The 55,785-nt window shown below is 63.2% G+C and carries 54 protein-coding genes and 1 other RNA gene; 38 read left to right on the top strand and 17 right to left on the bottom strand.

What is annotated here, in order from left to right:
- The 4 genes from Q0025_RS07515 to Q0025_RS07500 all read left to right on the top strand — a co-directional run.
- The coding region (locus tag Q0025_RS07515; protein WP_297297586.1) for a DUF2076 family protein at positions 1–312 on the top strand (312 nt) is incomplete at its 5' end.
- 282 nt (positions 313–594) lie between these two features.
- Positions 595–1,395: a trehalose-phosphatase gene (otsB, locus tag Q0025_RS07510; protein WP_297297584.1), complete on the top strand. Its 801-nt coding sequence runs from the start codon at positions 595–597 to the stop codon at positions 1,393–1,395.
- A 12-nt stretch (positions 1,396–1,407) separates the two neighbouring features.
- Positions 1,408–3,198, top strand: coding sequence for a glycoside hydrolase family 15 protein (locus tag Q0025_RS07505; RefSeq protein ID WP_297297582.1), 1,791 nt, complete (start codon positions 1,408–1,410; stop codon positions 3,196–3,198).
- The gene (locus Q0025_RS07500) at positions 3,183–4,574 is read left to right on the top strand and encodes a trehalose-6-phosphate synthase (protein ID WP_297297581.1); all 1,392 of its coding nucleotides are present in this window, start codon (positions 3,183–3,185) and stop codon (positions 4,572–4,574) included. Before Q0025_RS07505 ends, Q0025_RS07500 begins: the two co-directional genes overlap by 16 nt.
- Here Q0025_RS07500 and Q0025_RS07495 read toward each other — a convergent pair.
- Positions 4,561–5,247, bottom strand: coding sequence for a L,D-transpeptidase (locus tag Q0025_RS07495; protein ID WP_297297579.1), 687 nt, complete (start codon positions 5,245–5,247; stop codon positions 4,561–4,563). The genes Q0025_RS07500 and Q0025_RS07495 overlap by 14 nt on opposite strands.
- A 210-nt stretch (positions 5,248–5,457) precedes the next feature.
- On the opposite strand from Q0025_RS07495, the gene Q0025_RS07490 reads away from it, so the two are divergent.
- The gene (locus Q0025_RS07490; protein ID WP_297297577.1) at positions 5,458–5,877 is read left to right on the top strand and encodes a hypothetical protein; all 420 of its coding nucleotides are present in this window, start codon (positions 5,458–5,460) and stop codon (positions 5,875–5,877) included.
- Here the strand turns inward: Q0025_RS07490 and Q0025_RS07485 are convergent.
- A complete protein-coding gene (locus Q0025_RS07485) occupies positions 5,862–7,250 on the bottom strand; it encodes a mannose-1-phosphate guanylyltransferase/mannose-6-phosphate isomerase (RefSeq protein WP_297297592.1) in 1,389 nt (462 codons plus the stop codon). The two genes, Q0025_RS07490 and Q0025_RS07485, sit on opposite strands and share 16 nt — an antisense overlap.
- 94 nt (positions 7,251–7,344) lie before the next feature.
- Positions 7,345–8,916, bottom strand: a complete 1,572-nt coding sequence (locus Q0025_RS07480) for a CHAD domain-containing protein (RefSeq protein ID WP_297297575.1) — start codon at positions 8,914–8,916, stop codon at positions 7,345–7,347.
- Between the two features lie 112 nt (positions 8,917–9,028).
- Here Q0025_RS07480 and Q0025_RS07475 point away from each other — a divergent pair, with 112 nt between their 5' ends.
- Positions 9,029–9,778 carry an MgtC/SapB family protein gene (locus Q0025_RS07475; protein WP_297297573.1) on the top strand — a complete coding sequence of 250 codons (750 nt, stop codon included), beginning with the start codon at positions 9,029–9,031 and terminating at the stop codon, positions 9,776–9,778.
- 8 nt (positions 9,779–9,786) lie between these two features.
- Here the strand turns inward: Q0025_RS07475 and Q0025_RS07470 are convergent, their stop codons facing one another.
- Complete coding sequence (locus Q0025_RS07470; protein WP_297297571.1) at positions 9,787–10,674, bottom strand: branched-chain amino acid aminotransferase; 888 nt, start codon at positions 10,672–10,674, stop codon at positions 9,787–9,789.
- A gap of 240 nt (positions 10,675–10,914) precedes the next feature.
- Here Q0025_RS07470 and Q0025_RS07465 point away from each other — a divergent pair, with 240 nt between their 5' ends.
- Genes Q0025_RS07465 through Q0025_RS07455 form a run of 3 tightly spaced genes read left to right on the top strand, consistent with a single transcriptional unit; the run spans position 10,915 to position 13,610 of the window.
- Positions 10,915–11,475, top strand: a complete 561-nt coding sequence (locus Q0025_RS07465) for a helix-turn-helix domain-containing protein (protein WP_297297569.1) — start codon at positions 10,915–10,917, stop codon at positions 11,473–11,475.
- Positions 11,472–12,227 (top strand): response regulator transcription factor, encoded by a 756-nt coding sequence (locus Q0025_RS07460; protein WP_297297568.1) that lies wholly within the window; start codon positions 11,472–11,474, stop codon positions 12,225–12,227. The genes Q0025_RS07465 and Q0025_RS07460 overlap by 4 nt, the downstream gene beginning before the upstream one ends.
- On the top strand, positions 12,228–13,610 hold the full coding sequence (locus tag Q0025_RS07455; protein ID WP_297297566.1) for an ATP-binding protein: 1,383 nt from the start codon (positions 12,228–12,230) through the stop codon (positions 13,608–13,610).
- Positions 13,611–13,719: 109 nt separating this feature from the next.
- Here Q0025_RS07455 and Q0025_RS07450 read toward each other — a convergent pair whose 3' ends face one another.
- From Q0025_RS07450 to cobU, 6 genes are all read right to left on the bottom strand, one after another.
- Positions 13,720–14,427 carry a TetR/AcrR family transcriptional regulator gene (locus tag Q0025_RS07450; protein ID WP_297297564.1) on the bottom strand — a complete coding sequence of 236 codons (708 nt, stop codon included), beginning with the start codon at positions 14,425–14,427 and terminating at the stop codon, positions 13,720–13,722.
- Between the two features lie 90 nt (positions 14,428–14,517).
- Positions 14,518–15,342, bottom strand: a complete 825-nt coding sequence (gene proC, locus Q0025_RS07445; RefSeq protein ID WP_297297562.1) for a pyrroline-5-carboxylate reductase — start codon at positions 15,340–15,342, stop codon at positions 14,518–14,520.
- A 1-nt stretch (position 15,343) separates the two neighbouring features.
- Positions 15,344–15,850: a YbjN domain-containing protein gene (locus Q0025_RS07440; RefSeq protein ID WP_297297590.1), complete on the bottom strand. Its 507-nt coding sequence runs from the start codon at positions 15,848–15,850 to the stop codon at positions 15,344–15,346.
- A 389-nt stretch (positions 15,851–16,239) separates the two neighbouring features.
- Positions 16,240–18,165 carry a sulfate adenylyltransferase subunit CysN gene (gene cysN / locus Q0025_RS07435; RefSeq protein WP_297297560.1) on the bottom strand — a complete coding sequence of 642 codons (1,926 nt, stop codon included), beginning with the start codon at positions 18,163–18,165 and terminating at the stop codon, positions 16,240–16,242.
- Positions 18,165–19,082 carry a sulfate adenylyltransferase subunit CysD gene (gene cysD / locus Q0025_RS07430; protein WP_297297558.1) on the bottom strand — a complete coding sequence of 306 codons (918 nt, stop codon included), beginning with the start codon at positions 19,080–19,082 and terminating at the stop codon, positions 18,165–18,167. The genes cysN and cysD overlap by 1 nt, the downstream gene beginning before the upstream one ends.
- Positions 19,083–19,168: 86 nt before the next feature.
- The gene (gene cobU, locus Q0025_RS07425) at positions 19,169–19,714 is read right to left on the bottom strand and encodes a bifunctional adenosylcobinamide kinase/adenosylcobinamide-phosphate guanylyltransferase (protein ID WP_297297556.1); all 546 of its coding nucleotides are present in this window, start codon (positions 19,712–19,714) and stop codon (positions 19,169–19,171) included.
- A gap of 55 nt (positions 19,715–19,769) precedes the next feature.
- Here cobU and Q0025_RS07420 point away from each other — a divergent pair, with 55 nt between their 5' ends.
- The 9 genes from Q0025_RS07420 to lpdA all read left to right on the top strand — a co-directional run bounded on the left by Q0025_RS07420 (position 19,770) and on the right by lpdA (position 31,908).
- The gene (locus tag Q0025_RS07420) at positions 19,770–20,876 is read left to right on the top strand and encodes an extracellular solute-binding protein (protein ID WP_297297554.1); all 1,107 of its coding nucleotides are present in this window, start codon (positions 19,770–19,772) and stop codon (positions 20,874–20,876) included.
- A 99-nt stretch (positions 20,877–20,975) separates the two neighbouring features.
- Entirely contained in the window at positions 20,976–22,142 is a 1,167-nt protein-coding gene (zapE, locus tag Q0025_RS07415) for a cell division protein ZapE (protein ID WP_297297552.1), read from the top strand.
- 22 nt (positions 22,143–22,164) lie between these two features.
- Positions 22,165–22,779: a TetR/AcrR family transcriptional regulator gene (locus tag Q0025_RS07410; RefSeq protein ID WP_297297550.1), complete on the top strand. Its 615-nt coding sequence runs from the start codon at positions 22,165–22,167 to the stop codon at positions 22,777–22,779.
- Positions 22,780–23,017: 238 nt separating this feature from the next.
- Complete coding sequence (gene mdh, locus Q0025_RS07405; RefSeq protein ID WP_297297548.1) at positions 23,018–23,983, top strand: malate dehydrogenase; 966 nt, start codon at positions 23,018–23,020, stop codon at positions 23,981–23,983.
- A gap of 41 nt (positions 23,984–24,024) precedes the next feature.
- Positions 24,025–25,221, top strand: a complete 1,197-nt coding sequence (gene sucC / locus Q0025_RS07400) for an ADP-forming succinate--CoA ligase subunit beta (RefSeq protein ID WP_297297546.1) — start codon at positions 24,025–24,027, stop codon at positions 25,219–25,221.
- Between the two features lie 4 nt (positions 25,222–25,225).
- Entirely contained in the window at positions 25,226–26,110 is an 885-nt protein-coding gene (gene sucD, locus Q0025_RS07395) for a succinate--CoA ligase subunit alpha (RefSeq protein WP_297297544.1), read from the top strand.
- Positions 26,111–26,157: 47 nt separating this feature from the next.
- Entirely contained in the window at positions 26,158–29,157 is a 3,000-nt protein-coding gene (locus Q0025_RS07390) for a 2-oxoglutarate dehydrogenase E1 component (RefSeq protein ID WP_297297542.1), read from the top strand.
- A gap of 10 nt (positions 29,158–29,167) precedes the next feature.
- Positions 29,168–30,373: a 2-oxoglutarate dehydrogenase complex dihydrolipoyllysine-residue succinyltransferase gene (gene odhB, locus Q0025_RS07385; protein ID WP_297297540.1), complete on the top strand. Its 1,206-nt coding sequence runs from the start codon at positions 29,168–29,170 to the stop codon at positions 30,371–30,373.
- Between the two features lie 137 nt (positions 30,374–30,510).
- Entirely contained in the window at positions 30,511–31,908 is a 1,398-nt protein-coding gene (gene lpdA, locus Q0025_RS07380) for a dihydrolipoyl dehydrogenase (protein ID WP_297297538.1), read from the top strand.
- A 24-nt stretch (positions 31,909–31,932) separates the two neighbouring features.
- Here the strand turns inward: lpdA and Q0025_RS07375 are convergent, their stop codons facing one another.
- Positions 31,933–33,378: a short-chain fatty acyl-CoA regulator family protein gene (locus Q0025_RS07375; protein ID WP_297297536.1), complete on the bottom strand. Its 1,446-nt coding sequence runs from the start codon at positions 33,376–33,378 to the stop codon at positions 31,933–31,935.
- A gap of 233 nt (positions 33,379–33,611) precedes the next feature.
- On the opposite strand from Q0025_RS07375, the gene aceA reads away from it, so the two are divergent.
- Both aceA and rpmE read left to right on the top strand, forming a co-directional pair.
- On the top strand, positions 33,612–34,922 hold the full coding sequence (aceA, locus tag Q0025_RS07370; RefSeq protein WP_297297534.1) for an isocitrate lyase: 1,311 nt from the start codon (positions 33,612–33,614) through the stop codon (positions 34,920–34,922).
- A gap of 113 nt (positions 34,923–35,035) precedes the next feature.
- Entirely contained in the window at positions 35,036–35,269 is a 234-nt protein-coding gene (gene rpmE / locus Q0025_RS07365; RefSeq protein ID WP_297297532.1) for a 50S ribosomal protein L31, read from the top strand.
- A 43-nt stretch (positions 35,270–35,312) separates the two neighbouring features.
- Here the strand turns inward: rpmE and Q0025_RS07360 are convergent, their stop codons facing one another.
- Positions 35,313–35,837: a DUF1465 family protein gene (locus tag Q0025_RS07360; protein WP_297297530.1), complete on the bottom strand. Its 525-nt coding sequence runs from the start codon at positions 35,835–35,837 to the stop codon at positions 35,313–35,315.
- A 308-nt stretch (positions 35,838–36,145) separates the two neighbouring features.
- Positions 36,146–36,352 carry a DUF1192 domain-containing protein gene (locus Q0025_RS07355; RefSeq protein ID WP_297297528.1) on the bottom strand — a complete coding sequence of 69 codons (207 nt, stop codon included), beginning with the start codon at positions 36,350–36,352 and terminating at the stop codon, positions 36,146–36,148.
- A gap of 274 nt (positions 36,353–36,626) precedes the next feature.
- Here Q0025_RS07355 and Q0025_RS07350 point away from each other — a divergent pair, with 274 nt between their 5' ends.
- The 3 genes from Q0025_RS07350 (at position 36,627) to Q0025_RS07340 (ending at position 39,254) form a co-directional block, all read left to right on the top strand.
- Positions 36,627–37,328 carry a cell cycle transcriptional regulator TrcR gene (locus Q0025_RS07350; protein ID WP_297297526.1) on the top strand — a complete coding sequence of 234 codons (702 nt, stop codon included), beginning with the start codon at positions 36,627–36,629 and terminating at the stop codon, positions 37,326–37,328.
- 167 nt (positions 37,329–37,495) lie between these two features.
- Positions 37,496–37,810 carry a hypothetical protein gene (locus Q0025_RS07345; RefSeq protein WP_297297524.1) on the top strand — a complete coding sequence of 105 codons (315 nt, stop codon included), beginning with the start codon at positions 37,496–37,498 and terminating at the stop codon, positions 37,808–37,810.
- 85 nt (positions 37,811–37,895) lie between these two features.
- On the top strand, positions 37,896–39,254 hold the full coding sequence (locus Q0025_RS07340; RefSeq protein ID WP_297297522.1) for a L,D-transpeptidase family protein: 1,359 nt from the start codon (positions 37,896–37,898) through the stop codon (positions 39,252–39,254).
- Here the strand turns inward: Q0025_RS07340 and queC are convergent, their stop codons facing one another.
- Complete coding sequence (gene queC / locus Q0025_RS07335) at positions 39,255–39,974, bottom strand: 7-cyano-7-deazaguanine synthase QueC (protein WP_297297520.1); 720 nt, start codon at positions 39,972–39,974, stop codon at positions 39,255–39,257.
- A 122-nt stretch (positions 39,975–40,096) separates the two neighbouring features.
- On the opposite strand from queC, the gene ffs reads away from it, so the two are divergent.
- The 12 genes from ffs (at position 40,097) to Q0025_RS07275 (ending at position 51,047) form a co-directional block, all read left to right on the top strand.
- An RNA gene (gene ffs / locus Q0025_RS07330) (signal recognition particle sRNA small type) lies at positions 40,097–40,193 on the top strand.
- Between the two features lie 93 nt (positions 40,194–40,286).
- A complete protein-coding gene (locus Q0025_RS07325; RefSeq protein ID WP_297297518.1) occupies positions 40,287–42,083 on the top strand; it encodes a DNA polymerase III subunit gamma/tau in 1,797 nt (598 codons plus the stop codon).
- A gap of 10 nt (positions 42,084–42,093) precedes the next feature.
- Positions 42,094–42,414, top strand: a complete 321-nt coding sequence (locus Q0025_RS07320; protein ID WP_297297515.1) for a YbaB/EbfC family nucleoid-associated protein — start codon at positions 42,094–42,096, stop codon at positions 42,412–42,414.
- Position 42,415: 1 nt separating this feature from the next.
- Positions 42,416–43,021 carry a recombination mediator RecR gene (gene recR / locus Q0025_RS07315; protein WP_297297513.1) on the top strand — a complete coding sequence of 202 codons (606 nt, stop codon included), beginning with the start codon at positions 42,416–42,418 and terminating at the stop codon, positions 43,019–43,021.
- A gap of 226 nt (positions 43,022–43,247) precedes the next feature.
- Positions 43,248–45,152: a methyl-accepting chemotaxis protein gene (locus Q0025_RS07310; protein ID WP_297297511.1), complete on the top strand. Its 1,905-nt coding sequence runs from the start codon at positions 43,248–43,250 to the stop codon at positions 45,150–45,152.
- Positions 45,153–45,207: 55 nt separating this feature from the next.
- Entirely contained in the window at positions 45,208–45,573 is a 366-nt protein-coding gene (locus Q0025_RS07305; RefSeq protein WP_297297509.1) for a response regulator, read from the top strand.
- 17 nt (positions 45,574–45,590) lie between these two features.
- Entirely contained in the window at positions 45,591–47,762 is a 2,172-nt protein-coding gene (locus tag Q0025_RS07300) for a chemotaxis protein CheA (protein ID WP_297297507.1), read from the top strand.
- Positions 47,759–48,661, top strand: a complete 903-nt coding sequence (locus Q0025_RS07295) for a protein-glutamate O-methyltransferase CheR (RefSeq protein WP_297297505.1) — start codon at positions 47,759–47,761, stop codon at positions 48,659–48,661. The genes Q0025_RS07300 and Q0025_RS07295 overlap by 4 nt, the downstream gene beginning before the upstream one ends.
- The gene (locus Q0025_RS07290; RefSeq protein WP_297297503.1) at positions 48,658–49,728 is read left to right on the top strand and encodes a chemotaxis response regulator protein-glutamate methylesterase; all 1,071 of its coding nucleotides are present in this window, start codon (positions 48,658–48,660) and stop codon (positions 49,726–49,728) included. The genes Q0025_RS07295 and Q0025_RS07290 overlap by 4 nt, the downstream gene beginning before the upstream one ends.
- On the top strand, positions 49,707–50,096 hold the full coding sequence (locus Q0025_RS07285) for a response regulator (protein ID WP_297297501.1): 390 nt from the start codon (positions 49,707–49,709) through the stop codon (positions 50,094–50,096). The genes Q0025_RS07290 and Q0025_RS07285 overlap by 22 nt, the downstream gene beginning before the upstream one ends.
- Entirely contained in the window at positions 50,093–50,653 is a 561-nt protein-coding gene (locus Q0025_RS07280; RefSeq protein ID WP_366939412.1) for a chemotaxis protein CheD, read from the top strand. The genes Q0025_RS07285 and Q0025_RS07280 overlap by 4 nt, the downstream gene beginning before the upstream one ends.
- Before the next feature lie 13 nt (positions 50,654–50,666).
- The gene (locus tag Q0025_RS07275) at positions 50,667–51,047 is read left to right on the top strand and encodes a hypothetical protein (protein WP_297297499.1); all 381 of its coding nucleotides are present in this window, start codon (positions 50,667–50,669) and stop codon (positions 51,045–51,047) included.
- Between the two features lie 28 nt (positions 51,048–51,075).
- On the opposite strand, the gene Q0025_RS07270 is transcribed toward Q0025_RS07275, so the two are convergent.
- From Q0025_RS07270 to Q0025_RS07260, 3 genes are all read right to left on the bottom strand, one after another.
- Positions 51,076–51,879, bottom strand: coding sequence for a quinoprotein dehydrogenase-associated SoxYZ-like carrier (locus tag Q0025_RS07270; protein WP_297297498.1), 804 nt, complete (start codon positions 51,877–51,879; stop codon positions 51,076–51,078).
- A 92-nt stretch (positions 51,880–51,971) separates the two neighbouring features.
- Positions 51,972–52,931, bottom strand: a complete 960-nt coding sequence (locus Q0025_RS07265; RefSeq protein ID WP_297297495.1) for a quinoprotein relay system zinc metallohydrolase 2 — start codon at positions 52,929–52,931, stop codon at positions 51,972–51,974.
- Positions 52,932–52,964: 33 nt separating this feature from the next.
- Positions 52,965–53,303, bottom strand: coding sequence for a carboxymuconolactone decarboxylase family protein (locus tag Q0025_RS07260; protein ID WP_297297588.1), 339 nt, complete (start codon positions 53,301–53,303; stop codon positions 52,965–52,967).
- A 122-nt stretch (positions 53,304–53,425) separates the two neighbouring features.
- Here Q0025_RS07260 and Q0025_RS07255 point away from each other — a divergent pair, with 122 nt between their 5' ends.
- The 3 genes from Q0025_RS07255 to Q0025_RS07245 all read left to right on the top strand — a co-directional run.
- Entirely contained in the window at positions 53,426–53,989 is a 564-nt protein-coding gene (locus Q0025_RS07255; RefSeq protein ID WP_297297493.1) for a TetR/AcrR family transcriptional regulator, read from the top strand.
- Between the two features lie 20 nt (positions 53,990–54,009).
- Positions 54,010–54,561 carry a PQQ-dependent catabolism-associated CXXCW motif protein gene (locus Q0025_RS07250; RefSeq protein ID WP_297297491.1) on the top strand — a complete coding sequence of 184 codons (552 nt, stop codon included), beginning with the start codon at positions 54,010–54,012 and terminating at the stop codon, positions 54,559–54,561.
- 85 nt (positions 54,562–54,646) lie between these two features.
- A partial coding sequence (locus tag Q0025_RS07245; protein WP_297297489.1) for a (5-formylfuran-3-yl)methyl phosphate synthase occupies positions 54,647–55,785 on the top strand: 1,139 nt, incomplete at its 3' end.

The following is a 55,785-nucleotide window of genomic DNA, read 5'->3' as shown; positions in this document are numbered from 1 at the left end:
GGCGGCCCGCCTCCGGGCGGCGGCGGCTTTCTGAGCGGTGCCTTGCAGAGCGCGGCCGGCGTCGCCGGCGGCGTCTTGCTGGCCGATTCGATCCGCAATCTCTTCGGCGGCCATGGCGGCGGCTGGGGCGGGCTTGGCATCGGCACGGGCATGACCGGCCTCGGCGGCGGCGAGACGATCGTCAATAATTATTATGACGACGACGGCAAATTCGGCGACGCTGGCAGTGGTACGGACACGACCGACATCTATGATACAGACAACAATTCGGATGATTTCAGCAGCAACGATGACGGATCCTTTGACGTGTAGTTGCGAGATCACGATGATTTCGGATCGGATCGACCCGAAATCATAAACGTGATCGATTCTAAAAGTTTAGAGCGGGATTATTTGCGAAAAACCGCTGACACTTTTTCGCATCCCGCTCTAGAGTTCACATCAACGCGAGCCTCGCCGCGTCAGCGGCGGGGCTTTTTATTTTTTACTGTCAAATTTCTGGCAGCTAGACCGGAACGATTTTAGCGTCCGCCCGTTATTACCGAGCGTGCATGGGATTGTCTGGCGCGCGGATCGCTCAAAATCGGGGAGCTTATGACGGTCAGCCGCACCCGGCCGCGCGCCGGCGAACAGGAGCGCCGGCCGGAGGCGTCGTTCATGGACAATCAGCCTTCGACCGCCAACGCCGCCTTAGCGCCGCCAAGGCCGGGCCGGAATTGGGCGCTCTTTCTCGATTTGGATGGAACTTTGCTCGACATCGCGGCAACGCCTGCTTCCGTCACTGTGCCGCCTGATCTCGTCAGCGACCTGCAAGGCGCTGCCCGCGCGCTGAACGGCGCCGTCGCCATCGTCAGCGGCCGGGCGCTCGCCGATATCGATCGGCTGCTGCAACCTTTGCGGCTCGCCGGCGGCAGCGAGCATGGGGCGGTCGTTCGCTTGCCTGACGGCACGCAAGAGCAGATCGGCACTCCCGTACCGCGAAACTGGGTCGAGGCCTTCATGGAATTGCAGGAGAGGCGCCCGGGCATTTTGACGGAGGTGAAGCCGCATAATGTCGTTGCGCATTTCCGTAACGCGCCGGATCAGGCGGCCGAAGTGATGCGGCTTGCCCGCCAGCTCGTCGCACGTGCGCCGCATGAATTCGAAGTGATGGAAGCCAAAATGGCATTGGAAATCCGTCCGCGCGCGGTAACCAAGGCGCGCCCGGTCCACCGCCTCATGGCGATGGCACCTTTCGCCGGCCGCCTCCCGGTTTTTGTCGGCGATGATGTCACCGACGAAGATGGTTTCGAGGCTGCGCTTGCGCATGGCGGGCTCGGCCTCAATGTCGCCGTGCGATTTAATGGCCGACCGCAGGACGTGCGCGATTGGCTGAAACGTGTCGCCGATCTCTGAGGCTTGGCGCTGATGCAGTCGCTTGATCTCGCCGCTATCGGCAATTGCGCCGTCGCAAGTCTTATCGACCGGAACGGCCGGCATGTTTGGTTTTGCTTTCCACGTATCGACGGCGACCCGGTCTTTTCGGCGCTCGTCAACGGCGACGAACCGCAACATGGCTTCATGGACGTGATGGTCTGCGACGCGGTCGAGACCAGCCAACGCTATCTGCGCAATACCGCCGTGCTGGAAACGACAATCACCGATCGCAACGGCGGCCAGGTGCGCGTCATCGATTTTGCCCCGCGCTTGCAGCGGTTCGGCCGCAGCTTCCGGCCGCCGATGCTGATCCGCCGCATCGAACCGCTGACCAAACGCGTGCGGCTCGCCGTGCGCATCCGCCCGCATTTCCATTATGGCGCGACCAAGCCCGCAATCAGCTTCGGCAGCAATCATGTCCGCTATTCGGGCGGCGAAATGGCGCTGCGCGTCACCGCCGATATGGCGGTCGCCTACATCCTGGAAGAATCCGAGTTCTCTCTCGACCGGCCGGTCAACCTGTTCATCGGCCCGGATGAATCGGTGCCGGAAGCGCCCGATTCCCTGGCCCAGAATTTTCTCGCCGCGACGATCGAGGACTGGCGCCTCTGGGTCCGCGGCCTTTCCATCCCCTTCGAATGGCAGAACGAAGTCATCCGCTCGGCGATCACGCTGAAGCTTTGCAGCTGCGAGGACACCGGCGCCATCGTCGCCGCGCTGACGACCTCGATCCCCGAGGCGCCATATACGGCGCGCAATTGGGACTATCGCTTCTGCTGGCTGCGCGACGCTTTCTTCACCGTCGGTGCGCTGAACCGGCTCGGCGCGACGCGGACGATGGAAAATTTCATCCGCTTCGTTATCGATGCCGTCCTGCGCTCGGACGATATTGCCATCGCCCCGCTCTATCCGATCTCGGCCGCGACGAGTTCCGAGGAACGGCTGGCGCCAGCCCTCGCCGGCTATCAAGGCATGGGGCCGGTGCGCATCGGCAATGCCGCGGTCTCGCAAATCCAGAACGATGTTTACGGCTCGATCGTCCTGACGGCGGCGCAGATGTTCTGGGATGCACGGCTGACCTACACCGGACTTTCGACGCTCTATCAACAATTGCGCGGCATGGGCCGCGTCGCCGCGCGTTGCGCGATGACGGTCGATGCCGGCCCGTGGGAATATCGCGAACGGACGAGCATTCACACGTATTCGGCTGCCATGTGCTGGGCGGCGTTGCATCGTCTCGCCTTGATCGCCGAGCGTGTCGGCGAGCACGCCGACGCCGCCGAATGGGAAGGCCTCGCGGCCAAATTGCGGGCGGAAATCCTGACACGGGCGACCATGCCGGAAGGCTGGATTTCCGGCGTGCTCGACGGGCCGGTCGCCGATGCGACCTGTCTGTTGCTGCCGGAGATCGGGCTTCTGCCGGCCAACGACCCGCGCGTCGGCCGGACGCTCGATATCATCGCCAAACGGCTTCTGCGCGATGGCTTCGTCATGCGCTATGACGAGGCCGACGATTTCGGCCGTCCTGAAACTGCGTTTCTCGTCTGCACCTTTTGGTATGTCGATGCGCTGGCTTTGGCCGGACGGCGCGACGAAGCGCGGGAGATTTTCAACAACGTTCTCGCGGTCCGCAACGCGGCAGGCCTATTGTCCGAGGACGTGCTCGCGGACACGCGCGTGCTGTGGGGCAATTTCCCGCAAGCCTATTCGCATGTCGGGCTCATTCATTCGGCGGCGCGGCTGTCGCGCGGTTGGGAGGAGGCGTTATGGCGCGCGTCGTGATCGTCTCGAACCGCGTGCCGCTGCCGTCGAAAGGCGCCAAGGCGGGCGGCCTGACCGTCGCTTTGAAGGACGTCTTCAAGCAGGGCGCTCTGTGGCTTGGCTGGAGCGGCGAGATCGCGGCGGAGACCGCGACCTCCGCCAAGCTGCACAATTCCGGCAAGCTCGATTTCGCAACCATCGACCTGTCCGAGGACGACTACCGGCGCTTCTACGTCGGCTTTGCCAATTCCGTCCTTTGGCCGTTGCTGCATTTCCAGCCGGGCCTGCTCGAATTCGATCGCGAGGATTTCGAGGGCTATCTCGCGGTCAACAGCACTTATGCCAAAGCACTGGCCGAACTGCTTCGCCCGGACGATCTCATCTGGGTCCACGATTATCATCTGATCCCGCTTGCCGATGCCTTGCGCGCGCTCGGCGTCAAGAACCGGATCGGCTTCTTCCTGCATGTGCCATTCGTGCCAGCGAGCGTCTTCGGCGTTTTACCGTCGGCGGAGAAGTTGCTGCGAATGATGCTGACCTATGATGTCGTCGGCTTCCAAGCGCGCCAGCACCTGCACGATTTTGAGGATTGCCTTTTGAGCTTCCTCAACATCGCCCGCCAATCGGGCGAACCGATCTCGTATGAGGGCCGCTCCGTCGTCGTCGATGCCATTCCGATCGGCATCGATTCGCGCGGCTTCGCACGCCAGGCGAAAAAGGCGGTTCAGAGCCGCGCTGCACACCGGCTGTTCGAAAGCATCGAGGGGCACGCCTTCATGATCGGCGTCGATCGGCTCGATTATTCCAAAGGTTTGCCCAACCGGTTCGAGGCTTTTGGCTATCTGCTCGATCGCTTCCCCGAACACCGGATGCACGTGACTTACCTGCAGATCGCTGCGCGCTCGCGTGAGGATGTGGCCGAATATCAGCGCTTGAAACGCGAACTCGATCGGCTCTCCGGCGACATCAACGGCCGCTATGCCGATTTCGATTGGCAGCCCTTGCGCTATATGACGCGCGCCGTCTCGCGCGCGAGCCTCGCCGGCTTTCACCGCCAGGCGCGGGTCGGCATCGTCACGCCGCTGCGCGATGGCATGAATCTCGTCGCTAAGGAATATATCGCCGCGCAGGACCCCGAGGACCCCGGCGTCTTGATCCTCTCGCGCTTTGCCGGCGCAGCCGAGGAATTGACCGAGGCGATCATCATCAATCCCTACGATCCCGAAGAGATCACCGAGGCGATGCACGAAGCGCTCGTCATGCCGCTCGACGAGCGCAAGGATCGGCAGGAAAAGCTGTTCGAAAAAATCTGCCAGACGACCGCGATCACCTATTGCCGCGACTTCATCAATGCGCTGACTGGCGGCACCAACGGCCACTCGCTTACATCACAATGACCTTGGTGCCGACGCCGACACGGCCATAGAGATCGATCACGTCCTGGTTCATCATCCGGATGCAGCCGGACGAAACACTGGTGCCGATCGTGTACGGCTCGTTGGTGCCGTGGATGCGGTAAAGCGACCCGCCGAGATAGAGCGCGCGGGCGCCAAGCGGATTGTCGGGGCCGCCCGCCATATGCGTCGGCAGATCGGGGCGCCGCTTCAACATTTCCACCGGCGGCGTCCAATCCGGCCATTCGGCCTTGCGGGAGATTTTCTCGACGCCCGTCCAGGCGAAGCCTTCGCGGCCGACGCCGACGCCATAGCGCAGCGCCTTGCCGTCTTTCTCGACGAGGAACAAAAATTTGCGTTGCGTATCGATGACGATCGTGCCGGGCCTCTCGTGGCCGGCATAATCGACTTCCTGGCGCAGGAAGACCGGATCGATTGCACGTTGCGGTTGGCCCGGCTGGGAGACGCCCGGATAGGCAGCGCCCGGTTCGTTATAGGCGGCGCGCTGCCCCCCCGTCAGCAGGAATTGCAGAAAGCCGCCGCCGTAATTGCCGGACGGCGCGGCGCTTGCGATCTGTTGACCTTGCGGATTGTTGTAACTTTGCGCGACGGCGGGCGCCGCGAACAAAGAAAGGCCAAGACAGCCCGAAGCAAGCCCAAGAAGCGCGCGCCGCATCGACGTTTCATCCCAAACCGCAGGTGACGATGCGCTTTTGTACCTGAGAATGAGGGATTACGGCTCAAATCCTAACTTCGTGGTTAGGGAATCGATAATGTTAATCCCCGGTCGGTCAGGGTAAAGGGCGGGTTAAATTGCTCACGACTTGTTTCAGTAAATTCGACGATCTTCGTTGGCCGTCCAGCGTGGCGGTGCTAAGACAAATGCGTGACGCGATTCTGGCGACTGTCCCCCTGGCTGGCGATTCTGATGATCGCCCTTCTCTCGCTGATGCCCGGCGGGTGGCGCCCCTATGCGGGTGAATCGATCTTAACCGAACGCTTCGTCGCGTACTTTCTGGCCGCCTTGATCCTGGCGATCCGTTTCCCGCGCCCGGCCGCCGGCATCGAGATTGCCGCCTGGCTCAGCATCTTTGCCGGCACGCTCGAAATCTTGCAGCTTTTGATCCCGGGGCGCAACGGCCGCTACGGCGATTTTGTCATGAGTTCGCTGGGCGCACTTTGCGGCGTGGCTTTCGGCCTGCTCGCAACCATCGTCTGGGAACACTGGCGCGGCAAGCCCGAAGCGCGCGAGCATTTCGAGACCACCGCTTCAGAGGACGTCGACGTCGCTCACACGCGATTGTAGACGTCTTCGAGCCGCACGATATCGTCTTCACCGAGATAAGAGCCGGTCTGCACCTCGATCAGTTCGAGATCGATCTTGCCGGGATTGGCGAGGCGATGGATCGCGCCGATCGGCAGATAGATCGATTCATTCTCATGCACCTGGACAATTTCCGTATTGCGGGTGACTTCCGCCGTGCCGCGCACGACCACCCAATGTTCGGCACGATGAAAATGTTTCTGCAACGAGAGTTGGGCACCGGGTTTCACGACGATGCGCTTGACCTGATAACGCGGCCCGTTGTCGATCGATTGATAATAGCCCCACGGCCGGTAGGAGCGCTTATGCTCCAGGGCCTCGCGCCGGTTTTCCGCCTTGAGCCGATCGACAAGCTGCTTGACCTTGTCGCCATGCGCGCGGTCAAGCACCAAAACGGCATCTTGCGTCGTGACGACGACGACGTTGTCGACACCGACGACGGTCGTGAGATGCTCGTCCGAACGGATATGCACATTCTTCGCGTCGAGCGCGATACCATGACCGCGGATTGAATTCCCGTCGCTGTCATGCGGCGACAATTCGTCGACCGCAGCCCAAGTGCCGACATCCGACCAGCCGATATCAGCCGGCACGACGGCGGCCTTGTCGGTATGCTCCATCACCGCATAATCGATGGAGATTTTTGGCGCACGCGAGAATGCGTCCTTGTCGAGAAGCAGGAACTCGAGGTCCTTGCGCGCTTTGGCCAGGGCCTCGGCCGCCGCATCGAGCACCAGCGGCGCATGGCGACGCAATTCGGCCTGCATGACATCGGCGCGAAAAATGAAATTGCCAGCGTTCCAGAGATAGCCGTCCGCGACATAGCGCGCCGCCGTTTCGGCATCAGGCTTCTCGACGAAGGCTTCGGCCTTCAGCACCGTGCCGTCGGCGAGCACGGGCTTGCCCGTTCTGATGTAGCCGTAGCCTGTCGCAGGCGCGGTCGGCTTGACGCCGAGCGTGACGATATAGCCGGTCGCGGCGGCGGCGGCGGCTTCACGGCAGCAGTCAAGAAAGGCGGCGCGATTCTTGACCACGTGATCGGCCGCGAAAATCGCGACGATCGTATCCGGTGCGATCTCCGCCGCAAGCTCCGCACCGACCGCGACGGCGGGCGCGGAATCGCGCCGCGTCGGTTCGAGCACCACGCGCGCCGCGCAGCCGACCTCCTTCGCCTGCTCGGAGGCGAGGAAGCGATAATCCTGATTGGAGATGATGATCGGCGCTTCGAAGAGCGGATCGTCGATGTTCTCGAGCGTCAATTGAAAGGTCGAGCGTGAACCGAGCAGCGAAATGAATTGCTTCGGCAGGCTTTCGCGCGATTCCGGCCAGACGCGGGTGCCGGAGCCGCCGCACATGATGATGGGAAGGATTTTCACGTCGATGTTCCAGAGGGTTGCCCGCAGCTTAGGCCTTGCCGCGCTTGGAGGATAGATGAAACCGCTAATGACGCTAGCTCTTTGTCAAATCGCGCCAGAATGGTTTCACCTCGGAAAGCTCACGCCGCGCTTTGGCGACGGTTTTATGGAATTTGCCTTTGCCGCTTGGGCTCAGCCGGGCGGCCAGCGCAGCGCCAGCGGTCACCGTGGCGGCATCGGCAGGAACGGCGCCTTCATCCTGGCCGAGGCCGGAGAAATAGGCGTGTGCCATCAACACATCGTTCTCCTCGCCCAAAAAACTCTGCATGTGTTTCAGTGCGCCGATCAGCGCGCGATGCTGTTTGCGCAGACTCTTGCCATCAGCGAGGCGGACGAGACTATCGAGAAACTCCACGCCATAGCGCAGATTCTTCGCGCGGATCCGCGTCCGGTGGCGCTCTTTGTAGCTCGCCTGTTCCAAGGTTTCGCAACGACGCTCGAATTTTTCAATAAGCTTGCTGAACTTGCGCTGAACGAAGACGACGAAGGGCTGGGCACGATCCGACGCGCGTGCCGAATCGCGCGTCCAATCACCTGCCTCGACCCAAGCCACGAGCCGCAATAGCAGAGCGTCCGTCTCCGGCGCGTCAAGCGCCGCGACGAGCGCGTCATAGGCTTTCTCGCGGCGCGCCTCGAGCAATTGGCGCACCGGCGCCGTCGGCAACGCCGGATCGTCGTTGGCGAGCGCTGCAACATCGCCGAGCAGAACATCGAGATCGCGCGCGGCGCGTAGCGCATCCTTGAGCGGGCGTAAATTCTCCTTGAGCGCGGCGCCCTCGTCCCCCTCGACAAGTGCCGAGAAGAGCTTCCAGGCGGCGGAAAATCGCCGTAACGCGACGCGCGCCTGATGAACGCCTTCCACGTCGCGTAGAAAGCGCACACGCGCCTGCGCCAAAAGAAAATGATCCAACGTCGCATAGGCGATCGTCTGGAAAGCAAGGGCCGTGGACATATCGGGCGTCAGCCGCGGGTTCATCGCGCTCGGCACCGCGACATCGCGGCGGCCGGCACTTCGATAGGCCTCAAGCGCCAGCGTCTCGCCGGTGAGGCGGAGCATAACGACTTTGCTGACATCGGCGATAAACGTCAGCGCTGGAGCGGCGAGATCGATCGGGTATGTCAGCGTGAGTGACGCGAGCCGCGTATTGCCGTCGTGGACGATACCGGCCTGTTCCAGCGTGAGATTGGCCGCGCCGCGCCCGGCGGAAACCGACCAGAAGCTGCGCTTCGCCTCGCTTTGAAAAACGACATGAAGATGCGACTTCGTGCCCGGCGCACGGAGCAGGCTTTGCAATTCGCGCGCGTCGGGCGGCGTTGCAACCGACAGGGCATGGCGGAAGGTCGTCCAGCCGTTCTGCCCGGCGAGACCGCGCGCAAAACGGCGCAGCGCCTCCTGCGTATCGTTTAGCGTGACATCGCCGCGGCGCCGAATGCCATAGCCGAAACCAAGCTTTCCGATCTCGCTTCCCGGGGTATCGAGATAGAGGGAGAGGACTTTCGTCTCCGCCGTCCAATGCGCGCCGGACTTGCCGAGCTGCGCAACGAGGGCCTCGCAATCCTCCGGCTTCAACGTGAACGTCAGGCTTCTCTCGGTTATTTTTCGCATGGTCAATCGTGGCCGCTCGGCGTGTCGGAAGCAGCATGCCCAATCCTCGGCCTCCTACGCAACCCCATGCAAAATCTCTCAGTTCCGATGAAGCGTATTCAACGGAACGGGCTTGGCCTATGATCTCGAACAAATTGCGATGAATGTCGGCGCCGTGCAAATACCGCTTTACCCAACTTGGCAAGATATCGCGCTGCGGCTGGCCTTGACGGTGCTCGCCGGGGCCACCGTCGGCTTCAATCGCGGCGTGCGCGGCCACGTTGCCGGCTTGCGCACCACGATCCTTGTCGCGCTGGCCGCGGCTCTGGCCATGATCCAAGCCAATATCCTGCTGCCGGTTGCCGGCAAAACCGCAGCCTCGTTCGGCGTCATGGATATGATGCGGCTGCCGCTTGGCATTTTGACCGGGGTCGGCTTCATCGGCGCCGGCACCATCCTGCGCCGCAGCGACCTCGTGACAGGCGTCACAACAGCGGCGACGCTGTGGATCATGACCGTGATCGGCCTTTGCTTTGGCGGCGGTCAGATCGATCTCGGGATTGCCGGAACCGTCCTGACGGTCCTGACGCTTTCAACTTTGCGCTGGTTCGACATGCAAATTCCGCGCGAGCAGCGCGCCGTTCTTGTCATCCGTGCTGCCGTCGCGGACGAATTATTTGGCCGGCTGAACGATGTGCTGGCGCCGCTTGGCTATCACGCGGTGTTCCGGCGCCAAAGCCAAACCGGCCGGGACACCGAGGTCTGGTTCGAAATTCTCGGTAAACGCGCCGAGGCCGCGGGGCCGCCCGCCGAACTCATCACGCGCGTCAATGCGGCCTTCGATGTCGCGAAGTTCGAATTGACCACTGAGCCGCACAATTAGCGATTGAGTTAGGCCGCCTGCTGCTTTGGCCGCACCTCGGCCGAATAATCCTCGACGAACGCACGCGAGAGCGCGCCCGGGGTGAACTTATACGGGCCGATCTCCGAGACAGGCGTCACCTCCGCGCCCGTGCCGGTGAGGAAACATTCGTCGAACTGCGTCAGCTCCTCGGGCATGATGCGCCGCTCGATCACCTCGACGCCGCGGCGCTTGGCAAGATCGATCACCGTGCGCCGCGTAATGCCGTCGAGGAAGCAATCGGCAATCGGCGTGTGCAGCACGCCGTCGACGGCAAAGAAAATATTGGCACCGGTGCATTCGGCGACGCGCCCCTGCCAATCGAGCATCATCGCGTCGGCATAGCCGCGCCGCTCGGCGCGATGCTTCGAAATCGTACAGATCATATAGAGGCCGGCGGCCTTGGCGGCCGTCGGCGCGGTCTGCGGATCCGGCCGGCGATAATCCGCAATGTCGAGGCGGATGCCCTTCATTTTCTCGGCGACATTGAACATGCTCGGCCACGGCCAGACCGCAATAGCAGTATTGATCGTCGAATTCTGCGCCGCGACCGCCATCATTTCGCTGCCGCGCCAGGCGACCGGGCGGACATAGCAATCGGTCAGATTATTCTTGTCGACGACAAGCTGCTTTGCCGCGTTGAGTTCGGCAACGGAATAGGGAATCTCGAAATCGAGCACGTTGGCCGAGCGTCTGAACCGCTCCGAATGTTCGGCGGATTTGAAAATCTGCCCGCCATAGGCGCGTTCGCCTTCGAACACGCAGGAAGCATAATGCAACCCGTGCGAGAGCACATGCAGTTTGGCGTCGCGCCAGGGAACCAGATTGCCGTTCATCCAGATGAAACCTTCACGCTGGTCGAACGGCAGAACGGACATGACGCAATCTCCTTTCGCGGCGGCGCGGGGCCGGCGCGGCATTCTGACTCTTCTCGTGCCGCGGGGCAAAAGTTTACAGGCCTTCGGCGCACCAAACGGCATTCTGAGCGCTAGCAATCCTTCCCGAATATGTCAATATCACTGACGTAAATGCTCGCCCATCCGGGGGACTGACGCGGCCTTTTCGGCGTGCTATGGCGTTCAAGTTTTGTCACGTATTGCGTATTGGGAAGCCGGTCCATGGAATCAGTGTCGCGGAGAAAAAACACCGAACCCAGCCTGCCGGCCGCGGCGCGGATCGCTCCCGCCCAAGCGGAAGCAGAGCCGATGTTCGACCTGATCGAGCTTCTGTTTTTCGCCTATCGCGACTTTGTCGGCGACGCCGACCGGTTGCTCGAAAGCTATGGTTTCGGCCGCGCGCACCATAGGGTGCTGCATTTCGTCAGCCGCCGGCCGGGGCTGACGATCGCCGAGCTTCTCGATATTTTGAAGATCACAAAACAAAGCCTCAACCGCGTACTGAAGGAATTGCGCGACAAGGGCTATGTCGAAGTGCGCGCCGGCGTGATCGACCGCCGCCAGCGCCAACTCTATCCAACCAAGACGGGCATCAACCTGGCGCTGAGCATTGCGAAATTGCAGACGCAGCGTTTCCGCCGCGTGTTCGGCCATTTGCAGAAGAACGCGCGCCCGGATGCGATTGCCTTTCTGCTCGCCATGATCGATCCGCGCGAGCAAGAAAAGGTCGCGACTCTGGTTGCCTCCGGTGCCCGGCTGAAGCCGCTTGGCCGTGAGCTATGACCGATTCCGACGTTGAACGTGAGCCAGATCCGCAAGCTGAGACGCCGATCCCCGCGGACGATGCCGCCCATCTTCTCATTGTCGATGACGACCGGCGCATTCGCGTCCTGCTGCAACGCTATTTGAGCCAAGAAGGCTATCGCGTCACGCTCGCCGGCAATGCCGAGGAGGCGACCGCCGCGCTGAAGAATTTCTCCTTCGATCTTCTCGTCCTCGACGTGATGATGCCGGGCGAAAGCGGCCTCGACTTCGCCGCGCGGCTGCGCACCGATCATTCCGACCGTGGCCGCGTGCCCATCCTGATGCTGACCGCCAAAGCGGAGACTGGGGATCGCATCGCGGGCTTCGAGACCGGCGTCGATGATTTTCTCGCAAAGCCGTTTGAGCCGCGCGAGCTTCTGCTGCGCATCGCCTCCATCCTGCGCCGCGCCCAGCCGCCGGCGCCGCCGACGCAAATCACGCATGTGCATTTCGGCGGCTTCGTCTTCGACCTGCATCGCGGCGATCTGCGCCGCGGCGAAGAGATCGTCCGTCTCACCGAACGCGAGCGCGACATGCTGAGGCTGCTTGCCGCGCGACCCGGCGAAACGGTGAGCCGGGAAATGCTCGCCGGGCCGGGGGTCGCCGGCAACGAGCGCACCGTCGATGTCCAAGTCAACCGGCTCCGCCATAAAATCGAGCGCGATCCGGCCAATCCACTGCATCTGCAGACCGTGCGCGGCGCCGGCTACCGTCTTTTGATCGACCGCTAAATGACGCAGATTTCGACCGCCCCATCGCTGCCCGCTTATCTCGCCAAACCGCTGGCCGCCTGGCGCGGCTTTGTTTCGCGGTTGAGGTCGGTGATGCCGAAGGGGCTTTACGCGCGTTCGCTCCTCATCGTCATCTTGCCGATGGTGATTCTGCAGACCGTCGTCACCTATGTTTTTCTGGAGCGCCACTGGCAGCTCGTCACGCGCCAGCTCTCGACCGCGCTGGTGCAGGACATCGCCGCGGTCATCGACGTGCATAATTCCTATCCGCAGGACAAGAACGACGATACGCTGACCCGCATCGCTCAAGAGCGCATGAATATCGATATCGAATTCATGCCCAAAGGGGCTCTGCCGCCGCCACTGCCGAAGCCGTTCTTCTCGATCATCGACGGCGCGCTGTCGAACGAGATCCGCCGCCAGATCGGCCGCCCCTTCTGGCTCGACACGGTCGGCCGCTCCAACCTGATCGAAATTCGCATCCTGCTCGACAATTCGATCCTGCGCGTCGTCGCCTATCGTAGCGCCGCCTATGCCTCGAATTCCTATATTTTCCTGCTCTGGATGCTCGGCACCTCCTTCGTGCTGATCGTCGTCGCCATCGCCTTCCTGCGCAGCCAGATTAAACCGATCGTGCGGCTGATGAATGCCGCGGAAGCGTTCGGCATGGGCCGCGAGGCGGATTTTCATCCGCGCGGCGCACGCGAAATCCGCCGCGCCGGTTATGCCTTCATCGAGATGAAGCGGCGCATCGAGCGCAACATCGAGCAGCGCACCGCCATGCTGACCGGCGTCAGCCATGACCTGCGCACGATCCTCACGCGTTTCAGGCTGTCGCTCGCCTTGATCGGCGAGACGCCGGAAACCCACGACATGCAGAAGGACATCGAGGAAATGCAGCGGATGTTGGAGGCCTATCTGGCCTTCGCCCGCGGCGATTCCGGCGAGGCGGCGGCGCGCACCGACATGCGCGAATTTCTGGCGGGACTGCGCGGCGAGGCCGAGCGGCACGGCGCCGATGTCGGCGTTTCCTATCAAGGCGATCCGATCGTCATGGTGCGCCCGGCCGCTTTCAAACGCTGCCTTGCCAACCTTGTCGGCAATGCCTTGTCGCATGCGCAGAAGATCAGCATCGATGCCCAGCGCGACTTGCGGTTTCTGACGATCAATGTCGACGACAACGGCCCCGGCATCCCGCTGGAGCGGCGCGAAGACGTCTTCCGGCCGTTCTTCCGGCTTGATGCGTCACGCAATCAGGATCAGGGCGGCACGGGGCTTGGCCTTGCCATCGCGCGCGATATCGCCCGTTCGCATGGCGGCGATATCACCCTCGGCGACAGTCCGCTCGGCGGCCTGCGCGCGACCGTCCGCGTGCCGGTTTAGATCACGATGATTTCGAATCGGATCGATCCGAAATCGCAAACGCGATCGATTCTAAAAGTTGAGAGCGGGATTTTTTGCGAAAAGCCGCATTCCGCTCTAGCGAAACCCGTCAAAACGTCGTCGGCGTCTCTTCCTTGCTGGTCTCGTGCAGGCCAGCACTGCGCCGCCGGTCGAAGAACGAACGGGCAATCGAAAACAAAGGCGAGGTCAGCCGGCCGACATCTTCGACGCGCTCGAGCACCGCGCTGCCGCGGCTGAGTTCGCGCTCCAGCACGGCCTTGGTCTCGGCAAGGTCAGGACTATCATCGGTGAACCAGGTCGCCAGCACCCGCCGCCACGCAAGCACCAAGCCTTGCAGTTTAAGCACCCCGATGGGACCTTCCGAATCGATGCCGGCGGCCTCCAGCATAAAGCGCATGGTGTTCATCGATTCCCGATTGAGCGCAGTCGCCGCGAAAGGATCGCGCAAGCTCCATTCGCCGATACTTTCCAGCCCCGGCCGGTAGGGCTTGAGGACCTCGAGCCGACGGACGAGGACCTGGAACAGCCGTTCCTTCGGCGAAAGGTCGGGATTCGGCGCACCCGCCTCGTCGAGAACAGTCTTGTCGATCTTGCGCATGAAGGCGGCCAGCACCGCGCCCTTCGACGGGAAAAATTCCCGGAACGTCGACAACGAGACGTTGGCGCGGGCGGCGATGTCACTCAGCGGAATGTCTTCCCAATGCCGCTCGCCGGCGAGTTCCAGCAGGGCCTCGACAATGGCATCGCGCGGCGATCCGGGCGCGGGTTTTTGGCTGAAGTCAGCTGCCTCGGTCACGCTTACCTCCCACGCCAGTCTCTTAACTGGTAAGAAGACTAGTGTGCAAAGGGCGTCAGTCAAGCATGCGGCGCGGCGCCCATCGTCCGCTCAATCCGACAATTGCTGGGCGCGCCGGCGGGCCGCGGCGACGGCCCGGCCGATGAGTTCCGCCAAGGCGCCGCCGCTTTTCAGTTCCGCGAGTGCTGCTTCGGTGGTGCCGCCCGGCGAGGTGACGTCGGCCCGCAATTTCGCCGCCGGCACTTCGGGCAAGGCGGCAAGCAGGGCACCGGCGCCTTCGATCGTGGCGCGTGCCAGCCGCGCGGCGACGGCCGGCGGCAGGCCCTGCGCGACGCCCGCCTCGGCCAGGCATTCGGCCAGGTAGAAAACATAAGCGGGGCCAGAACCGGACACGGCCGTCACCGCGTCGATCAAGCTTTCCTCGTCGAGCCATTCGACGCGGCCGCCGGCGGCAAGCAGCGCCTCTGCGGTCCGCCTCTGCGCCGGCGTCACGGCATGCGCAACGGCGCCCGTGATACCGGCGCCGATCGCTGCCGGCAGATTGGGCATGGTGCGGATGATGCCGCCCGCGCCGGGCAAAAGGTCGGCGATCGTCTTGAGCGTCTTGCCGGCAAGGATGGAAATGACCAGGGTCCGCGGTCCGGCGAGCGGCGCCAGCCCCGGCGCGGCGCTGGCGAGCGTCTGCGGCTTGATCGCGAGAACGAGCACATCCGGCGCGCCGCCAGGCGCGCCAATGGTGATGCCCCGCGCCGCGCAAAATGCCGCGACGTCAGGTGCGGGCGCGGGATCGAGCACGTAAACCCGGGCTGGATCGAGCCCGAGATTGAGCCAGCCTTTGAGCAGGGCGGCGCCCATGCGGCCGGCCCCGACAAGCAGCAGCGAGGCGGGGAAATCGCCCCGCCCGGGATCAGTCATCTCACGCTTCGCCTTTGGTTTCGAGCAGCGCGGTTTCGAGCGCCTCGCGGCCGCTCTTGCCCGCCCAGACCACGAATTGGAAGGCTTGATAATAGCGCTCGCAGGCCGTCACCGCACTGCTCAAAGCGGCCTCGCATTGGCTGGCGTTCAAGGCGGCGCCCCCGGTGAGCAGGATCGAATGGCGGAACATGACGACGCCGTCCTGTGGCCAGACATCGAAATGGCCGATCCAAAGCTGTTCGTTGACCAGCGCGATCAGCGACAGCGCGTCGGCGCGCCGCGCCGGCGGAACCTTGAGGTCGAAAGCGCAAGCCAGATGCAGCGCCTCGATATCGGAGAGCCAAGTGAAGGCGATATTATAATCGGTCCAGGTGCCGGTGACGGCGATCGAGATTTCGTCTTCATCGTCGCGGTCGAAAGCCCATTGGTTGCGGGTGGCGATCCTTTCGATCTGATCGACGGGATTTTCAGTTTCAGTCTCGGTCAGTTCAATCTGCGAGAGCGACATGCCTTTGCCTTGCGACCCCTGCGCGGCGGTGCCGCGATCCAATTCCATGCCGCGGGATTATCCCGAGACGGCTCACGCACGTGACACACGCTTCGCTCACGGCTCTGCAGCGGCCGCCTCCAACGAAAGCCCGACCGCATGGCGACTCATCTCGCGAACGCAGGAAACTGAATCACATCGTCCGGTGATTCTGCAACAGAGTGACGACGGGGATAATGCGGACAAAATAATCCAGCCCGCTTGCGCGACGTGCGGCATCGCCGAGGACGCGGCGATTCGCTGGGCGGCAAAGAGCGGCGCGCGGCGCGAACGTCAGCCCGAGGTCAGCTCTGAGCTTCCGCGCCGCGGCCGCGAAAACAGTGGATAAACACGCCGCCGCCGGCAGCGAATCAGATCGACCAATCGCCCGAATCGTCGAACCGCTCGATGTGATGATGTTCGACGAGATAGGCGATGATGCGCGCCGCCGATTGCGCCGGCGTCGCACCGTCGCGGCCGAGCACGAGTTCGGGGCTTTGCGGCGGCTCATAGGCCTGATCGACGCCGGTGAAGTTCTTGATCTCGCCGGCGAGCGCTTTCTTGTAGAGGCCCTTGGGGTCCCGCGCGATACATTCATCAAGCGGCGTATCGACGAAAATTTCGACGAACTCGCCCTCTTTCAGCATATCGCGGACCATCTGCCGGTCGGCGGCAAAGGGCGAGATGAAGGCGCAGAGCGCGAGGAGGCCGGCATCGGTCATCAGCTTGGCGACCTCGCCGATGCGGCGGATGTTCTCGACCCGGTCGGCTTCGCTGAAGCCCAGATCCTTGTTGAGGCCGTGGCGGATATTGTCGCCATCAAGCAAGATCGTGTGGACGCCGCGCGCATGAAGCTGCGTCTCCAGCAGATTGGCGACGGTCGATTTGCCCGAGCCGGAGAGCCCGGTGAACCACAGCACCGCGGGCCGCTGATGCTTCAGCCTGGCGCGCGCTTCGCGCGTGATCGTCAAGTCTTGGACATGGACGTTGGTTGCCCGGCGCAAGCCGTAGGCGACCAGGCCCGCCGCGACGGTCGCATTCGTATAGCGATCGATCAGGATAAAGGCCCCGGTGGCGCGATTCTCCTTATAAGGATCAAAGGCGATCGGCGCGGTCGTTGCGAGATTGCAGAAGCCGACTTCGTTAAGCGCCAGCGATCTGGCGGGCAGTTCGGCGAGCGACGTCACATCGAGGCGATATTTGATGCCGGTCACCGAAACCGGCATCGTGCGTGTGCCAATCTTCATGAGGTAGGAGCGCCCGGGCAGCAGCGCCTCGTCGCTCATCCAGATCAGATTGGCGGCGAATTGATCGACGACCTCCGGCCGCGCCTGCGGCGGCACGAGAATATCGCCGCGGCCGATGTCGATCTCGTCAGCCAAGGTCAAAGTCACCGCATCGCCGGCGCTGGCGCTCGTGAGATCGCCGTCGGCGGTGACGATGCGCGCGACATGCGAGGCGCGGCCGGAGACGGCGACCGTCACCGGATCGCCCGGCCTGATTGTGCCCGAGACGATCGTGCCGCAAAATCCGCGAAAGTCGAGGTTCGGCCGAAGCACCGCCTGCACGGGCATGCGGAACGGCAGGCCGCTCAGGTCTTCATCGACTTCGACAGTCTCGAGATAGTCGATCAGCGCCGGCCCTTTGTACCAGGGCGTCCTCTCGCTTTTGTCGGAGATGTTGTCGCCGAAGCGCGCCGAAAGCGGGATCGGCTGAACAGTGATAAATCCAAGCTTGGCTGCGAAACTCTCGAAGTCGGCGACGATCTTGTCGAAAACCGCCTGGTCGTAATCGACCAGATCGATCTTGTTGACGGCCAACACGACATGGCGGATGCCGAGCAGCGAGACGATGGTTGCATGGCGATGCGTCTGCGCCAAAAGACCCTTGCGCGAATCGACGAGCAGGATCGCAAGATCGCAGTTCGATGCGCCGGTCGCCATGTTGCGGGTATATTGCTCGTGGCCGGGCGTGTCGGCGACGATGAACGAACGGCGCGGCGTCGAGAAGGCGCGATAGGCGACATCGATGGTGATGCCCTGCTCGCGCTCGGCCTCAAGCCCGTCGACGAGCAGCGCGAAATCGATATCTTTGCCGACGGTTCCGTGCTTCTGGGAGTCGCGCTCGAGCGCGGCAAGCTGATCGTCGAGGATGAGTTGCTGATCATAGAGCAAGCGGCCGATGAGCGTCGACTTGCCGTCATCAACCGAGCCGCAAGTCAGGAACCGCAGCGCCGGCAGATTGGCCGCGTCCACCTCGGCTGCGGGGAAGATGCTGCGTTCGATCAGCTCGTTCATCAAAAATAGCCTTCGCGCTTTTTCTTTTCCATCGAACCCGATTCATCGTGATCGATGAGCCGTCCCTGGCGCTCCGACGTATTCGCCGTCCGCATTTCGGCGATGATCTCTTCGAGCGTCGCGGCGTCGGAGCGGATGGCGCCGGACAAGGGATAGCAGCCGAGGGTGCGGAAGCGGACGCGCTCCAGCCGCGGCGTCTCGCCGGGGTTGAGCGGCAGGCGCTCGTCATCGACCATGATGAGTGTGCCGTTGCGCTCGACGACCGGCCGTTCCTTGGCAAAATAGAGCGGTACGACGGGAATAGCCTCCGCCGCCGTATAGTCCCAGATGTCGCGCTCGGTCCAATTCGACAACGGAAAGACGCGCATCGATTCGCCCGGCTTGATCCGCGTGTTGTAGAGCCGCCAAAGTTCCGGGCGCTGATTGCGCGGATCCCAGGCATGCGCGGCGGAGCGATGCGAAAAGATGCGCTCCTTGGCGCGGCTCTTTTCCTCGTCGCGGCGAGCACCGCCGAAGGCCGCGTCGAAACCGTATTTGTCAAGTGCCTGGCGCAAAGCCTCGGTCTTCATCACTTGCGTATGCAATGCCGAACCCGAAGCGACAGGGGAAATGCCGCGCTTTAACCCGTCCGCATTGGTGTGGACGATAAGTTCGACGCCGAGCCGCTTGGCGGTCGCATCGCGAAACGCAATCATATCCTTGAACTTCCATGTCGTATCGACATGCAACAAGGGGAACGGCAGTTTGCCGGGATGGAAGGCCTTCTGCGCCAGATGCAGCATGACGCCGGAATCCTTGCCGATCGAATAGAGCATGACCGGCTTGGCGAACTCGGCCACGACCTCACGCATGATAAAGATCGACTCGGCTTCGAGACGGCGCAGGTGCGGCGTCAAAGCTCTATTTACAGTCAACATAAGATATATACCGGAATTTACATTCGTGTTTGCTCATAAGCCCTGCACTTGGGAGGCGCAATGGCGATTTGCGAGCCCCGAAAAGCCTATAATTTTGGTGCAATATGCTGCCCGGGTTTCAAAGTCAGCGGCAGGCCCGCGGCAACGAACACGACGCCCTCGCAAGCCGCGGCGACGCTCTGGTTGAGCCGGCCCTGCGCATCGCGAAACTCCCGCGCCAGCCGGTTGTCCGGGACGATGCCGGCGCCGACCTCGTTGGAGACGAAGATGGCCGGGCCCGCCAGCGCCGGTATGAGCGCGGCAAGGCGCTGGCTCTCGGCCGCCGCATCGCGACCGGCGAGCATGAGATTGGTGAGCCAGAGGGTCAGGCAATCGACGAGCACGATCGTCTCCGCCGCCGCCACCGCGATCAAAGCCTCGGCGAGCGCCAGCGGCGCTTCGAGCGTGCGCCATTCTGCGCCGCGCGCGGCCTGATGCAGGGCGATCCGCTTTGCCATTTCGGTATCGCCGGCCTCGGCGGTTGCGATCAGGACGCGCCTCTTGCCGGATTGTTCGGCGAGGCCTTGCGCATAGCGGCTCTTGCCGCTGCGCGCCCCGCCCAAGACGAGCAGCGAGCGAATTTCGCCAGCCATTCAAAACTCCCGTACGAGGCTTGACAAAGGCGCCCAGCCGCCGCGACACAGAACCATGACATTTCGCCGCATCGCTGTGCCGATCCTGCTTCTTGCGGCGCTCGCCGGCTGGGGTCCTGCCCGTGCCGGCAGCCCCGCCGAGAACCAAGTCAATATTCTCGGCTGGGCCGATTACGTCGATCCGCAGGTGCTTGCGGATTTTACCAAGCAAACCGGCATCAAGGTCGTCTACGACACTTTCAACACCGAAGCGGCGCTGGAAAGCAAGCTCGCCGACGGCGGCGGCGATTATGATGTCGTCATGCCCTCGGCGCCTTTGCTCCACCGGCTGATCCGCGCCGGGCTTTTGCAGAAGCTCGACAAGGGCCGCCTACCAAACGTCAAGAACCTCTGGCCCGAGATCATGGCGCAGCTCGCCGCCGACGATCCGGGCAATCAATATGCCGTCAATTATATGTGGTACACTGCGGGCATCGCCTATGATGCCGATAAGGCGCGCGACCGGCTCGGCGACGCGGCGCCCGATTCCTGGGATCTCGTCTTCCAGCCGGACAATCTGGCGAAATTCGCCGATTGCGGCGTCGACGTGCTGGACGACCCGCACACGATGTTCGCCTTGGCGCTGATCTATCTCAAACGCAACCCGGCGACGCGCAATTTTCGCGATCTGCATCGCGCCGCCGATCTTCTCGCCGGCCTGCATCGCAATATCACGCGCTTCACCTCGACCGATTATGTCAGCGCGCTCGGCAATGGCGATATCTGCCTCGCGGTCGGCTGGTCGGGCGATGCCGCGCAGGCGCGCCGCGGCGCCGAGGAGGCGGACAATGGCATGGAGATCGGCGATGCGACGCCGAAGGAGGGCAGCGTCCTCGGCCTCGACAATCTGGCGATCCCGGCCAACGCGCCGCATGTCGCCGCAGCCTATGCGCTGATCGATTATCTGATGCGGCCCGACATTGCGGCGCGCAACAGCCAATCGACGGGCTTTGCGAGCGGCGTTCTCGCGGCCAAGGCGCTCCTCCCGCACGACCTCGCCGACAACAAGGCAATATACCCCGACGCCGATACAATGACGCGGCTTTACGCCCAAACCAGCACCGACCCGATGGTCGAGCGCTACATCACCCACGTCTGGGCGCTCATCAAAGCAGCCAAATAAAAGCCGACGCCAGACGCGGCGCAGAACCGCACTTTCCCGCGGCCGCATTACCTGCACAATGGAAGTCTTGTCCGCGATAGACCGGCGATTGGAGTTTGCGTGCCGAACATTCTTCTTGAACGTTATTCCGCGCGGGTGAGGCGCGGCGAGTTCGAACGCGACCCGGCGCAGGAAAAAGTTCTGCACGCCCTGCAGGCATTGGCGACACACCTTGCCTTCTATCGGCCGACGCGCAAAAGCGCTGCGCTCGGCTGGCTCGTCGGCGCGCAACAACAATCGGCACCGCTGCGCGGCATCTACATCTGGGGCTCGGTCGGCCGCGGCAAGACGGCGCTGATGGACATGTTCTTCGAAGAGGCAGAACTCAGCCATAAAAGGCGGACCCATTTCCATGCTTTCATGGCCGATGTGCATGCGCGCATCTTCGCATTTCGCCAGCAGGTGAAGGAAGGCCGCATCAAGGGCGACGACCCGATCACCCCCGTAGCCGAGGCGCTGGCGCGGGAAGCATGGCTTCTCTGCCTCGATGAATTCGCCGTCACCGATATCGCCGACGCGATGATCCTTGGCCGCCTGTTCAAGGCGCTGTTTCAGGCCGGGGTCGTCGTTGTCGCGACGTCGAATGTCGTGCCCGGCGACCTATACAAGGAAGGCTTGAACCGTGCCCTGTTCCTGCCCTTCATCGACGCTTTGCACGCGCAAATGGATGTGCTGCAGCTCGACGCGCGCACCGACTTCCGGCTCGAGAAGCTCAAGGGCGAACCGGTCTTCCACGTGCCCGCGAACGATAAAGCTTTTGCGGCTCTGACGCGCGCCTTTGCTTCGCTCACCGGCACGGAAAAAGCCGGGCCGAAAAATCTCGAATTCCTTGGCCGCAGCCTGCGCGTGCCGCAGGCGAAAAGCCGCGTCGCGCGCTTCCATTTCACCGATCTTTGCGTCGCGCCGCTCGGACCGCGCGACTTCCTCGCCATCGCCGAGAATTTCCACACCGTCATCGTCGACGATATTCCGGTCATCGGCTCTGCGCAGACGAACGAAGCCAAACGTTTCATCCTGCTGATCGACGCGCTTTACGATCAGCGCGTAAAGCTGATCGCCTCGGCCGCCGCCGAACCGCACGAGCTTTATGTCGCCAAGGCCGGCCGCGAGGCTTTCGAATTCGCCCGGACCGTCTCGCGGCTCATGGAAATGCGTTCCGCTGCCTACCTTGCCTTGCCGCACGGCCAAAGCAATGGTGCCGATACGAGCGGCCTCGCCGAGACCTGAGACAAAGAGATTTGAGGCAGACATGGCGCTGCGCGTTTCGCCTGCGAAACCTTCGACCGATCTGCGCCTGCTCGACCTTGCGAGCGAATATGTGCGTCGCCGGGGTGCCGCGCGGCTGACCGTGACGGAAATCGCCGAGGCGGCCGGCATGTCGCACGCCAATGTCTATCGTTATTTCCGTTCCAAGACGGCGCTGCTCGAAGCCGTCACCGCGGCCTGGCTCGCGCCGCTCGAAGCGGGCCTGAGAATCATCGCCGATGCGCCGGACCCGGCGCACGACAAGCTCGAGCGGCTGCTTTTTGCGATCCATCGCGCCTATCGCGACAAGCTGACGACCGATCCGAAAATTTTCGATCTTCTTTGCGCCGCGACGGAGGCGCAGGCTGATATCGCCCGCCGGCATCAGCAACGCATTGCCCGCGCGCTCTCTCGCATTCTCGACGAGGGTCACGGCAGTGGTGCCTATCTGATTGACGACCAAGCCGCGGCAACGCTTTTTGTTCTCGACGCGATGCACCGCTTTTTGTCGCCGGCGACGGTGCGCGCCGATGCTGAAATCCCCCGCGTGGAGTTGGAGAGCCGGGCGGCAAAATTGCTCTCCATCGTCGGCCAGGCGCTTGCCCGGGGCGCGCTATAATCCCGTTACGAATTACATATTTTGTAATTCGTCCCTGCCTATTTCGCCATCATGGGCGCGGGATTTATTAGCCTAATGGGTTGAAAAATAGGCCGCTTACGGCGCGCCTCCCAATTCGGCCACAAAGGTGGAGCTTAGCCGAATGGCCAAGGGCCTCAGACTTGCTTTTGTCGCCTAGATTGGCGAGAACCCGTCATCGCCATGCCGCAGTGCAATAGGCGCGACGCAAGGAATGACAATGGCTCGCCGAAAGATCGCATTGGTCGGCGCCGGACAGATCGGCGGAACGCTTGCCCATATCGCTGCACTGAAGGAATTGGGCGACATCGTCCTCTTCGACATTGCCGAAGGCATTCCCCAGGGCAAGGCGCTTGATCTTGGCCAATCGGCCGCCGAACAAGGATTTTCGGCGCAGATCAAAGGCGCCAACAGCTATGACGCCATCGCCGGTGCGGACGTCGTGATCGTCACCGCCGGCGTGCCGCGCAAACCGGGCATGAGCCGCGACGATCTGCTCAGCATCAATCTCAAGGTGATGGAATCGGTCGGCGACGGCATTCTGGCACATGCGCCGACGGCCTTCGTCATCTGCATCACCAACCCGCTCGACGCCATGGTCTGGGCACTGCAGAAGAAGACCGGCCTGCCGGCCAATATGGTCGTCGGCATGGCCGGCGTGCTCGATTCCGCGCGCTTCCGCCATTTCCTCGCCGAGGAGTTTAAGGTCGCGTTGAAGGATGTGAGCGCCTTCGTGCTCGGCGGCCATGGCGACGATATGGTGCCGTCGCTGCGCTATTCGACGGTGGCCGGCATACCGCTGCCCGATCTCGTCAAAGCCGGCTGGACGACGCAGGCGCGCCTCGATGCCATCGTCGAGCGCACCCGCAAGGGCGGCGGCGAAATCGTCGGCCTGTTGAAGACCGGTTCCGCCTTCTATGCGCCGGCGGCCTCCGCCATCGCCATGGCCGAATCCTATTTGCGCGACGAACGCCGGGTGCTGCCCTGTGCGGCGCAGCTCAACGGCGAATACGGCGTCAAGGATCTCTATGTCGGCGTTCCGGTCGTCATCGGCGCCAACGGGGTCGAACGCGTCGTCGAAGTGACGCTCGATGCCGAAGAGAAGAAGATGTTCGAGAAATCGGTCGCCTCGGTGCAAGCGCTGGTCGAGGCCTGCAAGAGCATCAATCCGGTCTTTGCAGATTAGGCGTCCCGCGCGCCGGGGCACGGCGCCGAACTGTGACTGCGATGAACATTCACGAATATCAGGCCAAGGCGATCCTCCGGGACTTTGATGTTCCGGTGGCGCAGGGTGTCGCCATCCGCGACGCCGCCGAGGCCGAAGCCGCAGCGCAAAGTCTGCCCGGGCCCGTCTATGTCGTGAAGGCGCAGATCCATGCCGGTGGCCGCGGCAAGGGAACGTTCAAGGAGGCAGAGGCGGGTCGCGCCGGAGGCGTGCGTCTGGCGCGCTCGCCGCAAGAGGCCGCCGCCGAAGCCGCCAAAATGCTCGGCAAGACGCTTGTCACCGTGCAGACCGGCGCCGCCGGCCGGCAAGTCAACCGGCTCTATATCGAAGACGGTTCGGCCGTGGCAAAGGAGTTCTATCTCGCTTTGCTCCTCGACCGAACAACAAGCGAAGTGGCCTTCGTCGCCTCGACCGAAGGCGGCATGTCGATCGAAGAGGTCGCGCGGCAGACGCCGGACAAAATCATAACCTTCAGCGTCGATCCGGCAACCGGCATCCTGCCGCATCACGGACGCACGCTGGCCGCGGCGCTGCAGCTGACGGGCGAGGCGGCTCAGCAAGCCGTCAGCCTTGCGCAAAAACTCTACGCGGCTTTTCTCGCCAAGGACATGGCGCTGCTCGAGATCAACCCACTGATCCTCGACAAGAATAACATGCTCAAATGCCTCGATGCCAAGATCGGCTTCGACGACAATGCTCTGTTTCGGCATCCCGACATCGCGGCACTGCGCGACGAGAGCGAGGAAGATCCGAAAGAGACCGAGGCTGCCAAGCACGATCTCTCTTATGTCGCGCTCGACGGCACGATCGGCTGCATGGTCAACGGCGCCGGGCTGGCCATGGCGACAATGGACATCATCAAGCTTTATGGCGCGGAACCGGCGAATTTTCTCGATGTGGGCGGCGGAGCCACGGCCGACAAGGTGACCGCCGCCTTCAAGATCATCACCGCCGATCCGCATGTCGAAGGCATTCTGGTCAATATTTTCGGCGGCATCATGAAATGCGACGTGATCGCCGAAGGCGTGATCGCCGCCGTGCAAGAGGTCGGCCTCAAAGTGCCGCTCGTCGTGCGCCTCGAAGGCACCAATGTCGAACTCGGCAAGGCGATCGTCGCCGATTCAGGCCTCAACGTCATCGCCGCCGACGATCTCGACGATGCCGCACAGAAGATCGTCGCTGCCGTGAAGAAGGCATGAGCCAATGTCCATCCTCATCGGCAAAGAGACGAAGATCATCTGCCAGGGCTTTACCGGCAAAAACGGCACGTTCCATTCGCAGCATGCGATTGCCTATGGCACGAAGATGGTTGGCGGCGTTTCGCCCGGCAAAGGCGGAACGCGGCATCTCGATCTGCCGGTTTTCGAGACGGTCAAAGAGGCGCGCGATGCAACCGGCGCCGAAGCCAGCGTCGTCTATGTGCCGCCGCCCGGTGCGGCCGATGCGATCTGCGAGGCGATCGATGCCGAGATTGCGCTGATCGTCGCGATCACCGAGGGCATTCCGGTGCTCGACATGGTGCGCGTCAAGCGGGCACTCTGCGGTTCGAAATCGCGCCTCATCGGGCCGAATTGCCCCGGCATCGTTACGGCCGGCGAGAGCAAGATCGGCATCATGCCGGCCAACATTTTCTTGCCCGGCAGCGTCGGCATTGTTTCGCGCTCGGGGACGCTTACCTACGAAGCAGTGTTTCAGACAAGCCGCGAAGGCCTCGGCCAAACGACGGCCGTCGGGATTGGCGGCGATCCGGTCAAAGGCACGGAGTTCATCGACGTGCTCGCGCTTTTCCTCGCTGACGTTAAGACGCAAGCAATCATCATGATCGGCGAGATCGGCGGCCGCGCGGAAGAAGATGCGGCCCAATTCCTGCGTGACGAGGCCAAACGCGGCCGCAAGAAGCCGGTCGTCGGCTTCATCGCCGGCCGCACCGCGCCGAAGGGCCGCCGCATGGGTCATGCCGGCGCGATCATCTCCGGCGGCAAGGGCGGCGCGGATGAAAAAATCGCCGCGATGGAGGCAGCCGGCATTGTGGTTTCGCCATCGCCCGCCCGGCTCGGCAAGACGTTGGCGGATGTGTTGCGGCGATAAGCAAGCCGGCAAGCAATTCAAGAAAGAGCGAAAGCTCGGAGACAGCTATGGCACGACAAGGCACCAATGGGCAGAGCGGCTCCGGCGGCGCAGCGCTGGCGCGCTCGACGAGCAATCACACCTTCGCCCTCACCTCCTTCCTCGACGGCGGCAACGCCACCTATGCTGAACAGCTCTACGAGAATTACACACGCGACCCGAATTCGGTCGATCCGCAGTGGCAGAGCTTCTTCGCCGAACTGAAGGACGACCCGATCGAGGTCGGCAAAAGCGTGCAGGGTCCTGCCTGGAAAGCCGAAATTACGCCGCCGGCGCGAGATGAGACGCTTGCCGCACTCGACGGCGACTGGGGCGCGATCGAACGGGCGGTCGGCACCAAGCTCAAGGCCGAGCCGAAGGTCGCCGGTCATACCGACGCGGAATTGCGCCAGGCGACGCGCGATTCCGTCCGCGCCATCATGATGATCCGCGCTTATCGCATGCGCGGTCATCTCGACGCCGATCTCGATCCGTTGGGCCTCCAGGCCAAGAGCGAGCACGAGGCGCTGCACCCCTCGAACTTCGGCTTCACCGAAGCCGATTACACGCGGCAGATTTTCATCGACGGCGTACTGGGGCTCAAATTCGCGACGATCCCGCAGATGCTGGCCATTCTGCGCCGCACTTATTGCGGCACGATCGGCTATGAATTCATGCACATTTCAGATCCGGCGGAAAAATCCTGGCTGCAAGCGCGGATTGAGGGCCCGAATAAGGAGATTACCTTCACGCGCGAGGGCAAGCGCGCCATCCTCAATAAGCTGATCGAAGCCGAAGGTTTCGAAAAATTCCTCGATCTCAAATTCACCGGCACGAAGCGCTTCGGCCTCGACGGCGGCGAAGCCATGATCCCGGCGCTGGAACAGGTGATCAAGCGCGGCGGCGCGCTTGGCGTGAAAGAGATCGTCTTCGGCATGGCGCACCGCGGCCGCCTCAATGTGCTCTCACAAGTGATGGCGAAGCCCCACCGCGCTATCTTTCACGAATTCAAGGGCGGATCGTTCACCCCGAGCGAAGTCGAGGGCTCGGGCGACGTCAAATATCACTTGGGCGCCTCGTCCGATCGCGACTTCGACGGCAATCACGTCCATCTGTCCCTGACCGCCAATCCGTCGCATCTCGAAATCGTCGATCCGGTCGTGCTCGGCAAAGTGCGCGCCAAGCAGGATCAATTGCACGATTATGTCGAGCGCAGCAAAGTCCTGCCGCTCTTAATTCACGGCGACGCCGCCTTTGCCGGGCAGGGCGTGATCGCCGAATGTTTCGGCCTCTCCGGCCTGAAAGGCCACCGCACGGGCGGCTCGATCCATTTCATCATCAACAACCAGATCGGGTTCACCACCTATCCGCGCTACTCCCGCTCCTCGCCCTATCCCTCCGATACGGCGAAGATGATCGAGGCGCCGATCTTCCATGTAAACGGCGACGATCCGGAAGCCGTGGTGCATGTCGTGAAGGTCGCGGTCGAATTCCGGCAGATGTTCCACAAGCCGGTTGTCATCGACATGTTCTGCTACCGCCGCTTCGGTCATAACGAGGGCGACGAGCCGGCCTTCACCCAACCGCAGATGTATGAGCGCATCCGCGCACATCCGACGACGCTGCAGATCTACGCCGAAAAGCTCATCAACGAGGGCGTCGTCGTCGAAGCCGATGTCGAAGCGATGAAGGCCAATTGGCGCAAGACGCTCGACGCGGAATTCGACGCCGGCCAGCAGGAATATAAGTCCAACAAAGCCGATTGGCTCGACGGCCGCTGGTCGTCGCTGCGGCCGGCCGATCAAGTCGACGAGGCGCGCCGGGGCAAGACCGGGGTGGCAATCGCCAAGCTGCGCGATCTCGGCGCCAAGCTTTGCGCTCTGCCCGACGGGTTCCACGTCCACAAGACAATCCAGCGCTTCGTCGATGCGCGCAGGCACGCGATCGAATCGGGCCAAGGGCTCGATTGGGCAACCGGCGAAGCGCTTGCCTTCGCCAGTCTGCTCGACGAAGGCTATCCGGTGCGCCTCTCCGGCCAAGACAGCGAGCGCGGCACTTTCTCGCAGCGCCATAGCGTGCTGATCGATCAGGAGAGCGAGGCGCGCTATGTGCCGCTCAACCATTTGCGCGACGGCCAAGCGCGCTATGAAGTCATCAATTCCATGCTCTCCGAAGAGGCCGTGCTTGGCTTCGAATATGGCTATTCGCTTGCCGAGCCGAATGCGCTGACCGTCTGGGAGGCGCAATTCGGCGATTTCGCGAATGGCGCGCAAGTGATCTTCGATCAATTTATCTCTTCGGGCGAGCGCAAATGGCTGCGCATGTCCGGTCTCGTCTGCCTGCTGCCGCATGGCTACGAGGGCCAGGGCCCGGAACATTCCTCGGCAAGGCTCGAGCGCTATCTGCAGCTCTGCGCCGAAGACAATATGCAGGTCGCCAATTGTACGACGCCGTCAAACTATTTCCACATCCTGCGCCGGCAGTTGAAGCGCGACTTCCGCAAGCCGCTGATCCTGATGTCGCCGAAGTCGCTGTTGCGCCACAAGCGCGCGGTCTCGCGGCTCGACGAATTCGATCTCGACATGACTTTCCATCGTCTGCTTTATGACGACGCGGAAATGCTGGATGGCGGTGAGATCAAGCTCGTTCGCGACGACAAGATCCGCCGTGTCATCCTCTGCACCGGCAAGGTCTATTACGACCTCTTCGACGAGCGGGCGAAACGCGGTATCGACGACATCTATCTGTTGCGCGTCGAACAGCTTTATCCTTTCCCGCTCAAGGCGCTGATCAAGAAGCTTTCGCTTTATAAAAAGGCTGACATCATCTGGTGCCAGGAAGAGCCGAAGAACATGGGGGCCTGGAGCTTCGTCGAGCCTTATCTCGAATGGGTTCTGGGTCAGGCGGGCGGCAAGGCGAAGCGGCCGGTCTATATCGGGCGCCCGGCCTCGGCGGCGACCGCCACCGGCCTGATGCCGAAACATCTGGCGCAACTCAAGGCCTTCGTCGACGAAGCGCTGGCTGCCTAGGGGGTCGAAGATGACGATTGAAATCCGCGTGCCGGCTCTCGGCGAATCGGTCAGCGAGGCGACGATCGGCCGCTGGTTCAAAAAGGCCGGCGAAGCGGTGAAGGCCGACGAGCCGCTGGTCGAACTCGAGACCGACAAGGTGACGCTCGAAGTCAATGCGCCAAGCGCCGGTGTCCTCACCGAGATCGCGGCGGAAAGCGGCACGGTTGTGAAACCCGACGCCTTGCTCGGTGCGATCAGCGAAGGCGCGGGCGCCGCGAGTGTCCCGCCGGCGGCAGCAAAACCTGCCCCGGCCGCTTCACCGGCTGCCGCGCCCGCTGCCATGCCGCCGTCCCCCGCCGCGGCCAAGATCGCCGCCGACAATAGCCTCGACGTCGCGGCCGTCGCCGGGTCCGGCAAGCGCGGCCAGGTGCTCAAAGGCGATGTCCTTGCGGTACTCGCCGAAGCACCGGCAGCGCCCCTCGTCCAGGAGGCGCCGCTGCCGCAGGCGCGCGTCCCCTCGCCGGCCGAGGACACGCCGCGCGAAGAACGCGTGCGGATGACGAAGCTCCGCCAGACCATTGCCCGCCGGCTGAAAGATGCCCAGAACACCGCCGCCATGCTGACGACCTTCAACGAGGTCGATATGAGCGCGGTGATGGCTTTGCGCAGCCGCGCCAAGGATGCGTTCGAAAAGAAACATGCGACCAAGCTCGGCTTCATGGGCTTTTTCGCCAAGGCCTGCGTCGCGGCGCTGAAAGAAATTCCCTCCGTCAATGCCGAGATCGACGGGAGCGACCTCATCTACAAGAATTATTACCACCTCGGCATTGCCGTCGGCACCGACAAGGGCCTTGTCGTGCCCGTCGTGCGCGATTGCGAGCGACTCTCGCTCGCCGAAATCGAACGAACCATTGCCGATCTCGGCAAGCGTGCCCGCGACGGCTCGCTCAAGATCGAGGACATGCAGGGCGGCACGTTCACCATCACCAATGGCGGCGTCTATGGCTCGCTGATGTCGACGCCGATCCTCAATGCGCCGCAATCCGGCATCCTCGGGATGCACAAAATCCAGGAGCGTCCGGTCGCCATTGCCGGCAAGATCGAAATCCGGCCGATGATGTATCTCGCGCTGACCTATGACCACCGCATCGTCGACGGCAAGGAGGCGGTGACCTTCCTCGTCCGCGTCAAAGACGCGCTCGAGGACCCGGCGCGGCTGCTGCTCGACATTTGAGGGTTTACGAAAAGTCGCGATATGCACGCCGTCGTTGCGAGCGAAGCGAAGCAAGCCAGAGCAAAGGTTGGATTGCTTCGTCGCTCCGCTCCTCGCAATGACGCCCTTGCTTCCGGGTTCCAACTGAAAGCATATTCATGGTTTACGATCTCATCGTCATCGGCACCGGCCCGGGCGGCTACGTCTGCGCCATCCGCGCCGCGCAATTGGGCCTGAAAGTCGCCGTCGTCGAAAAGCGCAAAACCTTCGGCGGCACCTGCCTCAACGTCGGCTGCATTCCGTCGAAAGCCCTGCTCGCCGCCTCGGAAAAATTCGCCGAGGCGGATCATGCGCTGGCCGGTTTCGGCGTGATCGTCGACAAGCCGCGGCTCGATCTCAAAGGCATGTTGAAGCACAAGGACGAGACCGTCGCCGCCAACGTCAACGGCGTCGCCTTTCTCTTCAAGAAGAACAAGATCGAGACCTTCATCGGCACCGGCCTCATCAAAAAGGCTGGCGACGTCGAGGTGACGGGCGAGGACGGCAGCAAGCAGGTTTTGCAGACGAAGAACATCGTCATCGCCACCGGCTCCGAGGTCACGCCGCTGCCGGGCCTTGCGATCGACGAGAAACAGATCGTCTCCTCGACCGGCGCGCTCGAACTCGGCAAAGTGCCGGGCAAGCTCGTTGTCGTCGGCGGCGGCATCATCGGCCTTGAACTGGGTTCGGTCTGGCGGCGCCTCGGCGCCGACGTGCTGGTCGTCGAATTCCTCGACCACATTCTCGGTACGATGGACGGCGAGGTCGCACGGCAATTCCAGCGCATGCTCGAAAAGCAGGGCTTCGAATTCCTGCTCGGTCACAAAGTCCTCAAAGCCGAGAAATCGGGCGCCGGCCTCAAAGTGACGATCGCCCCGGCCGAAGGCGGCAATGAAATCATCCGCGATGCCGATATCGTGCTTGTCGCGGTCGGCCGCCGGCCCTTTATCGAGGGTCTCGGGCTCGAAGCTGCGGGCGTCGCGACGGAGCGCGGCCGGGTTGTCATCGACGATCATTTCGCCACCAATGTGCCGGGCATCTACGCGATCGGCGATGTCGTCCGCGGGCCGATGCTGGCGCATAAAGCCGAGGACGAGGGCATTGCCGTCGCCGAAATTCTCGCGGGCCAGCATGGCCATGTGAATTACGAAGTGATTCCCTCTGTGGTCTATACGATGCCGGAGATCGCCTCGGTCGGCGCGACCGAGGAAGAGCTGAAGGCGAAGGGCATCGCCTACAACATCGGCAAGTTTCCCTTCACCGCGAACGGCCGCGCCCGGGCCAACCGCCAGACCGAGGGCTTTGTCAAAATTCTTGCGGATGCGACGAGCGACCGCGTGCTCGGCGCGCATATTGTCGGCGCCGGCGCGGGCGAAGCGATTGCCGAACTCTGCGTGCTGATGGAATTCGGCGGCGCGGCGGAAGATCTGGCCCGCACCTGCCATGCGCATCCGACGCTCTCGGAAGCCATTCGCGAAGCCGCGCTCGCCGTCGGCAAACGCGCGATTCATATTTGATCCCGCCGTCTCGCGCCTGAAGTTTCACAATTCCCGGAACGCAAAAGGCGCGATCGTCCGCATCGATTCATCGACATGCAGCGGGCGCAGCGCCGGCGGCGCGGCGCGCTGCGGGCAAGCGGTGCGCTCGCAGAGTCGGCAATTGACGCCGATCGGCGTCGCCTCGATGGCATTGAGATCGAGCCGCTTGGCATAGACGAGGCGGCTGGCGTAGCGCATCTCGCAGCCAAGCCCGATCGAATAATGTGCCTCGATGGCGCCATAGGGGGTGACGGCCGGCCGCACCGTCCGCGCAATCGAGAACCAGCGCGAATTGTCGGTGAGCTCGATCACTTGCGTCTGGACCTTGCCGGGCTCGGCAAAGGCCGCATGAAGATTCCACAGCGCGCAGGTGCCGCCGAATTGCGCGAACGGGAAGCGGCCCGAGGCCAGCCTCTTCGAGACATTGCCGGCCGCATCGACGCGCAGCATGAAAAACGGGATGCCGCGCGCCGTCGAACGGCCGAGCGTCGTCAGCCGATGCGCGATCTGCTCGTAGCTCGCGCCGAACTTCGCCCCCAGCAGATCAAGATCGTAACCCGAAAGTTCCGCCGCTTCATGGAACTTGCCATAAGGCATCATCAACGCCGCGGCGAAATAATTGGCGAGCGTGATGCGCATCAGCCGCCGCTCGACATCGCCTTCCGGCAATAAGCGGACGGCAATCTCGTTGAGCAGCGCATCGTAATCGGCGAAGGCGAGTTGATGCGCGGCCTGGAATACGCGTCCCGGCGGATCGAGGATTTCGGAAATCATCAATTGCCGGCGATGATGATCATACCAGCGCAGCCGTTCGCCCATGACTTCGAGCGGCAGGATGCGCACGCGCACGCCATGGCGGGCGCGCAAATGCTCGCTGATCGCGTAGAAGAGTTCGTGCCCCGTCAGCGCGAAATCGGATGCGAGCGATTCGGCCGCCGCGTCGACGTCATCGAAATGATTGCGCTGCGTATGCAGCACCGCACGGACGCGATCGACGGGGCTTTCGCGCAAGATCGCCTCGGTGCGGTCGGCATCGGCGCGCTCGTTGAGGCTCGTCTGGCTCGCCTCTCGGGCGGCGACATAAGCACGATAAAGCCGCTGCATGGCGGCGAGCAGAAAGGGTGAGTTTTCCGCCGCATCCTGGACCTCGGCGCGCGGCACGCCGGCGTCACGCAACACCGGATCGGTGAGAAGCTGTTCGATCTCGCCGACCGTCTGATTGGCCTCGCCTTCCATGAACTCGCGCGGATCGAGGCCATAGACGTCGGCGAGGCGGATGAGAACCTGCACGGTGATCGGCCGCTGGTTGCGTTCCATCAGGTTGAGATAGCTCGCGGAAACCTCGAGCTCCTCGGCCATGCGAGCCTGCGTAATCTGCCGCTCGCGGCGCAGCCGCTTAAGCCGGGCACCGGCGAAAATCTTGCGCGAGGCCACGCTTTGATCGGTCATGCCGCGAGATTAGCGAAGTAAAGTTATTTACACAATGACAAATTTACAGCAGATCGAATTTACAGAATAACCCGATTTCGCACTACCGAAGGGTTGCGAAGGCAGAGGTTTTCCTAGCTATACGAGGCAGAGATCGCGGACTTCAACCGCGCCGATTGTCAATCGCTGTTAAGTCGTGAAACAACTCGCGAGGTCGGCTCGCGGGGCGATCTGATGTTTACTCGGAGAGGACAATGAGCAAAGCAGTCACTTTTGAAGATTTGGTGCCGTCCGCACCCAAGGGCCGGTTCGATGGCATTCGCCGCAGCTACACCCCGGCCGACGTTCTGCGGCTGCGCGGCTCGTTCCCGATCGCCCACACGCTCGCCGAGCGCGGCGCCAACCGGCTCTGGGAGCTTATGCACAAAGAGCCCTTCGTCAATGCGCTGGGCGCGCTGACCGGCAACCAGGCGGTGCAGCAGGTTCGCGCCGGCCTCAAGGCCATCTACCTCTCCGGCTGGCAGGTCGCGGCGGACTCCAATGTCGCCGGCGCCATGTATCCCGACCAATCGCTTTATCCGGCGAATTCCGGTCCCGAGCTCGCCCGCCGCATCAACAATGCGTTGAAGCGCGCCGACGAGATCGAGCATGCCGAAGGCAAGATGACGCGCGATTGGTTCGCGCCGATCTTCGCCGACGCGGAAGCGGGTTTCGGCGGCGCCCTCAACGTCTTCGAGATCATGAAGGCCTATATCGACGCCGGCGCGGCGGCGGTCCATTTCGAGGACCAGCTCGCGTCGGAGAAGAAGTGCGGCCATATGGGCGGCAAGGTGCTGATCCCGACGGCGCAGCATGAGCGCAGCCTGAACTCGGCGCGTCTCGCCGCCGACGTCAGCGGCGTGCCGACGATCGTCGTCGCCCGCACCGATGCGGAATCGGCCAAGCTCATCACCTCGGACATCGACGAGCGCGACCGCCATTTCATCGAGAAGGACAGCCGCACGGCCGAAGGCTTCTTCCGCCTGAAGCCCGGCACCGGCCTCGACCATTGTATCGCCCGCGGCATGGCCTATGCCGAGGTCGCCGACGTTCTTTGGTGGGAGACGTCGCATCCCGATCTCAACGATGCCCGCAAGTTCGCCGAGGCGGTGCATAAGAAGTATCCGGGCAAGCTCCTCGCCTACAATTGCTCGCCGTCGTTCAACTGGCGCGCCAAGCTCGATGACGCGACGATTGCCAAGTTCCAGCGCGAATTGGGCGCCATGGGCTACAAGTTCCAGTTCGTGACGCTCGCGGGCTTCCACGCGCTGAACCTGTCCATGTTCGACCTGGCCGATGGCTATCGCGATCACGGCATGGCCGCCTATACCAAGCTGCAGCAGGCGGAATTCGACGCCGAGCCGCGCGGCTATTCGGCGACCCGCCATCAGCGCGAAGTCGGCACCGGCTATTTCGACGCCGTCGCTGAAGTTCTCTCGGGCGGCCAGTCCTCGACGACGGCGCTGGCCGATTCGACCGAGGCCGACCAGTTCCACGGCAAGAAGAAGGCCCACGCGGCCGAATAAGGGCGTCATAGGCCGCTTGTGAGCGGCGCGCGAAAAGGTTATAGGGGCGCCTTCCGCCTGAAGGCGCCCTTATTTTTCGGCCCTTGGCCGTCTCAACCCATCTGGATCTGACGATGAAACCGGAAGGTCATCCGAACTATCACTTCATCAAAGTCGTCGCGACCGACGGCTCGGAATTTTACACCCGCTCGACCTATGGCGAGGAAGGCGCGACGCTGAACCTCGACATCGATCCGAAGACGCATCCGGCCTGGACCGGCGGCTCGCAGCACCTGCTTGACCGCGGCGGCCGTCTGACACGCTTCAACTCGCGCTTCGGCAATCTCGGCATCGGCGCCAAGAAGTAAGCCTCTACTTCTCGCTTGAGAATGGCGGCTCCGGCAGGGCCGCTTATTCGGTGCAGGCGAAGGCGGCGCGGAGCAGTTCGAGCTGCGGCTCGAGCGGGCGGGCGCGGCCCGGCTTTTCGTCGGCCGGCTGATAGATCACCCGATCGAGATGCAGGATGCGGCCTTGCAGCCGCAACGAGCGATCGACGATGTCGAGCAGGCGCGGCGGCAGTTTGGCGAGCGCCTCCGGGCTCGTCGCCGATTGCTGCTCGCTCAAGCGGACCTTGCGCTTCTCCGACGCGGCCTCGCTCTGGGTCAATTCGCCTTCATTGACCGCCCGCTGCAGCAGCAGCCAAGAGGCCGCCTGCATCAGCCGCGTGGTCAACCGCATGCTCTCGGTTGCGTAGGCAAGTGCCGCAAGACGCGGCAAAAGCTTGGCTTCCTCGCGTCCCTCGCCGTCGAGATAATTGGCGGTTTCCTCGACGAGCGCCATGCCGTCGCGAAACAGGGTCTTGAAGGACTCGGATGCAACCAGACGGTTGGCGAAGGAAACGGCGGCTTCTTGCGGACTGCTCGACGGCTGAATCATGCGCGGACCTGAACTCATTTCGGACGGGATTTTCCGCCGCGAATATTACGGCCTTTGGCCGGGCCGCGGGCATTAAGTTTTGAGTAAGGTTAATGCGCGAGCAAGCGCAAAAACGCGCGGCGGCCGCGAAGAAAGAGCCGCCGAAGCGGCTCTGGGGAAGTTGGTGTTGGGGAGGGAGAAACCGCGGGCTGAGGCCGGCGGCAGGTGCCAGTTCTTCACCGGCGGCCTTAGTGCTAAGCCCAAAAATCTAATAAAAGGTTACGAATTGTCCGCCCGGACCGGCGCAACCGTGGGTTCCCATCGGGCCTCTAGGAAAGCGGCTTGAAAAAGGCTGCCGCGCCGGCCCGGCCGGCCTCCTTCCCGCGCCGCGCTTCCTCAAGCCGGCCGATCTCCGCCTTCAAAGCCTCGATCCGCAGGTTCAATTCCTCGATCGAAAGATCATCGAGCGGCTGGCCGAGGCTATGCTCCGGCGGCTTGCGCTGCGGCGCGAAAGGATCGTCATCGTCACGGCTCATCGCTCGCCCTTGTGTTCAAAGTGCCGGGTTTTGTGGGTCGGGACATTTATCGGCATAATTTTGCTTGGGAATGATTATATTCAATGGAGAATGGCCCACATTGCTTTGCGTGGCCGGGTCGCTTAAGAAATATCGATCCCCACAATTTGGACGTTAGGTGCGGTGTTATGGCCGCGCTTAAGTTTGTCCAACCGCATCCCAGGATGCGGATGCCCTATTCCGGTCTTGGCCGCGGCCCCCTGCGCGCTGGCGCCGAGACCAAGAGGAGACGAGAATGAACGACGCACCGCTCATGCCCAAGGCGACGGCCGTATGGCTCGTCGAGAACACTTCGCTCAGCTTCGATCAGATCGCTGCCTTCTGCAAATTGCACCCTCTTGAAGTCAAAGGCATCGCCGATGGCGAGGTCGCCGCCGGCATCAAGGGTCACGACCCGATCACCTCCGGCCAATTGACCCGCGAGGAGATCGCGGCCGGCGAGAAGGACCCCGAACATCATCTGCAGCTCGCCCATTCCAAAGTGCGGCTGCCGGAGATCAAGCGGGCGCGCGGGCCGCGCTATACGCCGCTGTCGCGGCGCCAGGACCGGCCGAACGCCATCCTCTGGCTGTTGCGCAACCATCCTGAGCTCAAGGACGCGCAGATCATGCGGCTCGTTGGCACGACCAAGACCACGCTGCAGGCGATCCGCAACCGCACACATTGGAATTCGGCAGCGCTGACGCCGATGGACCCCGTGACGCTTGGGCTTTGCTCGCAGATGGACCTCGATTTCGAGGTCAACCGCGCCGCCAAGGAACGCGTCCCTGTCGAGGAGGATCGCAAGCAGACGCTGGTTCCGGCCGAGATCACGACGGCGCCACACGCCGAGGAAGGCCGCGAGGGCGAAGTATTTGCCCAGAAGCCGGCGCCCGCGGCGCGGGACGAGGACGAGGATATCGACGTCGAATCCGTCTTCTCCAAGCCGAAAGCGTAGAGCGCCGGACCGACAAGGCGTCGCGGTTTCGGACAAATCGAAGGGGTTAAGCCGGCTTAGGGACGCCCGGCGTCGCGGCGAGCGGCCGGCGGCGTCGCTTAAGGAAGAGGCAAGCTTAGCCCGCCATTGTCCGGTGAATCGCGGCTCGGCCGCCCGGAGCCGGATCGATGGCGGAGAGAGCAAAGAAAACGATAGGCTGCGGGCTCGGCCTTGTCCTCGCGAGCCTTTCTATGGGGCACGCCGCGGCAGCCGACCTCGACCGGCCCTATTACCGGCACCGGCCGCTGCCGCCCGACGTGGCTTTTCTGCCGCCGCCGCCGAGCTGCAAGCTCGTACCGGAGCCGCAGATGAACCTCTTCAACGAGGTGACGCGCTATGGCGTCCAGCGGGTCTGCATCACCCGCGGCGTCTATACCGACAGCTACTGGCCCTATGCGCCGCCTTATTGGTGGCCAAATCCGCGCAAAGGCTATGGCTTCTGAAGCACCCCCCGGTTGAAGTAACCAGCGGATAAGGATAACGCTTTTAGATGGCGGCTTGGCCATGGGGGCCTCAGGTCGAGAGCGAATGCCGATGCCGTTCCATTTTGCCCGCGGGAAGCTTGCCGCCTTCGCTTTATGCGCCGGCTTTCTTGCTGCGCTCGGCGGCTGCGTCGGCGAAGACGATTCGACCGACCTTGTTGTCGACCGCGCCTACGCGCCGCTTTCGCCGCAAATGCTGGCCTTGATGCAAGCCAAGGGCACGAGCCCGCAGGCGCCGGTCCTCTTTCGCACCTATAAGAAGGAAGCCGAGTTCGAAGTCTGGAAGATGCGCTCGGACGGCCGCTACGTCTATCTCAAGACCTATCCGATGTGCCGCTGGTCCGGCCAGCTCGGCCCAAAGAAAAAGCAGGGCGACCGGCAGGTGCCGGAAGGATTCTATGCGATCTATCCGGCGCAGATGAATCCGCATTCGAATTATTATCTCTCGTTCAATGTCGGCTATCCGAACCTCTATGATCGCGTCCACGGCTATTCCGGCGATTCGATCATGGTGCATGGCATCTGTTCGTCGGCCGGCTGTTTCTCGATGACCAATCCCGAGATCGGCGAGATCTATTCGATCGCGCGCGAGGCCTTCGCCGGCGGCCAGCCCGAGATCCAGATGCAGTCGATGCCGTTCCACATGACGGCCGAGAATTTCGCCAAATACCGGCTCGATCCGAACATCGACTTCTGGCGCGAGCTGAAAAAGGGCACCGACAATTTCGAAGTGACCAAACAAGAAGTCGCGGTCAACGTCTGCGACATGCATTATGTCTTCAACGCCAAGCCGGCGATGGGCCAAAGTTTCGACCCGAGCGGACCTTGCCCGTCCTTGCAACGCGACGAGATGGTGCATGATGAAGTCGTCGCCAAGGAAGCGCGCGACGATGCCAGAATTGCCGAGCTCGTCGCCGGCGGCCTGCCTGCCGTTCATACGGTCTACGCCGACGGCGGTCAGAACCCAACCTTCCGCACGCAGAAGATCGAAGACGTCAGCCGGCCGGAAGCGCTCGCGCAAGGCCCGGTCGATGTCGCGATCAAGCATCACGGCCGGGCGCCTACGGCGGCGCAATTGAAGGCGGCGCGCGCGAAAGATCTCGCCGCGGCGACGGTGGCGGAGAAAAAGGCCGCCGCGCTGCGCCTGGCACGCGGCGAGACCGAACCCGTCGATCCGCAGCCGACCGGCGCGACCGCAACGACCGCCCCGAAACCCGGGGCGAACAAACCGTTGCCTTTCACGAACTTTTTCGGCTTCAACAAGCCGGCCGCGCCGTCCGCCCCGGTTGCGCAAGCAGTGCCGGTCGCCGCCACGGCGCAGACGACACCCGCGCCGGCGCAGCCCGAGAGTGCCGCTCCGGCCGCCTCGGCGCAGACGAGCCCGGCCCCCGCAGCCAATCCGTGATCACGCCGGTCGGCCGGTTTTGGTAGCCGCCTCGGCGCGATATTTCGCCCAGCCTCGTGCACGCAAGGTGCAGGCGGGGCAGGTGCCGCAGCCATAGCCCCATTCATGCCGCATGCCGCGCTCGCCAAGATAGCAGGTGTGCGTCTCTTCGAGGATCAGGTCGACAAGCGCCGGGCCGCCGAGTTCCTCGGCCAATGTCCAGGTCGCAGCCTTGTCGAGCCACATCAACGGCGTTTCGAGGCTGAATTTCGCCTCCATGCCGAGATTGAGCGCGGTCTGCATCGCCTTGATCGTGGCATCCCGGCAGTCGGGATAGCCGGAGAAATCGGTCTCGCACATGCCGCCGACAATGTGCTGCAGGCCGCGGCGATAGGCGACCGCCGCCGCAAAGGCGAGAAACACAAGATTGCGGCCAGGGACGAATGTGTTCGGCAGGCCGTTCGCCTCGATGGTGATGGCGACATCGCGCGTCATCGCGGTCGCCGAAATCTGCCCAAGCACGCCAAGGTCGATCAGATGGTCGTCGCCGAGCCGCTGCGCCCAGAGGGGATCGATGGTTTTGATCTGTTCGCGGATCCGGCCGCGCTGATCGAGTTCGATGCGGTGGCGCTGGCCATAATCGAAACCGATCGTCTCGACATGGTTGAAACGCGCCAGCGCAAAAGCGAGACAAGTCGTCGAATCCTGACCGCCGGAAAAAAGCACAAGCGCCTGCGTCATCGGAACTCTCGCTGAGACACGTCATAAGCCGCTGTTTTGACGTATAGACTTCTGGTGCGCGGCAGCAAGATTCAAGCCTTCGCGGACTTGCGGATTTGCCGGGCCTGGTCCAAATAGGGGCCGGGAGGTTGGCGGTGGACGCACCACTCGCCAACCGGGTCAGGTCCGGAAGGAAGCAGCCCAGACGAGACCGGGCGGGTTTCTGTCCAGCCTCCCACCTCTTGATTTTGAAGCGCTGCGTCGTTGCGAGAAACGCAGCGACAGGCCGGACAATGGGCCGGGCCGCCTGCTCTGCTCGCAATGACGGGCTGAATGGCCGAGGATCACAGCACGGAGCCTTCCCTTCTGCCGGCCGGCGAAACCCCGGCCGTGCCTTATCGCGTGCTGGCGCGCAAATACCGGCCGGCTAATTTCGACGATCTGATCGGCCAAGAGGCGATGGTCACGACGCTGTCGAACGCCTTCGACCTCGGCCGGATCCATCAGGCCTATATCCTGACCGGCGTCCGCGGCGTCGGAAAAACGACCACCGCCCGCATTCTCGCCCGCGCCTTCAATTACGAACTTCCGGCGCATGACACCGCGCCGGCCGTCAATCAGCCGACGATCCACATGCCGCAGCTCGGCGTGCATTGCCAGGCGATCATCGAATCCCGCCATGTCGACGTGATCGAAATGGATGCGGCCTCGCATACCGGCATCGACGATATTCGCGAGATCATCGACAACGCCCGCTACCGCCCGGTTCTGGCGCGCACCAAAGTCTACATCATCGACGAAGTGCATATGCTCTCGAAGGCGGCCTTCAACGGTCTGCTGAAAACGCTCGAAGAGCCGCCGGACCACGTGAAATTCATTTTCGCGACGACCGAGATCGAGAAAGTGCCGGTGACGGTGCGCTCGCGCTGTCAGCGCTTCGATCTGCGCCGCATCGAGGCCGACCGGCTTGTCGCCCATCTCGCCAGCATTTGCGCCAAGGAGGCGATTGCCGCCGAGCCGGAGGCCTTGGCGCTGATCGCCCGCGCGGCGGAGGGCTCCGTCCGCGATGCGCTCTCGCTGCTCGACCAAGCGATCGCGCATGCCAAGGGCAGCCTGCGCAGCGAAGTGAAAGCCGAAGATTTGCGTCAGATGCTCGGCCTTGCCGACCGCACGCGGCTCATCGAGCTTTTCGCCGAGGTCATGCGCGGTGATATTGCCGCGGCCCTCGGCGCGATGAAAGCACTCTATGATGCTGGCGCCGACCCGCAGCGCGTGCTGAGCGAACTGGCCGAATTCACCCATGTCGTGACGCGGCTGAAACTCGTGCCGGAGACGGCAAAGGATCCGGCGCTGAGCGAGGCGGAGCGGGTTCGCGGCGGCGACTTCGCGCAAAAGCTGTCGCTGCCGGTGTTGACCCGCGCCTGGCAATTGCTGCTGAAAGGCCTCGCCGAGATCAAGGATTCGCCGCGGCCGCTCGCCGCCGCCGACATGATCCTGGTACGGCTCGCCTATGTCGCCGATCTGCCGACCCCGGACGAAGCCCTGCGCCGGCTCAGCACTACGCCGCAAAGCGCCGCTCCGGCCTCGGCGCCGGGGCGCGACCCCGTCTCAGCCGGACCTTCGGCAACCTTCGTTTCACGCTCGAGCCGAGCGACGCAACCCGCTCCGTCGCCGCGGGCGCAACAAGCCGAACCGGGGCTGCGTCTCGCCCGTTTCGAGGATGTCGTGGCGCAAGCAGGCGCCGTGCGCGACATTCAACTGAAGCTGGCGCTGGAGCGCGATGTCCGGCTCGTGCGCTTCGAGGAGGGCGCCATCGAATTCGCGCTCGCTCCCGGCGCCTCGCCGCAGCTCGCGCCGACCTTGACGCGGCGCCTGCAGGAATGGACCGGCCAACGCTGGATGGTCGCGATCTCCCGCGAGGCCGGCGCGCCGAGCCTCAAGGAGCAGACCGAAGCCGCGGCCGCCGCCAGCTTGCACGGTGTGCGCGCCGAGCCGCTTGTCCGCGCGGTCTTGGCTCAATTTCCGGGCGCCGAGATCGTCGCCGTCCGTGAGACGGAGCCGGCGGAGGGCGCGGCAGCGGGCGAAGACATCGCCTATATAGATTCGGCAATCACCGAAGACGATTTGTGAGGACCACGACATGGCCGGAATGTTCGATCTGATGAAGCAGGCGCAGGCCATGCAGGCGAAGATGCAGGAGGTGCAGGCGGAGCTCGAGCGGGTCGAAGTCGAAGGTCAATCGGGCGGCGGCATGGTTCGCGTCACCCTGACGGCGAAAGGCCAGATGAAGGCGATCGCGCTCGATACGACGCTGTTGAAACCCGACGACAAGGACATGCTCGAAGACCTGATCGTCGCGGCGCATGACGATGCGCGCAAGAAAGCCGAGCGGTTGACGGAAGAGCGGATGAAAAGCCTGACGGCCGGCCTGCCGATTCCGCCGGGCCTGAAACTCTTCTGACATGGCCGAGCGCATCGCCGGTCCAGAGATCGAGCGGCTTATTCAATTGCTGGCGCGGCTGCCTGGCCTCGGGCCACGTTCCGCCCGGCGCGCCGCGCTGCATCTGATCCGCAAGCGGGAGGAATTGCTGGGGCCGCTCGCCGACGCAATGCAGGTCGCGCGCGAGCGGATCGTCGTCTGCACGAGCTGCGGCAATGTCGATTCCTGCGATCCCTGCACGATCTGCCGCGACACGCGCCGCGACGGCAAGCTGCTTGTCGTCGTCGAGACGGTTGCCGATCTTTGGGCGCTGGAACGCGCCGGCGCGCTTTCGGCACGCTATCATGTTCTCGGCGGCACCCTCTCGCCGCTCGACGGCATCGGCCCGGACGATCTCAATCTGAAAAGTCTTGTCGATCGCGTCGCGCGCGATCAGGTCGGCGAAGTCGTGCTCGCCGTCAATGCGACCGTCGACGGCCAAACGACCGCGCATTACATCACCGACCTTCTGGCGCCGCTTGCCGTGCGCGTGACACGGCTGGCGCATGGCGTGCCGGTCGGCGGAGAACTCGATTATCTCGACGAAGGCACGCTGGTCGCGGCGATCCGCAGCCGGACCGACTTTTGACTTGCCCGCCGCGCGGCGCTCGCACCTTGTTTAAGCAATAGGAAGCGAAAAACCGCAACCGGCCCTGGCTGCTTCGAATTTATTCACTCTTTTCGCCTAAAACTTTGCTGGGCTGCGTGGGGCAGGGGAATTTCCGCTCATCAATGGTCGACGGTCGCCATACTCTTGGCGCCGACGCCCCCGGCCGCGTCGCGAAAGTCGCGACGATCGCTTAAGGGAGGCTGGCGTGGCGTCGAAAAATATCGTCATTTCAAAAAAGCTCATTGTCGCATTCGCCGCCGTTCTCGGCGTCGTGGCGATGACATCGGTGGTCATCGAGGTCGCCATCCATCATACCGAAGGGGCGATCCAATCGCGCGATTCCGCCTTCCGGCTGGTCGATCACATCGACGAGGCGCTGGCTACTCAATACGACCTCAGCAGCACCAGCCGCGGCTATCTTCTGTCCGATGACAAGGCGCGTTTTCGCGAGCTTTACGACGCCGCGGCGAAATCATTCGGCGAAGACATCGCCGCCGCTCGCGCCGAAGCCGGTGACGATCCCGAGATGACCGCCGCGATCGACCGGTTCGCCGCCGCCAACGCAACCTGGCAGCGCGAGGTCGGCGATCCCGAAATGCAGTTCGGCGGCGATCCGCAGAACGCGCCGCAAGCGACGGCCATCGCCAAATCGGCGGCCAGCATCGAGACGATGAAGCAGGTTCACGCCGCCGGCACCGATGCGCGCACCAAGGCTGAAACGATATTGGCGGCAGCCGAAAGCGCGCAAGGCAGCGCCCTCTGGTTCGTCCATCTCGCCCAGATCGTCGGCGGCCTCGTTGCACTGCTCGTTGCCGGCTACGCCGGCTACCAATTGGAGCGCCGCATCGCCTTTCCGATCCGCATCCTCAACGATTGCATGAAGCGGCTGGCGCAGGGACGCCTCGACGTCGGCGTTCCGCCGCTGGGCGAAGGCGACGAGATCGCCGAAATGTCGCAGCGCGTCCAGGTGTTCAAGGACAATGCGGTCGAAAAGGCGCGGCTCGAGGCCGAAGCCGAAGCGGCGCGCAAGGCGGCCGAGGCCGATCGTGCCCGCCAGGAGATCGAGACGCAGCAATATATCGAGGCGCATAACGTCTTCGTCTCGTCGATCACCGAAGCCCTGCAGCGGCTCTCGGACGGCGATCTGACCTTCCGGCTCGCCAAGGCCTTTACCAGCGAATACGAGAAAATCCGCGGCAACTTCAATGCCTCGATCGAGAAGCTCCAGCAGGTGATGGTGCACGTCAACACCAATACGCAGGCGATCCGCTCGGGCACCCAGGAAATCTCCACGGCGGCCGACGACCTCTCGCGGCGCACGGAACAGCAGGCCGCGTCGCTCGAAGAAACCGCCGCGGCGCTCGACGAGATCACCGCGACGGTGCGCAAGACGGCCGACGGGGCGATGCATGCGCGCGAATTGGTCTCGACGGCGAAGTCCGATGCGGAAAAAGGCGGCGGCGTCGTCCGCCAGGCGATCAATGCGATGAGCGCGATCGAGAAATCCTCGCAACAGATCGGCCAGATCATCGGCGTCATCGACGAGATCGCCTTCCAGACCAACCTGCTGGCGCTCAACGCCGGTGTCGAGGCCGCACGCGCGGGCGACGCCGGCCGCGGCTTCGCAGTCGTCGCCTCCGAAGTGCGCGCCTTGGCGCAGCGCTCCGCCGAAGCGGCGAAGGAGATCAAGGGCCTGATCTCCGCCTCAAGCACGCAGGTCGAGCAGGGCGTCGATCTCGTTGCAGAAACCGGCAAGGCGCTGGAGCGCATCTTTGCGCAAGTCGCCGAGATGGATTCGATCGTCGCCGATATTGCGACGAGCGCGCGCGAACAGGCGACCGGTCTGCAAGAGGTCAATACCGCCGTCAATCAAATGGATCAGGTGACGCAGCAGAATGCCGCCATGGTCGAGGAATCGACCGCCGCGAGCCATACGCTGTCGCTCGAAACCGAAGAATTGACGAAGCTCGTCGGCCGCTTCCAGGTCGGCGATGTCGAGACGCCGCGCAAGCAGCCGGTCAAAAATGCTGCGCGCCCCGCGTTCAAGACGGTGGCTTCGCGCGGCGGTGCGGCGCCGAAGCCGGCGAATGACGAGTGGGAAGAATTTTAAGTCCCGCTCGGCACAATATCCGACAAGACCAAATGATTTCCGAAGGGCCTCAACGATGACCAAGACCATTCTCACGGTCGACGATTCGCGCACGATGCGCGACATGCTTCTGCTGACCTTATCCGACGCCGGCTACCGCGTTATCCAGGCGGAGGACGGTATGCACGGACTCGAGGTTCTGGCCGGAGAAAAGCCGGATGTGATCGTCACCGATATCAACATGCCGCGGCTCGACGGCTTCGGCTTTATTGAAAAGGTGCGCCACGATGCCAATCATCGCGCCGTACCGATCCTCGTTCTGACGACCGAAAGCGACGCCGAGAAAAAAGATCGCGCCCGCCGCGCCGGCGCCACCGGTTGGATCGTCAAGCCATTTGATCCCACCAAACTCGTCGCCGCCGTCCGCCGCGTCGCCGCCTGACCCATCGGGAGCAAGCCATGGACCCGATGGCGGCCATCAAACAGACCTTCTTCCAGGAATGCGAAGAGCAGCTTGCCGAATTGGAAGCCGGTCTGCTGGCCATGGAAGGGGGCGACAATGATTCGGAGACGGTGAATGCCGTCTTCCGCGCCGTCCATTCCGTGAAGGGCGGGGCGGGAGCGTTCAGCCTCGAAGATCTCGTCCGCTTTGCGCATGTGTTCGAGACAGCGCTCGATCATGTTCGCGCCGGCCGGCTCGAACCGACGCCGGAGGTGCTCAAAGTCCTGCTGCGCGCCGCCGATGTCCTCGCCGATCTCGTCCGCGCCGCCCGCGACGGCGGCAGTGTCGACGAGAACCGCAGCCAGAAGCTCGCCGATGAATTGCGCGCCTTGAATCCGGGCGACGCGGCCGAACCCGAGGACGATCTGTCGGGGCTCGAGTTCCAGCCGGTGCATGCCGTCTTCGACTTCGACGAAGACGAGCCGGCGCCGGCGCCGGCGGACAATGTCTTCATCATCAAGTTCAAACCCAAGCCGAGCCTTTATGCCAAGGCGAATGAGACGGCGCTGATCCTGCGCGAACTCGGCGAACTGGGGCCGATTGAAACATCCTGCGATGTTTCCGACCTGCCGCTCTTGAGCGAGCTCGATCCGGAAGGCGCCTATCTCGCCTGGACGATCAAGCTGACGACGCCGAAGAACGAGGATGCCGTCCGCGATGTGTTCGATTTCGTGACCTGGGATTGCGATCTCGAAATCATCAATGAAACGGCCCCGACGGGACCAGGCGGCGGCGGCATCGACGATGAGCTTGCCGCGCTCTTGGCGCGCGTCCAAGCGTCCGAGCCCGACGCGCCCGACGCCGCGCCCGAACCAATCGCAACAAGCATTCCGACGCCGGACGTCTCTGAACCGACCGAGCGCGCAACGCAGGCAAAGGCGGCCGCGGCCAAACCGAGTGGCGAGGCCGACGCCAAGGCCGCGCCGACCATCCGCGTCGATCTCGACCGCGTGGACCGGCTGATCGACCTTGTCGGCGAGCTCGTCATCAACCAGGCCATGCTGGCGCAGCGGGTAACCGAGGCGGGCCTAGCCCGCGCCTCCGGCATCGTCATCGGCCTCGATGAACTCGAACAGTTGACGCGCGAGATTCAAGACAGCGTGATGGCGATCCGCGCTCAGCCGGTGAAATCGGTATTTCAGCGCATGCCGCGGCTCGTCCGCGAGCTTGCGGCGATGACCGGCAAATCGGTACGCCTCGTCTCCGAGGGCGAGGGCACCGAAGTCGACAAGACGGTGATCGAGCGATTGACCGATCCGCTGACGCATATGATCCGCAATGCCATCGATCATGGGCTCGAAAAGCCGGAGGCGCGTATCGCCGCCGGCAAGCCCGAGGAAGGTACAGTGCGGCTCTCCGCGCTGCATCGTTCCGGCCGCATCGTCATCGAAATCTCCGACGACGGCGCCGGCATCAACCGACCGCGCGTCAAGCAGATCGCGATCGACAAGGGCCTGATCCCGGCCGATGCCCAGCTCACCGACGAAGAGGTCGACAATCTTATTTTTCTGCCGGGCTTCTCCACCGCCTCCGAGATTTCGGACATTTCCGGCCGCGGCGTCGGCATGGACGTGGTGAAACGCTCGATCCAGGCGCTCGGCGGCCGTATCTCGATCAGCTCGCGGCCCGGCAAGGGTTCGACCTTCACGATGAGCCTGCCGCTGACGCTGGCCGTGCTCGATGGGATGGTCGTCACCGTTGCCGATCAAACCCTGATCGTTCCGCTCACCGCGATCGTCGAGACCTTGCAGCCGAAGGCCGGCGAAGTGCATGGCATGGGCGGTGCGGCGCGGGTGATCTCGATCCGCAGCAAGTTCACGCCGCTCGTCGATATCGGCCGCGAGCTCGGCTATCGCGGCAGCGCGTCCGATCCGCTCGCCGGAGTCGTCATTCTGGTCGAGACCGAAGGCGGCGGCCGCAGCGCCTTTCTCGTCGACGCCATCCAAGGCCAGCGCCAAGTCGTCATCAAGAGCCTTGAAGCGAATTATCGGCATGTGCCGGGCATTGCGGCCGCGACGATCCTGGGCGACGGCCGCGTCGCATTGATTCTCGATGTCGACGCGGTGCTGGCAAAGACCCAAGGCGATGCCCCGCCGGGCGCAAACCCTGGGGTGAGCGAAGCCGCATGACCCGCGCGCCAATCTCCGCGATCGACAACCGGCAAGAGAGCACCGCCATCACCGCCGAATTCGTGATGACGGATGCAGACTTTCGCCAAATCGCCGAGATGCTGCATGCCGACGCCGGAATCCACGTGCCGCGCGGCAAGGCGGCGCTGGTCTATTCGCGCCTCGCCAAAAGGCTGCGCGCGCTCGGGCTGAAAAGCTTCCGCGACTATTGCGAACTCGTCGGATCGAAGTCCGGCGTCAGCGAGCGCCAGCAGATGCTCGCGGCGCTGACCACCAACGTCACCCGCTTTTTCCGCGAGCCGCACCATTTCGAGCATTTGCGCAAGGAGGTCCTGCCGCCGCTCGTCGAAACGGCGCGGCGCGGCGGGCGGGTGCGCTTCTGGTCCGCCGCCTGCTCCAATGGCGCGGAGCCTTATTCGATCGCCCTGACGGTGCTCTCGGTGCTGCCCGATGCGGCCAATTACGACATCAAGATCCTGGCAACCGACATCGATCCGAACATGATTGCCGACGGCACCGCGGGCGCCTATGGCGACAGCTTGATGCAGCCGGTGCCGCCCGATCAGCGGCTGCGCTGGTTTACCGCGACGCGCAATGAATCGGGCAAGGTCTGGACGGCCGGCGATGTCTTGCGCTCGCTGGTGGCGTTTCGCGAGCTCAATCTCATCGGCACCTGGCCGATGCGTGGCAAGTTCGACGCGATCTTCTGCCGCAACGTCGTCATCTATTTCGAGGAGGCGACGCAGGCGCGGCTTTGGAGCCGCTTTGCGCCGCAGCTCATGCCGCGCGGGCGTCTGTATATCGGCCATTCGGAGCGCATCTCTGGCCCCGCGGCCGCTCTCTTCGAGAGCGAAGGCATCACCACCTATCGTTTGCGGCAAAGGGAAAACGGCAAGTGAGCAAGACGAAGGTTCTCATCGTCGATGATTCGCGGACAATGCGGCATCTGATCGGTCAGGTTCTTTCGCAGGACTCGGAGATCGAGATCGTCGGCCAGGCGGCGGACCCCTATGAGGCGCGCGAGGCGATGAAGACGCTCGAGCCCGACGTCATCACGCTCGATGTCGAAATGCCGAACATGAACGGCATCGACTTTCTCTCGAAGATCATGCGGCTGCGTCCGACCCCGGTGATCATGGTGTCCAATCTGACCGCGCGCGGCACCGAGGCGACGATCAAGGCGCTCGAGATCGGCGCCTTCGATTGCATCGCCAAGCCGGTGCCCGGCGATAGCGAAATGTTCCCCGGCCTTGCGGCGAAAGTGAAAGCCGCGGCCGCGGCGCGCATGCAGGTCCTGAAGCCGCAGCTCAAGGAGGATGCCGTAACGCCGGTGTCGCGCGGCGTGCTTTACGAGCCGGACGGCAAGATCGTCGCGATTGGCGCTTCGACCGGCGGCGTTGAAGCCCTGATCGCCGTGGTGTCGAAATTTCCGGAGAACTGCCCGCCGACCGTCATCACCCAGCACATGCCGGCGACCTTCACCAAGAGCTTCGCCGACCGGCTCGACCGGCTGTGCGCGCCGCGCGTCGCCGAAGCGACCGAGGGCGCGCCGCTGCTCAAGGGCCATGTCTACCTCGCGCCGGGGTCGGTGACGCATCTCGAGGTTGCGTCCGGCCGAAGCCTGACCTGCCATCTCAGCAGTGCTGGTCCGGTCAATGGCCATCGCCCGTCCGTCGATGTGATGTTTCGGTCCGTGCAGGCCGCGGTCAAGTCCAAGGCTGTTGGCGTTATTCTCACCGGCATGGGCCGCGATGGCGCCGATGGGCTTTTGGGGCTGCGTCAGGCTGGCGCCAGCACCATCGGCCAGAATCGCGCAACCAGCCTTGTTTACGGCATGCCGCGTGTCGCCTTTGAAATCGAAGCCGTCGAAAAACAATTGCCGCTCGAAAAGATCGGCGGCGAAATCCTGCGGCTCACCAACCGGAACGAGGAAGGAGGGCGAGCATGCCGTTCGCATCTGCCATAAGGGCGATGATCGTCGACGACCAGCTCACCAGCCGCGCGTTGATCCGCGACGGATTGCAGCAGCTCGGAATCCAGGACATCGAAATGGCTTCGGACGGCGAGCAGGCGCTGAAAGCACTGCTGCAGAAGCCGGCCCATCTCGTGATTTCCGACCTCAACATGCCCAAGCTCGACGGCCTGCAATTTCTGCAAGCCGTGCGGGCCCATCCGACGACGCAAAAATCGGCCTTCATCATGCTGACCGGCCGTGGCGACCGCGCCTTGATCGAGCGCGCGATCAAGCTCGGCGTCAACAATTATCTCGTCAAGCCATTCACGATCCCGGTGTTGAAAGGCGCGATCGAAGCCGTCTTCGGAAAGCTGAAATGAATCGCCATCGCGCTGCCCCCGGAACCGACGAGACCGACGCCCCGCAGCAGAAAGTGCATATCGTCCAAGGCGAATATTTCGTCTCCGACGATCCGAATGTCGTGTTGGTCACACTGCTCGGCTCCTGCGTCGCCGCCTGTATCCGCGATCCGGTCGCAGGCGTTGGCGGCATGAATCATTTTCTCCTGCCGGGCTCCGACAAAGCAACGCACAACGGCGATGCCGAGCGCTACGGCGTGCATTTGATGGAACTGCTGGTCAACGGCCTGCTGCAACGCGGCGCTCGCAAGGACCGACTCGAAGCCAAACTCTTCGGCGGGGCGCGCACGATCGAGAATCTCTCCGATATCGGCCGGCAAAACGCGACCTTCGCCGAGCGATTTCTAAAGGCTGAGGCGATAGCATTTGTCGGGGGCAGTTGCGGCGGCGAAAACGGCCGGCGGCTTCAGTTCTGGCCGGTCTCGGGCCGGGCGCGCCAAGCCTTCATCGCCGGCAAGGAAATACCCATCGTCGTGGCGCCACCGCCACGGGCCGATGGCGACGTCGAATTCTTTTGAGGACCGAGCCCGGATGTCGATCAACCCCGCAGACGCCGCCGCACCAAGCGTTCCGATCGCCGATGTCACCGATCGCGTCGGCGAGGCGCTCAGCCATGTGGGCGAGGCCGTGCACCGCTTGCAAAGCCTGATCGCGCCGCTGGTGATCGAGGCCGCCGCGCGCAATCCGGCGCATTTGCGCGAATTGCAGGACTTCGATCACATTTCCCAGAAGCTGAAGAATCTGGCGGATTTTCTCGGCGCTCTGGCGCTTATCCTGCCCGACCATTGGCGGCTCGATCCCAGCGTCGCGGCCAAAGTCCTGACGCTGGCCGATCTTTCCAATCATCTCACCTTCGCTGATGCCAGCGAAGGTGAGACGCATACGCCCGGCGATTTCGAATTGTTCAATTAAGCGCCGCGCGGCAGCTTAAATGGCCGGTTTACATGGCGGGTCCGACGGCGCCGTCCTTGGCGAACTTTGTGCCCTTCGTATCGGCGGCCGTGATTTTCATCTCGGCGGAACCGTTCGAAAGATAATCGAAGCGGAAATTCGGATCCTCCGAGATCGAGATGCCGCCGGTTACCGCGAAGATCAGATCATTGCCCTGGCTCACCCGCAGGGCCTCGATATAGCGCGCCGGGACATAGAGGTGCGTCGCCGCGTTCATTTGCATCCCGGTATTGTTGGGATGTTTGATCATGACCACTGCTTCCTTGCGGCGCGCATCGGCGTTGACATATTCCGGCTTGATGCCACGCAGGCGGATCGTGCCGAGGGGCGGCCCACCCGCCGTATCCATCCCACCACTAGGTGCCGAGCAGCCCCCGGCTGCGGCAACGAAGGATTCGCTGACATAGAGCTTGCCGTCGACGGTCTCGGCGACCGCATGGATCTTGGTGTTCTGATTGACGCGCACGCGCGTCTCGATTTTGGTGACATCGCTCTTGGGGCCGAGTTCGAAAACGGCCGCGACCGGCGAAGGATTTTCATCGATGACAAGCGTCACCTTCTTCACCCGGTGCGGATCGCTCAGCGGCAGATCGGGATCGGTGTAATTCATGTGCAAAGTCACCGGCACCAGCGCCGCATCTTCCGCCGACAGCGGCGTGCCGAGCTTGATGATCGTCCCGTCTTCGGTCAGCGTCTGATGCGGGAACAGTGCATCGACGAGGCCCTTCCAGGTCTCGCCTGGAGACGCATTGGCGGCCCGTGCCGGCGACAGAGCCACGCAACCTAAAGCCATGATTGCGGCCGTAGCCGCCAGTCCTTGCCATCTGCGCATGGTCGTTTCTCCCTTTCTCCCTAGCCTGTATTATATCACGTCCATTCGCGACTTCACTGCCATTCGAGTTCGGCGTAGCCGGCGGTGGCGTTGCGCGGGTTATAGATGCCGAAGAGCTGCCATTTCGAGGCTTCCGACTGGCCGGCCTCTTTGGCTGCCTGGTTAATGTCCGCGCCGCGCGCGATGAATCCCCGCAAATCCTGCGTCAGTTTGGTGAAATAAGTTTTTTCCGCTGCGAGCGCCTGCGGCCAGTCGACATCGACGGTCCCATGTCCGGGCACGACCCGTTTGGCTGGGATTTTCGCCAGCGCCGGCATGGCCCTCATCCAGCCGAGAACGCTGGCGTCGACGACCGGCACATGCTGCAGAAAGACGAGATCGCCGGTAAACAAGGTCGCTGTCTTCTCGTCGAAGATGGTCACGTCGCAATCCGTATGCATCGGCGGCCAGGCGCGCAGATCGATCAGGCGATGACCCAGATCGAGACGCACATCCTTGCCGGGGCTGACAAGCAGCGTCGGCGGCACAAGCTTGATGCCGTCAACGAGAGCCGGCGTCATCACGCGCCGCCATGTCGCAAGATAGGCCGGGCCGCGCTCGGCCATGGCGCGCGGCAGATTCATGTGACCGACGAAGGTCACCCCGGGCGCGGCAAAGGCGGCATTGCCGAAAATATGGTCGGGATGCTCATGCGTATTGATGACATAGCGGACCGGCTTCTGCGTCACGGCTTCGATCGCTTTTTTCAGCCGTTCGCCGATGATGCGCGCGCCGCCCGTATCGATGACGGCAACGGCCTCGTCGCCGACGATGAAGCCGAGATTGGCGATGTCGCCGCCGCTTGCCGCATTCATTGCCGTCACCGGCGCCTGATGCGCGTAGACACCAGGCGCAATCTCGCGGACCGGCAGCGGCGTGATTGCGGCGCCTTCGCCACGGGCCAGGCCAAGACTGCCTAGCAGAGTGAGGGCGAGGAGCGTCAGCGCCGTGAGCAAGGTCGGATGCTTTGCCATCAAGCCCCCGTGCTTCGCCGCCGCTTGGCCACCTTAGCCTGCCGTGCTGTCGAAAGCATCGACGGCGCGAGCCGAATAGATCAGCGCCGCACCCTCGTTGAGGGCTATGGCGACACCGAGCGCCTCGACGAGCTGCGCTTTCGTCGCGCCGGCTTTGCGCGCCGCCTCGGTATGGAAGGCAATGCAGCCGTCGCAGCGTGTCGTCACGGCGACGGCAAGCGCAATCAGTTCCCGCGTCTTCGCGTCGAGCGTAGCGGGCGTCGGTGCCGCCTTGGACAGGACGTCGTTGCCCTTCAGAAGGTCGGGGCTGATCTCGGCTATGCCCTCGAGCGTCCTGCCGAGCTGCTGGCGGTACCCCGCCCAATCTACCATCCGCTGGGTCATTCTCTCTCCTCTAGCTCCCTACCTTCTAGTCGGTAGTTTTGCGATCGTCAATCTGGCGCGTCGCCTTTTCTTCGGCTTGACGGCTCTGCCTATCAGTAGGTAGGTAAACTATGCTTCCCGATACGCGCGACAAATTGGTGGGCGAAGCCGAGGTTCTGGTGCGCCAGCGCGGCTGGTCCGGTTTCAGCTATGCCGACCTTGCCGAGGCCGTCGGCCTGCGCAAAGCGAGCATCCATCATCATTTCCCGACCAAGGAAGACCTCGGCGCCGCGCTGATCGCGGCCTATAGCGCGCGCTATGACCGCGCACTGGAGACGATCGTCGCCGACAGTGAGGACGGCCTGGCGCGCGTCGAGGCCTATGCCAGTCTCTATCTGCATGGACTCGAGCAGGAGCAGGGCTGTCTTGCCGCGGCGATGGCGTCGGAACTCGCGATCTTGCCAGAACGCATGCGCGACGGCATCGCGATTTTCTTCCGCCGGCATATTGCCTGGCTGCAGCGTATCCTTGCCGAGGGCCGCGCCAATGGCACGATCGGCGCGGACGTCGAACCGGCGCAGTCGGCGCGGCTGGTCGTCGCGACGCTTGAGGGGGCGCTGATGATGGAACGCCTGCTCGGCGGCCCGCCGGGCTTCCACGAAACGCTGGCAGCGCTGCGCAAAAGTTTGGAATAAAAGAGCCGGGGAGCCCTAGGATGAGATCGAGCCGTTTCGCCGCCATTTTGTTTCTGTGTCTTTCGGCCGCGGCCGCCCAGGCCGATCAGGCGGCGCCGGAGCCCGCCGGCTACCGGATGTCCGACTTTCGCGGGACGGTGCCTGCGACGCTCGACGGCCAGCCGGCTTTGAGCGTTGCCGAAGCGCATGCCCTTTGGGAAAAGAAGGCCGCGGCCTTCGTCGATGTCCTGCCGCAAGCGCCGAAGCCTGCCGGCCTCGCGCCCGGCACGCTCTGGCGCGATAAGCCGCGTTTCGACATTCCCGGCAGCATTTGGCTGCCGGATACCGGCTATGGTGCGCTGGCGCCGGTGACGCTGGATTATTTCCGCCGCGGGCTGAAACAGGCGAGCGGCGGCGACCTTGCGCGACCGCTCGTCTTCTATTGCTCGCACCATTGCTGGATGTCCTGGAACGCCGCCAAGCGCGCCAAAACGCTGGGCTATGCCCATGTGCTTTGGTATCAGGAGGGTACCCAGGGCTGGGAAGCCAGCGGCTATCCGCTGAAAGAACAGGTTCCTTTCCCCCGCCCCTGACCCCAGAATTGGCCTCGAACGCCTTGTCGTATAGAGAAGGCCGAAGATCAGGCGGCCGCTTGCCGCCGCGGAGAGTTGGTGCCCGATGACGCTGATGCTTGCGAGCGTCGCCGACGCGGCGGAAGCCGAAATCGCGCTGATCGAAGGCGCCGATATTCTTGACCTGAAGGACCCGGCGGCGGCGCCTCTTGGCGCGCTCAATGCCGCGGCGATCCGCGCCGTTGTCGCGGCGGTCGGCAAGCGCCGGCCGGTGAGCGCAGTTGCCGGAAACCTTGCCTCGCCCGCGGAGCTTGCCGCCGCGACGCGGGAAATTGCGGCAACCGGCGTCGATTACGTGAAAGTCGGCCTCTTTCCTGGCGAGACCGATGCCTTGATCGATGCGGTGAAACCGATCGCGACGCAGACAAAACTCATCGCCGTGCTCTTTGCCGATCAGGGCGCCAATCTTGCGCTCATCCCGCGTCTCAGCGCGGCCGGGTTCAAGGGCGTCATGCTCGATACGGTTGGCAAGGACGGAAAGCGGCTGATCGACCATCTCGACATTTCCGCTTTGCAGCGCTTCCTCGACCTCGCCCATGCGGCCGGCTTGAGCGCCGGCCTCGCGGGCTCGCTCGAAGCCCCCGACATCGCGCGCCTGCTGCCGATCGGCCCCGATCTGCTCGGCTTTCGCGGCGCTCTGTGCGGCGGCAAGGACCGGGCGAAAACGATCGATGCCACGCAGGTACGCCTGATCCGCGATCTCATTCCGCGCGAAAACACCGCCGCCGATCTCGGCGACGAATTCAAGGTCGACTGGCGGCTCTTATCGGCGCGCGGCTATGCGCCCGGCCGCGATGAAGCGGTCGAGACAGACCGCGTCTTCGTCCACGATCTCGTGCTGGCGGTTTCGATCGGCGCTTACGATTTCGAGCGCAACAAGACTCAGCGCGTGCGCTTCAACATCGACGCCGACGTGCGCCGCGCCGGCCATCTCGCCGAGGATATGCGCGATGTCTTCTCGTATGACGTGATCGTCGATACCATCCGTCTCGTGTTCTCGCGCGGCCATGTCGATCTCGTCGAGACCGTTGCCGAGCGTGTCGCCGATGCGCTGCTGGCGCATCCGCGCCTCGTCGCGATCAAAGTCCGCGTCGAAAAGCTCGACGTGATCGACGGCAGCGTCGGGATCGAGATCAGCCGCGCCCGGGCGAGCCAGGCCGGCAAGCTGCACCAACTCTTTGCTGA

Source organism: uncultured Methylovirgula sp. (assembly GCF_947646745.1).
Taxonomy (GTDB): Bacteria; Pseudomonadota; Alphaproteobacteria; order Rhizobiales; family Beijerinckiaceae; genus Methylovirgula.
Note: the sequence above shows the minus strand (reverse complement) of the source record. Positions and strands in the feature narration are given on the sequence as shown.

Coding starts and splice junctions, on each gene's coding strand:
- otsB (WP_297297584.1), top strand. CDS start 595: ATGACGGTCAGCCGCACCCGGCCGCGCGCCGGCGAACAGGAGCGCCGG.
- Q0025_RS07505 (WP_297297582.1), top strand. CDS start 1,408: ATGCAGTCGCTTGATCTCGCCGCTATCGGCAATTGCGCCGTCGCAAGT.
- Q0025_RS07500 (WP_297297581.1), top strand. CDS start 3,183: ATGGCGCGCGTCGTGATCGTCTCGAACCGCGTGCCGCTGCCGTCGAAA.
- Q0025_RS07495 (WP_297297579.1), bottom strand. CDS start 5,247: ATGCGGCGCGCGCTTCTTGGGCTTGCTTCGGGCTGTCTTGGCCTTTCT.
- Q0025_RS07485 (WP_297297592.1), bottom strand. CDS start 7,250: ATGTGCGGCGGCTCCGGCACCCGCGTCTGGCCGGAATCGCGCGAAAGC.
- Q0025_RS07480 (WP_297297575.1), bottom strand. CDS start 8,916: ATGCGAAAAATAACCGAGAGAAGCCTGACGTTCACGTTGAAGCCGGAG.
- Q0025_RS07470 (WP_297297571.1), bottom strand. CDS start 10,674: ATGTCCGTTCTGCCGTTCGACCAGCGTGAAGGTTTCATCTGGATGAAC.
- Q0025_RS07465 (WP_297297569.1), top strand. CDS start 10,915: ATGGAATCAGTGTCGCGGAGAAAAAACACCGAACCCAGCCTGCCGGCC.
- Q0025_RS07460 (WP_297297568.1), top strand. CDS start 11,472: ATGACCGATTCCGACGTTGAACGTGAGCCAGATCCGCAAGCTGAGACG.
- Q0025_RS07455 (WP_297297566.1), top strand. CDS start 12,228: ATGACGCAGATTTCGACCGCCCCATCGCTGCCCGCTTATCTCGCCAAA.
- proC (WP_297297562.1), bottom strand. CDS start 15,342: ATGACTGATCCCGGGCGGGGCGATTTCCCCGCCTCGCTGCTGCTTGTC.
- Q0025_RS07440 (WP_297297590.1), bottom strand. CDS start 15,850: ATGTCGCTCTCGCAGATTGAACTGACCGAGACTGAAACTGAAAATCCC.
- cysN (WP_297297560.1), bottom strand. CDS start 18,165: ATGAACGAGCTGATCGAACGCAGCATCTTCCCCGCAGCCGAGGTGGAC.
- cysD (WP_297297558.1), bottom strand. CDS start 19,082: ATGTTGACTGTAAATAGAGCTTTGACGCCGCACCTGCGCCGTCTCGAA.
- cobU (WP_297297556.1), bottom strand. CDS start 19,714: ATGGCTGGCGAAATTCGCTCGCTGCTCGTCTTGGGCGGGGCGCGCAGC.
- Q0025_RS07420 (WP_297297554.1), top strand. CDS start 19,770: ATGACATTTCGCCGCATCGCTGTGCCGATCCTGCTTCTTGCGGCGCTC.
- Q0025_RS07410 (WP_297297550.1), top strand. CDS start 22,165: ATGGCGCTGCGCGTTTCGCCTGCGAAACCTTCGACCGATCTGCGCCTG.
- mdh (WP_297297548.1), top strand. CDS start 23,018: ATGGCTCGCCGAAAGATCGCATTGGTCGGCGCCGGACAGATCGGCGGA.
- sucC (WP_297297546.1), top strand. CDS start 24,025: ATGAACATTCACGAATATCAGGCCAAGGCGATCCTCCGGGACTTTGAT.
- sucD (WP_297297544.1), top strand. CDS start 25,226: ATGTCCATCCTCATCGGCAAAGAGACGAAGATCATCTGCCAGGGCTTT.
- Q0025_RS07390 (WP_297297542.1), top strand. CDS start 26,158: ATGGCACGACAAGGCACCAATGGGCAGAGCGGCTCCGGCGGCGCAGCG.
- odhB (WP_297297540.1), top strand. CDS start 29,168: ATGACGATTGAAATCCGCGTGCCGGCTCTCGGCGAATCGGTCAGCGAG.
- lpdA (WP_297297538.1), top strand. CDS start 30,511: ATGGTTTACGATCTCATCGTCATCGGCACCGGCCCGGGCGGCTACGTC.
- Q0025_RS07375 (WP_297297536.1), bottom strand. CDS start 33,378: ATGACCGATCAAAGCGTGGCCTCGCGCAAGATTTTCGCCGGTGCCCGG.
- aceA (WP_297297534.1), top strand. CDS start 33,612: ATGAGCAAAGCAGTCACTTTTGAAGATTTGGTGCCGTCCGCACCCAAG.
- rpmE (WP_297297532.1), top strand. CDS start 35,036: ATGAAACCGGAAGGTCATCCGAACTATCACTTCATCAAAGTCGTCGCG.
- Q0025_RS07360 (WP_297297530.1), bottom strand. CDS start 35,837: ATGATTCAGCCGTCGAGCAGTCCGCAAGAAGCCGCCGTTTCCTTCGCC.
- Q0025_RS07355 (WP_297297528.1), bottom strand. CDS start 36,352: ATGAGCCGTGACGATGACGATCCTTTCGCGCCGCAGCGCAAGCCGCCG.
- Q0025_RS07350 (WP_297297526.1), top strand. CDS start 36,627: ATGAACGACGCACCGCTCATGCCCAAGGCGACGGCCGTATGGCTCGTC.
- Q0025_RS07345 (WP_297297524.1), top strand. CDS start 37,496: ATGGCGGAGAGAGCAAAGAAAACGATAGGCTGCGGGCTCGGCCTTGTC.
- Q0025_RS07340 (WP_297297522.1), top strand. CDS start 37,896: ATGCCGATGCCGTTCCATTTTGCCCGCGGGAAGCTTGCCGCCTTCGCT.
- queC (WP_297297520.1), bottom strand. CDS start 39,974: ATGACGCAGGCGCTTGTGCTTTTTTCCGGCGGTCAGGATTCGACGACT.
- Q0025_RS07325 (WP_297297518.1), top strand. CDS start 40,287: ATGGCCGAGGATCACAGCACGGAGCCTTCCCTTCTGCCGGCCGGCGAA.
- Q0025_RS07320 (WP_297297515.1), top strand. CDS start 42,094: ATGGCCGGAATGTTCGATCTGATGAAGCAGGCGCAGGCCATGCAGGCG.
- recR (WP_297297513.1), top strand. CDS start 42,416: ATGGCCGAGCGCATCGCCGGTCCAGAGATCGAGCGGCTTATTCAATTG.
- Q0025_RS07305 (WP_297297509.1), top strand. CDS start 45,208: ATGACCAAGACCATTCTCACGGTCGACGATTCGCGCACGATGCGCGAC.
- Q0025_RS07300 (WP_297297507.1), top strand. CDS start 45,591: ATGGACCCGATGGCGGCCATCAAACAGACCTTCTTCCAGGAATGCGAA.
- Q0025_RS07295 (WP_297297505.1), top strand. CDS start 47,759: ATGACCCGCGCGCCAATCTCCGCGATCGACAACCGGCAAGAGAGCACC.
- Q0025_RS07285 (WP_297297501.1), top strand. CDS start 49,707: ATGCCGTTCGCATCTGCCATAAGGGCGATGATCGTCGACGACCAGCTC.
- Q0025_RS07280 (WP_366939412.1), top strand. CDS start 50,093: ATGAATCGCCATCGCGCTGCCCCCGGAACCGACGAGACCGACGCCCCG.
- Q0025_RS07275 (WP_297297499.1), top strand. CDS start 50,667: ATGTCGATCAACCCCGCAGACGCCGCCGCACCAAGCGTTCCGATCGCC.
- Q0025_RS07270 (WP_297297498.1), bottom strand. CDS start 51,879: ATGGCTTTAGGTTGCGTGGCTCTGTCGCCGGCACGGGCCGCCAATGCG.
- Q0025_RS07265 (WP_297297495.1), bottom strand. CDS start 52,931: ATGGCAAAGCATCCGACCTTGCTCACGGCGCTGACGCTCCTCGCCCTC.
- Q0025_RS07260 (WP_297297588.1), bottom strand. CDS start 53,303: ATGGTAGATTGGGCGGGGTACCGCCAGCAGCTCGGCAGGACGCTCGAG.
- Q0025_RS07255 (WP_297297493.1), top strand. CDS start 53,426: ATGCTTCCCGATACGCGCGACAAATTGGTGGGCGAAGCCGAGGTTCTG.
- Q0025_RS07250 (WP_297297491.1), top strand. CDS start 54,010: ATGAGATCGAGCCGTTTCGCCGCCATTTTGTTTCTGTGTCTTTCGGCC.